Source organism: Pedobacter segetis (genome assembly GCF_016623585.1).
GTDB lineage: Bacteria > Bacteroidota > Bacteroidia > Sphingobacteriales > Sphingobacteriaceae > Pseudopedobacter > Pseudopedobacter segetis.
In genome coordinates, this window is sequence record NZ_JAEHFY010000005.1 from 115,343 (window position 1) to 173,013 (window position 57,671).

Annotated in this window: 48 protein-coding genes (2 of these 48 running past the window's edge); 19 read left to right on the forward strand and 29 right to left on the reverse strand. The window is 36.5% G+C overall.

What is annotated here, in order from left to right; all coding sequences use genetic code 11:
• From I5M32_RS04660 to I5M32_RS04670, 3 genes are all read right to left on the reverse strand, one after another.
• A protein-coding gene (locus I5M32_RS04660) for a succinate dehydrogenase cytochrome b subunit (RefSeq protein ID WP_200585023.1) crosses the window boundary here: on the reverse strand, window positions 1-571 show its 5' portion. The gene continues 200 nt to the left of window position 1, outside the view; only the first 571 of its 771 coding nucleotides appear in the window; its start codon is at window positions 569-571; its stop codon lies off the left edge, out of view.
• 113 nt (window positions 572-684) lie between these two features.
• A complete protein-coding gene (pdeM, locus tag I5M32_RS04665) occupies window positions 685-1,356 on the reverse strand; it encodes a ligase-associated DNA damage response endonuclease PdeM (protein WP_200585024.1) in 672 nt (223 codons plus the stop codon).
• Window positions 1,357-1,542: 186 nt separating this feature from the next.
• Entirely contained in the window at window positions 1,543-3,081 is a 1,539-nt protein-coding gene (locus tag I5M32_RS04670) for a Do family serine endopeptidase (protein ID WP_200585025.1), read from the reverse strand.
• Window positions 3,082-3,365: 284 nt separating this feature from the next.
• On the opposite strand from I5M32_RS04670, the gene dnaG reads away from it, so the two are divergent.
• The 6 genes from dnaG (at window position 3,366) to I5M32_RS04700 (ending at window position 9,663) form a co-directional block, all read left to right on the forward strand.
• Window positions 3,366-5,288: a DNA primase gene (dnaG, locus tag I5M32_RS04675; RefSeq protein ID WP_200585026.1), complete on the forward strand. Its 1,923-nt coding sequence runs from the start codon at window positions 3,366-3,368 to the stop codon at window positions 5,286-5,288.
• A complete protein-coding gene (locus I5M32_RS04680) occupies window positions 5,288-5,653 on the forward strand; it encodes a YraN family protein (RefSeq protein WP_200585027.1) in 366 nt (121 codons plus the stop codon). Before dnaG ends, I5M32_RS04680 begins: the two co-directional genes overlap by 1 nt.
• Before the next feature lie 319 nt (window positions 5,654-5,972).
• Window positions 5,973-7,028, forward strand: coding sequence for a glutaminyl-peptide cyclotransferase (locus tag I5M32_RS04685; RefSeq protein ID WP_200585028.1), 1,056 nt, complete (start codon window positions 5,973-5,975; stop codon window positions 7,026-7,028).
• A 158-nt stretch (window positions 7,029-7,186) separates the two neighbouring features.
• Window positions 7,187-7,693: a hypothetical protein gene (locus I5M32_RS04690; protein ID WP_200585029.1), complete on the forward strand. Its 507-nt coding sequence runs from the start codon at window positions 7,187-7,189 to the stop codon at window positions 7,691-7,693.
• A gap of 259 nt (window positions 7,694-7,952) precedes the next feature.
• On the forward strand, window positions 7,953-8,837 hold the full coding sequence (locus I5M32_RS04695; RefSeq protein ID WP_200585030.1) for a DUF488 domain-containing protein: 885 nt from the start codon (window positions 7,953-7,955) through the stop codon (window positions 8,835-8,837).
• 1 nt (window position 8,838) lies between these two features.
• Window positions 8,839-9,663 (forward strand): hypothetical protein, encoded by an 825-nt coding sequence (locus I5M32_RS04700; protein WP_200585031.1) that lies wholly within the window; start codon window positions 8,839-8,841, stop codon window positions 9,661-9,663.
• Between the two features lie 187 nt (window positions 9,664-9,850).
• Here I5M32_RS04700 and I5M32_RS04705 read toward each other — a convergent pair whose 3' ends face one another.
• Together I5M32_RS04705 and I5M32_RS04710 are read right to left on the reverse strand one after the other, a co-directional pair.
• Window positions 9,851-10,603 carry a glycosyltransferase family 2 protein gene (locus tag I5M32_RS04705; RefSeq protein WP_200585032.1) on the reverse strand — a complete coding sequence of 251 codons (753 nt, stop codon included), beginning with the start codon at window positions 10,601-10,603 and terminating at the stop codon, window positions 9,851-9,853.
• The gene (locus tag I5M32_RS04710) at window positions 10,600-11,859 is read right to left on the reverse strand and encodes a glycosyltransferase family 4 protein (RefSeq protein ID WP_200585033.1); all 1,260 of its coding nucleotides are present in this window, start codon (window positions 11,857-11,859) and stop codon (window positions 10,600-10,602) included. Before I5M32_RS04710 ends, I5M32_RS04705 begins: the two co-directional genes overlap by 4 nt.
• A gap of 78 nt (window positions 11,860-11,937) precedes the next feature.
• On the opposite strand from I5M32_RS04710, the gene I5M32_RS16830 reads away from it, so the two are divergent.
• Together I5M32_RS16830 and I5M32_RS04720 are read left to right on the forward strand one after the other, a co-directional pair.
• Window positions 11,938-12,432, forward strand: coding sequence for a serine acetyltransferase (locus tag I5M32_RS16830; RefSeq protein WP_200585034.1), 495 nt, complete (start codon window positions 11,938-11,940; stop codon window positions 12,430-12,432).
• Between the two features lie 8 nt (window positions 12,433-12,440).
• A complete protein-coding gene (locus I5M32_RS04720; protein WP_200585035.1) occupies window positions 12,441-13,187 on the forward strand; it encodes a class I SAM-dependent methyltransferase in 747 nt (248 codons plus the stop codon).
• Here I5M32_RS04720 and I5M32_RS04725 read toward each other — a convergent pair.
• From I5M32_RS04725 to I5M32_RS04740, 4 genes are read right to left on the reverse strand one after another with little or no spacing between them, the layout of a single operon-like run.
• Window positions 13,170-14,090 (reverse strand): glycosyltransferase family protein, encoded by a 921-nt coding sequence (locus tag I5M32_RS04725; protein ID WP_200585036.1) that lies wholly within the window; start codon window positions 14,088-14,090, stop codon window positions 13,170-13,172. The two genes, I5M32_RS04720 and I5M32_RS04725, sit on opposite strands and share 18 nt — an antisense overlap.
• A gap of 4 nt (window positions 14,091-14,094) precedes the next feature.
• Window positions 14,095-15,579, reverse strand: coding sequence for an oligosaccharide flippase family protein (locus I5M32_RS04730; RefSeq protein WP_200585037.1), 1,485 nt, complete (start codon window positions 15,577-15,579; stop codon window positions 14,095-14,097).
• Window positions 15,576-16,748 carry a hypothetical protein gene (locus tag I5M32_RS04735; protein ID WP_200585038.1) on the reverse strand — a complete coding sequence of 391 codons (1,173 nt, stop codon included), beginning with the start codon at window positions 16,746-16,748 and terminating at the stop codon, window positions 15,576-15,578. Before I5M32_RS04735 ends, I5M32_RS04730 begins: the two co-directional genes overlap by 4 nt.
• Window positions 16,745-17,443 (reverse strand): FkbM family methyltransferase, encoded by a 699-nt coding sequence (locus I5M32_RS04740; protein ID WP_200585039.1) that lies wholly within the window; start codon window positions 17,441-17,443, stop codon window positions 16,745-16,747. Before I5M32_RS04740 ends, I5M32_RS04735 begins: the two co-directional genes overlap by 4 nt.
• Before the next feature lie 124 nt (window positions 17,444-17,567).
• Here I5M32_RS04740 and I5M32_RS04745 point away from each other — a divergent pair, with 124 nt between their 5' ends.
• The 7 genes from I5M32_RS04745 to I5M32_RS04775 all read left to right on the forward strand — a co-directional run bounded on the left by I5M32_RS04745 (window position 17,568) and on the right by I5M32_RS04775 (window position 33,204).
• A complete protein-coding gene (locus I5M32_RS04745; protein WP_200585040.1) occupies window positions 17,568-19,448 on the forward strand; it encodes a 7TM diverse intracellular signaling domain-containing protein in 1,881 nt (626 codons plus the stop codon).
• Window positions 19,449-19,711: 263 nt separating this feature from the next.
• Window positions 19,712-22,672 carry a SusC/RagA family TonB-linked outer membrane protein gene (locus I5M32_RS04750; protein ID WP_200585041.1) on the forward strand — a complete coding sequence of 987 codons (2,961 nt, stop codon included), beginning with the start codon at window positions 19,712-19,714 and terminating at the stop codon, window positions 22,670-22,672.
• A 42-nt stretch (window positions 22,673-22,714) separates the two neighbouring features.
• Complete coding sequence (locus I5M32_RS04755) at window positions 22,715-24,100, forward strand: RagB/SusD family nutrient uptake outer membrane protein (RefSeq protein ID WP_200585042.1); 1,386 nt, start codon at window positions 22,715-22,717, stop codon at window positions 24,098-24,100.
• A gap of 48 nt (window positions 24,101-24,148) precedes the next feature.
• Window positions 24,149-25,618, forward strand: coding sequence for a glycoside hydrolase family 30 protein (locus tag I5M32_RS04760; RefSeq protein ID WP_200585043.1), 1,470 nt, complete (start codon window positions 24,149-24,151; stop codon window positions 25,616-25,618).
• Between the two features lie 16 nt (window positions 25,619-25,634).
• A complete protein-coding gene (locus I5M32_RS04765) occupies window positions 25,635-27,101 on the forward strand; it encodes a glycoside hydrolase family 30 protein (protein ID WP_200585044.1) in 1,467 nt (488 codons plus the stop codon).
• 46 nt (window positions 27,102-27,147) lie between these two features.
• Window positions 27,148-28,212: a T9SS type A sorting domain-containing protein gene (locus I5M32_RS04770; RefSeq protein WP_200585045.1), complete on the forward strand. Its 1,065-nt coding sequence runs from the start codon at window positions 27,148-27,150 to the stop codon at window positions 28,210-28,212.
• 228 nt (window positions 28,213-28,440) lie between these two features.
• Window positions 28,441-33,204, forward strand: a complete 4,764-nt coding sequence (locus I5M32_RS04775) for a LamG-like jellyroll fold domain-containing protein (RefSeq protein WP_200585046.1) — start codon at window positions 28,441-28,443, stop codon at window positions 33,202-33,204.
• Window positions 33,205-33,294: 90 nt separating this feature from the next.
• Here the strand turns inward: I5M32_RS04775 and typA are convergent, their stop codons facing one another.
• A complete protein-coding gene (gene typA, locus I5M32_RS04780) occupies window positions 33,295-35,106 on the reverse strand; it encodes a translational GTPase TypA (protein WP_200585047.1) in 1,812 nt (603 codons plus the stop codon).
• 119 nt (window positions 35,107-35,225) lie between these two features.
• Between typA and I5M32_RS04785 the strand changes: the two genes are divergently transcribed.
• Together I5M32_RS04785 and I5M32_RS04790 are read left to right on the forward strand one after the other, a co-directional pair.
• Window positions 35,226-35,384, forward strand: coding sequence for a FeoB-associated Cys-rich membrane protein (locus I5M32_RS04785; protein ID WP_200585048.1), 159 nt, complete (start codon window positions 35,226-35,228; stop codon window positions 35,382-35,384).
• Window positions 35,385-35,463: 79 nt separating this feature from the next.
• Complete coding sequence (locus tag I5M32_RS04790; RefSeq protein ID WP_200585049.1) at window positions 35,464-38,868, forward strand: glycosyltransferase; 3,405 nt, start codon at window positions 35,464-35,466, stop codon at window positions 38,866-38,868.
• A gap of 43 nt (window positions 38,869-38,911) precedes the next feature.
• On the opposite strand, the gene I5M32_RS04795 is transcribed toward I5M32_RS04790, so the two are convergent.
• The 6 genes from I5M32_RS04795 to I5M32_RS04820 form a co-directional block, all read right to left on the reverse strand.
• On the reverse strand, window positions 38,912-39,412 hold the full coding sequence (locus tag I5M32_RS04795; RefSeq protein WP_200585050.1) for an acetyl-CoA carboxylase biotin carboxyl carrier protein subunit: 501 nt from the start codon (window positions 39,410-39,412) through the stop codon (window positions 38,912-38,914).
• Window positions 39,413-39,417: 5 nt separating this feature from the next.
• Window positions 39,418-40,002 (reverse strand): DUF4159 domain-containing protein, encoded by a 585-nt coding sequence (locus I5M32_RS04800; protein ID WP_317193099.1) that lies wholly within the window; start codon window positions 40,000-40,002, stop codon window positions 39,418-39,420.
• Window positions 40,003-40,189: 187 nt separating this feature from the next.
• The gene (locus tag I5M32_RS04805; protein ID WP_200585051.1) at window positions 40,190-40,894 is read right to left on the reverse strand and encodes a 16S rRNA (uracil(1498)-N(3))-methyltransferase; all 705 of its coding nucleotides are present in this window, start codon (window positions 40,892-40,894) and stop codon (window positions 40,190-40,192) included.
• Window positions 40,895-40,897: 3 nt separating this feature from the next.
• Window positions 40,898-42,238 carry a hemolysin family protein gene (locus tag I5M32_RS04810; protein ID WP_200585052.1) on the reverse strand — a complete coding sequence of 447 codons (1,341 nt, stop codon included), beginning with the start codon at window positions 42,236-42,238 and terminating at the stop codon, window positions 40,898-40,900.
• A 1-nt stretch (window position 42,239) separates the two neighbouring features.
• Window positions 42,240-42,788 (reverse strand): inorganic diphosphatase, encoded by a 549-nt coding sequence (locus tag I5M32_RS04815; protein ID WP_200585053.1) that lies wholly within the window; start codon window positions 42,786-42,788, stop codon window positions 42,240-42,242.
• Entirely contained in the window at window positions 42,772-43,443 is a 672-nt protein-coding gene (locus I5M32_RS04820; RefSeq protein ID WP_200585054.1) for a DedA family protein, read from the reverse strand. The genes I5M32_RS04815 and I5M32_RS04820 overlap by 17 nt, the downstream gene beginning before the upstream one ends.
• 130 nt (window positions 43,444-43,573) lie before the next feature.
• On the opposite strand from I5M32_RS04820, the gene I5M32_RS04825 reads away from it, so the two are divergent.
• The gene (locus I5M32_RS04825) at window positions 43,574-43,795 is read left to right on the forward strand and encodes a UPF0175 family protein (protein ID WP_200585055.1); all 222 of its coding nucleotides are present in this window, start codon (window positions 43,574-43,576) and stop codon (window positions 43,793-43,795) included.
• The gene (locus I5M32_RS04830) at window positions 43,785-44,249 is read left to right on the forward strand and encodes a DUF3368 domain-containing protein (protein WP_200585056.1); all 465 of its coding nucleotides are present in this window, start codon (window positions 43,785-43,787) and stop codon (window positions 44,247-44,249) included. The genes I5M32_RS04825 and I5M32_RS04830 overlap by 11 nt, the downstream gene beginning before the upstream one ends.
• Window positions 44,250-44,256: 7 nt before the next feature.
• Here I5M32_RS04830 and I5M32_RS04835 read toward each other — a convergent pair whose 3' ends face one another.
• The 13 genes from I5M32_RS04835 to I5M32_RS04895 all read right to left on the reverse strand — a co-directional run.
• Window positions 44,257-45,639 carry an NADH-quinone oxidoreductase subunit N gene (locus I5M32_RS04835; RefSeq protein WP_200585057.1) on the reverse strand — a complete coding sequence of 461 codons (1,383 nt, stop codon included), beginning with the start codon at window positions 45,637-45,639 and terminating at the stop codon, window positions 44,257-44,259.
• Between the two features lie 8 nt (window positions 45,640-45,647).
• Window positions 45,648-47,102 carry a complex I subunit 4 family protein gene (locus tag I5M32_RS04840; RefSeq protein ID WP_200585058.1) on the reverse strand — a complete coding sequence of 485 codons (1,455 nt, stop codon included), beginning with the start codon at window positions 47,100-47,102 and terminating at the stop codon, window positions 45,648-45,650.
• Between the two features lie 22 nt (window positions 47,103-47,124).
• Entirely contained in the window at window positions 47,125-49,026 is a 1,902-nt protein-coding gene (gene nuoL, locus I5M32_RS04845; RefSeq protein ID WP_200585059.1) for an NADH-quinone oxidoreductase subunit L, read from the reverse strand.
• 16 nt (window positions 49,027-49,042) lie between these two features.
• Window positions 49,043-49,372, reverse strand: a complete 330-nt coding sequence (nuoK, locus tag I5M32_RS04850; protein ID WP_200585060.1) for an NADH-quinone oxidoreductase subunit NuoK — start codon at window positions 49,370-49,372, stop codon at window positions 49,043-49,045.
• Window positions 49,365-49,868 (reverse strand): NADH-quinone oxidoreductase subunit J family protein, encoded by a 504-nt coding sequence (locus I5M32_RS04855; protein ID WP_200585061.1) that lies wholly within the window; start codon window positions 49,866-49,868, stop codon window positions 49,365-49,367. Before I5M32_RS04855 ends, nuoK begins: the two co-directional genes overlap by 8 nt.
• A gap of 81 nt (window positions 49,869-49,949) precedes the next feature.
• On the reverse strand, window positions 49,950-50,474 hold the full coding sequence (locus I5M32_RS04860; RefSeq protein WP_200585062.1) for a NuoI/complex I 23 kDa subunit family protein: 525 nt from the start codon (window positions 50,472-50,474) through the stop codon (window positions 49,950-49,952).
• A 141-nt stretch (window positions 50,475-50,615) separates the two neighbouring features.
• On the reverse strand, window positions 50,616-51,653 hold the full coding sequence (gene nuoH, locus I5M32_RS04865; RefSeq protein WP_200585063.1) for an NADH-quinone oxidoreductase subunit NuoH: 1,038 nt from the start codon (window positions 51,651-51,653) through the stop codon (window positions 50,616-50,618).
• On the reverse strand, window positions 51,653-52,657 hold the full coding sequence (locus I5M32_RS04870; RefSeq protein WP_200585064.1) for a 2Fe-2S iron-sulfur cluster-binding protein: 1,005 nt from the start codon (window positions 52,655-52,657) through the stop codon (window positions 51,653-51,655). Before I5M32_RS04870 ends, nuoH begins: the two co-directional genes overlap by 1 nt.
• A 625-nt stretch (window positions 52,658-53,282) precedes the next feature.
• On the reverse strand, window positions 53,283-54,647 hold the full coding sequence (gene nuoF / locus I5M32_RS04875) for an NADH-quinone oxidoreductase subunit NuoF (protein WP_200585065.1): 1,365 nt from the start codon (window positions 54,645-54,647) through the stop codon (window positions 53,283-53,285).
• Window positions 54,648-54,968: 321 nt separating this feature from the next.
• A complete protein-coding gene (locus I5M32_RS04880; RefSeq protein ID WP_200585066.1) occupies window positions 54,969-55,487 on the reverse strand; it encodes an NADH-quinone oxidoreductase subunit NuoE family protein in 519 nt (172 codons plus the stop codon).
• Entirely contained in the window at window positions 55,480-56,715 is a 1,236-nt protein-coding gene (locus I5M32_RS04885) for an NADH-quinone oxidoreductase subunit D (protein ID WP_200585067.1), read from the reverse strand. Before I5M32_RS04885 ends, I5M32_RS04880 begins: the two co-directional genes overlap by 8 nt.
• A gap of 9 nt (window positions 56,716-56,724) precedes the next feature.
• Window positions 56,725-57,228, reverse strand: a complete 504-nt coding sequence (locus tag I5M32_RS04890; protein ID WP_200585068.1) for an NADH-quinone oxidoreductase subunit C — start codon at window positions 57,226-57,228, stop codon at window positions 56,725-56,727.
• On the reverse strand, window positions 57,228-57,671 hold the 3' portion of the coding sequence (locus I5M32_RS04895) for an NADH-quinone oxidoreductase subunit B (protein ID WP_200585069.1). 99 nt of this gene lie beyond the right edge of the window; 444 of the gene's 543 nt are visible here — the last part of the coding sequence; the start codon falls outside the window, past its right edge — the gene reads right to left on this strand; its stop codon occupies window positions 57,228-57,230. The genes I5M32_RS04890 and I5M32_RS04895 overlap by 1 nt, the downstream gene beginning before the upstream one ends.

Genomic DNA, 57,671 nt, shown 5'->3' on the forward strand with positions numbered 1-57,671 from the left:
ACCATTGTTGGAAAGCGTTAGAAACTTCTTTATATAAATCTTCTGATTTGGTAACTTGTACGCCATTATCAACAAAACTTACGTATTCTGTAAATTCTGATTCGTTGATGCTTTTGCTCATGGTAGCTCCAGAGTTTATATCGGTACGATATTCTATATAAGGGGTTTCGCCACTATGGTACTTATACCAGAAGTTTGCCATGTGTACAACGATGAAAACAAAAAGGATTGTCCCTAAAATGCCCATGTTTCTTGACGACCAGATACTGCCATCTTTTGGCTTTATGGCATAGCTTATCGGCCTTGCTTTTCTGTTCATTAGGGTAATCACTATCGCCCAAATGGTATGGATAATGATAGAACTATACAAAAGGTAAGAAACCACTTTAATGGGCGTAAAGTGGGTCATGAAATGTGCATACTGGTTAAATGCCAATCCGTCATCGTTTTTAAAAAGCTGAAAATTACCGGCCAAGTGAACGATCAGAAACGAACATAAAAACAACCCGGTTAAACACATTACTAATTTTCTCCCGAGGGTAGAAGAGAATGCGCTAGAAAAATTACTCATTATTTGGTACTTTAAAGGTTTTTTAAGAATTGCAAAAGTATTTAATATCGATTGAAAAATTGACATTAATGCTCATGAAAACAAATTAAACGGTTATTTAGAAACATTTTAAATTAAAGTTTTGGATGGGCTATATTTTTTAAGGGGATAATTTTATTGCCGGCAATGGCAAAACCGATCTCTTGGTTCTTTAATTTAATCAACGCTTTACCGGTAAATTTACCAAAAGCAGGCAGTACGCCGTGTTTTTCTCCAAAATAAAAGCAAGGAAGCGTAATATCCTGCCTGGCCTTCCCTTTTATCTTAACACCCGGGTGGATATGGCCCATTAAGATATATTGTTCTGTTTTCTTTTTGGGCAAATCATGATAAAGTTCAAAAACCCCGATCTTAAAAAACCCCAAAACCTCAACTTTAATTTGATCGTAAAAAAATGGCGGCAAAATATCGTGGTTCCCTTTTATCAAAATCATTTTGATATTAGAGTGCATTTCTCGCCAAAGCCGAAACCAAGCAAAATCATTATTCATATCGCTGTGGAAAAGGTCTCCTAAAAATATCAATTCTTTTGGTTGGTAGGTATCTATTAAATCTGTTAGACACGCTAATTCTTCTTGTGCTATTGCGGTGGGTATGGCTATGCCTGCTTTTCTAAAATGTGCGCCTTTGCCCAAATGGGTATCAGAAACCAAAAGTGTTCTGTACTTTGGAAACCATATCGCTTTTGCAGGTAAAAGCCATAATTCTTCTCCTTTAAACTGAAACCGAAACCCTTCTTCCTTCATCGGCACAAAAATAAAAAAGCCTGACTCAAAAACTTTGTCGTTCCGTTAGCCGGCTGGCTAATCGGAATCCTATCTAAATAGGTTCTCAAATAGCTTATTAACTTGCTAATGAGATACTGAATCCGCCGTTTGGCTGTCAGTACGACAAAATCTTTTTGAGCCAAGCTCTAAAAAATATATTTGTATTTATTTAATCGGGAATGTTACCCTAAACGTACTTCCATCTGGTGTAACGCCTCTTAAATCTATCATCTGGTCGTTTTGTTTAAGTGCCGACATCACTTGATCATTGTTGTTTACCCCTTTACCATTAATACTGGTAATTACGGTTCCCCTTGGTATTTCGTACATATCAAAAACTTTGCCCGGTGCGGTGCTGGTTACCAAAACCCCGTTAGAAACCCCATATTTTTTCTTGGCGGCATCATTTAAAGGGCTAAAGGTTGCGCCTAAACTATTGGCAACTTCGGTTACTTCTTTACCGTTGTTTGCCAATTTCATGCCTGCATCACCTTTAAGGGTAAGATCAAAATTCTTCATTTTTCCATCCCTTAGAACGGTTAAGGTAACTTTATCGCCTGGGCGCATTGTTCCTATTTTTTCTTGCAAACTAGCAGAAGATGTAATTTCATGGTCGTTTAATTTTTTAATGATATCGCCTTTTTTTATGCCGGCTATTGCGGCTGCGCCCCCCTCTACTGTAGAATTTACATATAAGCCCTCAATTTCTTTTGTGCCTAATTGTTCTGCATTATCAAAATTAAGCTCTTGGAATGTTACACCAATGTAGCCACGCTTAACCTCTCCGTATTTTAAGAAATCATCCATTACTTTTTTGGCCAAATTTACGGGTATAGCAAAGCCATAGCCTTCATAAGTGCCTGTTTGTGAGGCTATGGCAGAGTTAATGCCAATAAGCTCTCCGTTTGCATTTACCAAAGCACCACCGCTATTTCCTTTATTGATAACCGCATCTGTTTGGATATAAGATTCTATAGACGAATTGGTAGGCGGGTTGTTTGGATCGTAGTTATTTCTATCAATCTCTGGGGCTAAAATACCTATTTGGCGAGATTTTGCGCTTACAATACCTGCGGTAACGGTAGATTCTAGTGTTAGAGGATAACCCACGGCCAAAACCCATTCGCCAACTTTAACATTGTCAGAATTTCCTAGCTTTACAACTGGCAGATCTGTTGCGTTAATTTTTATAAGGGCTAAATCCGTATTTTTATCCCTACCAATTACTTTGGCATTTAGCACTCTTTTATCAGAAAGTATAACCTCTATCTTCTCAGCATCTTCTACCACATGATTATTTGTCATGATGTAACCATCGCTAGTTACTATCACACCAGAACCTTTTCCCATAGGGGCGGGCATATTTTGGCTTGGTGCAGATCGCTGTCTTTTTCCAAAGAAATCTTGAAACATATCGCCGAAAGGATCGCTAACGCCACCATTGCTGGCCATAGAACGGCTATAAGTTGTTCTTACATGAACAACCCCTGGCGAGACGGCCGCAGCCGCTTGCGTAAAATCTATTGCGCCTGTTGATGAGGTAATTTGTGACGGATTGTTAGCAAAATAGACTTTTTGTCTTTGGTCCAGGCTCATGCCAGACATTGAATTAGGCTCTAAAATTTTATAGGCTCCAATTGCAACCGCACCGCCTACAATTGCGGTTAATAAAGTAACGCCTATCCTTTTCACATTTCTATTCATTGTTTTAATTATTTAAAGTAAGATTGATAATTATGTAAAATCAAAAATAATACCATTAAGACGGTTTTTGCAAGCTCTTGTTATTTGCTTTTACGTTAAATAATGTTAAAATTTTAATCAGTATTAAAGTAAGAACTGTTTTTACAACAAAATTAGGCACCAAGGTTAACAATATTTATCTTAAATATTATTTTATGAACAAGTTTCTAATTTAAACCCCAAGCATTTAATCTTTTTCATAATTTCTATATGCCTTTTATTTTCCGCAAATTTGTTATCCCAAAATGATCAAGAAAGAAACCATCGATAAAATCTTAGAAACCGCCCAAGTAGAAGAGGTTGTTGGTGATTTTGTGCATCTTAAAAAACGGGGATCCAGCATGATCGGGCTTTGCCCTTTCCATGGAGAAAAAACTCCTTCGTTTCATGTTTCACCTTCTAAAGGGATTTATAAATGCTTTGGTTGCGGCAAGGGCGGCGATTCTGTTGGTTTTATAATGGAACACGAAAAATATTCGTACCCAGAGGCATTAAAATACATTGCCGGCAAATACAATATTGAGGTTGAGGAAACAGAGGTAACACCAGAATTTAAGCAAGAACAAGATAAAAGAGAGAGTTTATACATCGTTTCTAACTATGCCGCAAAGTTTTTTGCCGATAGCATGTGGAACACCGAAAGCGGTAAAACCATTGGCTTAAGCTATTTTAAAGAGCGGGGTTTTAGGGACGATATTATCCGGAAATTTGAGTTGGGCTACTCGCCCGATGATTGGGCCGCATTATTAGAGGCTGCCATTGCCGATGGTTACCAACAAGGTTTTTTAGAGGATGTTGGCTTGGTTATCAAAAACGATAATGGCAAAATTTATGACCGCTTCCGTGGCCGGGTTATGTTCCCTATCCATAATTTTACCGGTAGGATTATCGGGTTTGGTGGGAGAACGCTTAAAACCGATAAAGCGGTCCCCAAATATGTAAACTCGCCAGAGAGCGATATTTATCATAAATCTAATGTGCTTTATGGTTTGTTCCAAGCAAAAAAAGCGATAAGAGATTTAGACAATTGCTTTTTGGTTGAAGGCTATGCCGATGTGCTTTCTGTACACCAGGCCGGGGTTGAAAACGTGGTTGCCTCATCGGGCACTTCTTTAACAACAGAACAAATTAGGCTAATTGGCAGGTTTACAAAAAGTATTACCATTTTATATGATGGCGATGAGGCAGGGATAAAAGCTTCTTTACGCGGTTTAGATATGATTTTGGAGGAAGGATTAGATGTAAAAGTTGTACTCTTTCCTGATGGGCATGATCCAGACTCATACGTTCAAAAATTTGGGGCTTCGGCATTTAAAACGCACATAGAAAAAGCCAAAAAAGATTTTATCTTCTATAAAACAGAGATTCTCTTAAAAGAAGCAGGCAGTGATCCGATAAAAAAAGCAGGGGTTATAAGGGAAGTTGTAGAAAGTATCGCCAAAATACCCGATGCCATTAAGGCTTCGGTTTTTATTAGGGAGTGTGGCGGTTTGCTTCAAATGGAGGAACGCATTTTAATATCAGAACTGAATAAAATGCGTTTGGCGAAAGCTAAAAAAGATAACCAGCAAAATTATCGACAACCTTTAGAAGAAGAACCTCCAATTGCGGAAGAAGACCTTGACGAGAAACCTATACAAACCGATGAATATCAAGAAAAAGATATGATCCGTGTGTTATTGACTTATGGTGATCAAATGGTAAATTGGGACGGTATGACCGATACATTGATCGGGCCTTACATTATTACCAATTTAAGTGATGTTACTTTTTCAAACCCGCTTTATCAAAAAGTAATTAAGTATTACCATGATGAATTAGAAAACGGTTATGTGCCTAAAGAAAAAGACTTTATACAACACCCTGATGCCGAGATAGCCTCTATGGCAATTTCCATGATTTCTTCTCCGTATGTGTTGAGCGAGAATTGGTATAATATGCACAATATTACGGTACCCAGCGAGGTTGAACGATTAAAAGGAACAGTAATGGGGGCAATTTTTCACTTAAAAAAGAAAAAAGTAACCACCATGATAACCGCCAAACAAAAACTGATCCAAGAAGAAAAAGACGAAGCCAACGTAACCATTTTGATGAAAGAATACCTAACTTTAAAAGAGGTTGAACGCTATATATCTAACTACTTAGGCTCTGTAATTACCAAATAATGGCAACCCATAATGATGATGGCAAAAAAGGGGAGGCAATTGCCAAAGCGTTTCTAGAAAACAAAGGTTATGAGATCTTGGATGAAAATTGGACCTTTGGCAAGGCCGAGGTTGATATTATCGCCTACATCAACAAAACCATTGTATTTGTAGAGGTAAAAGCCCGATCGGGCAATTATTTTGGCAACCCAGAAGATTTTGTGACCGATAAAAAACAAAAACTGCTTTCAGAGGCTGCCGAAGAATATGTTTACATCATGAACCATAAACATGAAATCCGTTTTGATATCATCGCTATACTTTTTAAAAAAGGATTTGAAAGTTACGAGGTTAACCATATTGAAGATGCTTTCTGGAATTACTAGTTTTTTAACCAGAGAGAACACAAAGGTTGCGAAATTGAGTCAGTCTGAGCGAAGTCGAAGGCTAACCGCAGAGGTCTCGGAGTTCACAGTGTTGCGTGGTTTAATCGTGTAATAGAATTATTATTTTAGAATCTGCGAAAATCTACTAAATCTGTGGGAAATAATTTTTAATTATGCTAAAGTGATGAAGAATCATGAAAATTCTTAGATCACAATAATCCTGCTTAGGGCAAACAGCCAACAAAAGTTAAAATATCGTTAAAATTAGCATTACTTAAACCTTTATTTTACTTTAGTCGTTTTTAGCAAAATCCATAAAATGATTTTTAAAAGTTTAAGATATATCGCATTCATCGCCATTACATTATCCTTGTTTTCTTGCGATACAAAAAGTACAAGCTCTACCAACAGTTCGGCGTTTACTAATCCAGAAAGTGGTGCAATCCTTAAATCGGGCGAAAGCCTAAACTTGAATTTGAGCTTTGCAGATGGTTTGGTAGATTCTGTTCAATATTTTGTGGACACCTTAAAAATCAAAACCTCAAAAGATACTTCGGCAATTGCGTTGGGTACCAAAAACTATCCTTTAGGTAGCCGATTGATTACCGCAAAGATTTTTAGAAAAGGCGTAGAGGAAGATGCGACAACCAACATCGTAATTGTAAGTGCCATAAAACCAATTTCTTATCGCTATAAGATCATCAAAACTTATCCTCATTCTACGTCTTCATATACAGAGGGTTTAGAATACCATGACGGGTTTTTATATGAGAGTGCCGGCGATTACGGGCATTCTAGTTTGAGGAAAACTACGTTAGACGGCAAAATTCTGCAACAAGTAAATTTGGATAAACAATATTTTGGCGAAGGGATAACCATGGTTGGCGATAAGATTATCCAATTAACGTATAAAGAAAAAGTAGGTTTTGTGTATGATAAAAATACTTTTAAACTATTAAAAACCTTTCCTTATAACCATGCAAACGAAGGTTGGGGGTTAACTTTTGATGGCGAAACCATTTACAATACAGATGGTAGCAACCGCATTTTTATGCTGGATAAAAACAGTTATTTACCAAAAGACTTTATTGAGGTTTATGATGATAAAGGGCCGGTAACGCAATTAAATGAGCTTGAATGGATCGATGGGAAACTATTTGCCAATATTTATCAATCAGAATTGATTGCGATTATAAACCCAAAATCTGGTGCGGTAGAAGGTTATATCAATATGATGGGCTTGCCACACGGGAAAGTTGAAGATGCTGATAATGACGTTTTAAACGGGATTGCTTATGATAAAGCCGGAAACAGGATTTTTGTAACCGGCAAAAAATGGGATAAGCTCTTTCAGATCGAACCGATCAAGAATTAGCGTTTTGCTGATGCAGTCCGCCAGCTGGCGGACTCGGCGTCTCATTTGCGGGTTTGCAAGCTAAATGTGAACTTATTTGATGGGATTTTAATTAATAACAGGCTAACGGAACTGGATATATATCTTGGTTAGCGGTAATTTTAACTCGACTGTACTTAATGATGAATCTTCACTTAACCGATAGAATAACCACTAGTCTCCCAATAAATCGTGTGGAATTTGTTAGACGACTTGAATTGCTAACTGAAAGTGGTAATACCACAATTTTATCCGACTTTAAGGATAATTTCTCTAAAAGTGACAAGAAATTTAAGGGGAAAATCGACTTAAATAAATTCAAAATTAAAAAAAGAAGAAAACTATTTGACACCAATTTTAATGTTGCTGTTGCAAATGGCGAAATTAAAGAAGATAAAGACTCATTAATGATTGAAATTGATGGTTTTGCTAACTCAAAATACATACTCTTTCCAGCTTTTTTAATCTCTTTAGTATTTTTTCTAACAATTTTCTTCTCCGACCAAAAAATTGACGCTTCTATTATTTCTTCATTTTTAAAAACAGTAATTTTTATTTCAATTATCTATATCCTTTTATTAAAGCAAAATGTAAAGCTTCTTAAAGATGAATTAGAAAATGATTTTGTGGGGGTTTTAAAAAATTAAATGTGTGAAAAAAAAGCTACCGCTAACAGCAAATTTGCACAAAAATGGCTGACTGCGGTTTACGCTAATCCATCAGTTATTTAATTAATTTAGTGCGGTACAACAACGGTTCTTAAAGTAAAACCGCAAATTCTTAAATACGCCAAATCGTTATAGGCAATACCCACGCAACACCCAACGAACAGGCAAAACCTTGATCATATGTTGGAATTTAACCAAATAACACAGCTAATCGAGTCAATTTTACTACCTTTATCGAATGTTTTATAGACGGAAAGTTATATTAGCCCTGTTGCAAATTTTTGATAGAAAGATTGATAAAATCAGCCTACAAAAATTGCTTTACCTTTTTACAAAATATCAGGCTAAACCCGAATACGATTTCATTCCGTATAAATACGGCTGTTATTCGTATTCTGCAAATGCAGACTTAACGTCTATGGTTAATAAAGGAATGTTGAGCGAAACAACAAGCCATTTTACAAGCAACGAAACGACAGATTATTTTAAAACACTTAAAGCGGACGACAAGAAGATAATGTTGTATGTAAAAGACCAATACGGAAAAATGAGTGCTGATAATTTAATGAAGCACACGTATTTAAACTTTCCATACTCTGCAATAAACAGCGTAAAAGCAAAAGAAATTTTAACGACAGAACAATTTGAAAAAGTGAATAAAAGTCGTCCAAAAAGCAATAAAACAATTTTGTTTACTATCGGTTATGAAGGAATTTCGTTAGAAGAATACTTAAATCGTTTGCTGAAAAATGATGTAAAAGTTTTAGTTGATGTTCGCAACAATCCGTTAAGTATGAAATACGGATTTAGCAAAAGTCAATTACTACGTTATTGCAATAGCTTGGGTATTGAATATGTACATTATCCAGAAGTTGGCATACAATCTGAACAACGACAAGAACTAAATACACAAGCTGATTACGATAAATTATTTGCTGTTTACTGCGAAAACAACTTAACGAAAACAACCTCTTCGCAAGAGAAAATCTTAAACCTACTTAAAGAAAAAAAACGCATAGCCTTAACTTGCTTTGAAGCAAACATTTGCCAATGTCACCGCAAACATTTAGCGGAAGCCATTGAGAACTTGCCTAATTTTAAATATGAAGTAAACCATATTTAAAATGGCAAAAACAAAAGTTTTAATTACGGTAAAAACCTACCCTGCCATTTCGAGCAAATATGACGAATTGGTTTGTACGGCAGGATTTCTTGAAGACGGTAGTTGGATTAGAATTTACCCTATTCAATTCCGTAAAAAATCGTTTGAGGAGCAATACAAAAAATATGATTGGATAGAAATTGACCTAGTGAAAAACACAAGCGATTTCAGAAAAGAAAGTTTTAGACCAGTTTCTTATGACACAGAAATAAAGATTTTAGACCATTTAGACACTAAAAGCAATTGGTTGTTAAGAAAGGAAATCGTGTTTAAAAACAAAGTCTATACCGATATTGAAGAACTGAAAGCAGAAGCCAAAAATCGCAAAATAATGACTTCTCTTGCTGTCTTCAAGCCAACTGAAATTGTTGATTTCACGATTGAGCAAGTAGAACGAGAATGGGATGAAAAGAAACTCAAAAAATTAAAACAATACAGAAGCAGTAATTTATTTGCCCAAGAAGATGAAGATTTGTTTGAAGTCGTAAGAAAACTACCGTATAAATTTTCTTATGTTTTGCGTGATTGCAACGGAAAACAAAGCAAAATGATGATTGAAGATTGGGAAATAGGTCAACTTTATTGGAATTGTCTTTCTCGACACGAGGGCAACGAAGCAAAAACAGTTGAAGATGTTAAGAAAAAATACTTTGACGACTTTGCAAAAACAAAAGATTTGTATTTGTTTTTAGGGACATCGCAACTTCATCATTTAACAGGCAAAAATCCATTTATGATTATCGGCACTTTTCACCCTAAAATAGAAATACAAACTTCTTTGTTCTGACAATGAATGACAAGAAGTATTGCCAATAACAAGGTATTGCCAATAACTTGGCTGAAAAGCTTCGATTGAACGTTTGTGCAAGGTTCAACATCTGTTCTTTGTTTGAACTGAAGTGCTAAGAACACCCTCCCTTCGCAAAGTCCCAATCCGTTATAAGTCTTTTGCCTAAAATCTTCCGCCAGAAAACCTAATCATTAGTTTTTCCTTTTTTTAGATAATAAAAAGCCAATTTAAATGCGATTATAACATGGTTAAAAAGGTTAGGAAAAAACCCGTAATACTTTTTAAAAATTTGGTAACGTTCTAACAAGCTTTGCCTTTGGCGTTTTTTAGACATCCCGCCAATTAAATATTTAGCCACGTACATTTTAGTGTTCATTATGGTTTTGGCTTTAGAAATAGCGTCCAAGATCCAATCAATATCTGCACTTAACTGATATTGTGGGTCGTAAAATTTAGTGATAGATTTTTTGATATAGATAGCTTGGTGGCTCACGCTCATCCCAAACCTAAAACTGTTTAAATCCAATCTCTCTGGTGCTTTATGCCTTCTTTGCCCTTGGTTTATCAAATCCTCATCGATCATCTCTGTCTCGCCATAGTAAATATCGGCGAAAGCTTGATCTTTAAAAATGGTTGCAACCGTATTTTTGTCATAAATTTCATCTCCAGAATTCATAAACAAAATATAATCGCCTTTGGCCAATTTTAATCCCTTGTTCATGGCATCGTAAATCCCTTTATCAGGTTCAGAAAGTACTATATCTATGTTTTCTTTATATTTTTCGATGATCGCTAAAGTGCCGTCGGTAGATTTTCCATCAATAATAAGGTATTCTATATTAGGATAAGTTTGTTGGGCTACAGATTTTATGGTCCGCTCAATGTGTTTTACATTGTTAAAAACTACCGTAATAACAGATAAAAGCGGTTTTTTCATGATGATGTTAATGATCGGTAAAGGGCCAAATATTTTTCTGCAACTATTTCTTCACTATAAGAATTTAGAACTTTCTCACGGGCGTTATTTTTTAAATCATCATTCGGATGATCTAATACCCAACCGATCCCGTTTGCTAAATCTTCTGAGGATCTGTATTTGGCGATGTAGCCATTTTTTTGATGATCTATCATTTCTGGGATGCCGCCTTGATCAAAAGCGACCACAGGAATTGCGCAAGACAAAGCTTCCATTACCATATTTGGCAAATTATCTTCTAGCGAAGGCAACACAAAAACATCTGCCAGGTTATAAATCTCTACCAATTGCTGCTCATTGTTAATGATAGAAAAACTCTTAGCAGGGAAAGGAAATTGGTTTACAGACAAAGTTTTATTTTTCCCAAAAAGTAAAAATTGAATATTTGCAGCTGGATTTTTTTCTTTTAATATGGATAAAGCTTCCATCAAATAAACCAAGCCTTTTCTTTTATCATTGATATTTGCCGCACCAAAAAGGATAATTTTTTTTTCTGTTTCGATATTCCATTTTTTTCTTAACGATGCTTGGTTTAAAGGTTTATAGATTGCTGTTTTTATAGGATTTGGGATTGCTATAACCCTAAAGTTTTTGAGCAAAGAACTGCTTTTGGCAACATTTGCCAACCATTGGCTGCAAGCCACAAAAACCAAATTTCTATTTTGCTTATAGATTTCTTTCTTTTTAAGCCAGCCTTTTCTAGAAATATCATGTTCTTGTGGGGTTCTCAAAAACTGGCAATTCCCACATTCATTTAAAAAATGATCGCAAACCCCTGCATAATGGCACCCGCCGGTAAAAGTCCACATATCATGCAAGGTCCAAACTACGGGCTTATTTAACCCTAATAAACTCTTGATGTTTTTTAACGATAAAAAGCCTTGGTTTATCCAATGAAAATGAAGTATTTGTGCTAATTGTATATGCTTGTTTTGTGAAATATCTGTACCTGTATTGGCTGTAGAAAATGCGAACCTTACCGTTTTATCCGCTTCTTGAAAAGCGATGAAAGGCAATCTTTCTAAATAAAAATTAAGCTCGGCCTTAAGCAAACCCATCTGATTGTGGATGGTAGAAAAAATCTGTAAATCTTCAGATCTTTTATTTTGCACCAATAAATCAACATCAACTTTTGGTTTAAGGGCTTGCAATAACCTTTTGCAGGCAACGGGAGCGCCGCCGCCATGATCAGCGGTATTGATTAGGCAAACTTTCATTAATTGATTTTTTGCAAAACTAAATTTAGATTTATTAATATCTTGCAAATTATTAAAAATGCCATCAATATTTAACCCATGAACGTTATTTCTTCTTTATTTCAGGATCAAAAAAAGAATAAAGGGAATTTAAAAGGGCAAATTATCCTTTTCATGTTCAGGTTTGCGCAATTGGCCAATAGGCATATTTTAATAGCTGTTTTATTATGTATTTATTTAGCCTTTTACCATGTTTTTATAGAGTGGTTTTTGGGTATAGAATTACCAAGGAAAACAAGAGCGGGCAAAGGATTGGTAATTTATCATGGGCAGGCTTTGGTGGTAAACCAAGGCGTTGTTTTTGGTGATGATTGCATCTTAAGAAACTCTACCACCATTGGCCATAAAATTTTAAAAGATGGTACTTTTAGTGCCTGCCCAAAAATTGGAAACCGTGTAGATATTGGCGCAAACGTTTGTATAATTGGCAACGTGAAAATTGGGAACAATGTGAAGATAGGTGCTGGAGCGGTGGTTATAAAGGATATTCCTGATAATTGTACGGTAGTAGGAAACCCAGCAAGAATAATTTGAGACTTTAAATGAGCAATAATTTAACCGACCGTACTTTTTGGAAAAACTTTTGGGAATCTAAAAAAGGATTGATTTTTAAGGTAAAACCAGATTATACATTTAGTGCCATTTTGGGCAAACTCATCAAAGAAAGAAACCTTAAAACAGCTATCGAATTGGGTGGTTTCCCGGGCTATTACTCTACTTTCTTAAAAAGATATTTCGATTTAAAAGTTACGCTTTTTGATTATTTCATCCATCAAAAAATTATAGATGAACTGTTGGTTTTTAATGATCTTAAAACTGAGGATATAGAGATTATCGAAGCAGATTTATTTACCTATCAACCTAAAGAAAAATATGATCTGGTAAGCTCTTTTGGCTTGATAGAACATTTTGAGAACACAAAAGACATTATAGAAAAACATTTGATGTTTTTAAACAACAACGGTACTTTGTTTATCACGCTTCCAAATTTTAAGGGCGTTAACGGTTGGGTACAAAAGAAATTTGATAAATACAATTATGATAAGCACAACATCAATTGTATGGACTTAAATCTTTTAAAATCAGTTGCAGAAGAATTGGGTTTAAAAGAAGTAAAAACTTATTATACAGGCGGTTTTAGTACTTGGTTAGAAAACAAAGCATCTAAACCAGCCATGGATAAAGCCATAGTAAAAACGATTTGGTTAGCGGGGAAAATAGTTTCTAAAACAATCAAAAAAGAAAGCAAATTATTGTCGCCTTATATAGTTTTAGAGGCTAGGAGGTAGGGTTTTTATTTTTTGCTTAATAAACCTCAGCAACCTTTCAAAAATATTCCCCTTTCTTTTCGCCAAGAAATTTCTGATCATTTGGTAAGCAATAGGGTTTTCTTCAATTACGGTAGGGAATTGTTTGATAGGTTTTTGGGAAATATTTACTTGGTACATTTTTTCTATATTAGAGTGTGTACCTGTACCATCATGCCCAATGTTGTTGATCAAAGAATGCGTTGGGTTTAAGCTTAAGCCGTTATTTAAAAATACAGAGGCGTACCATCTAATAGCCCACGAATTATTTTTACCCACCTTAAAACCTTCCATTTGTTTCCAAAAATTCATTTTATGTTCTATAGAAAAAGCAAACTTTTTTTCTTCATCAAACCGGGCCATTAATTCATCAATATTGGGGTTAAACTTGTCCCAGGCCCTTTTCCAAGTTGCCCATCCCCAACTATGTACGGCCCGGTAAAAAAATGTTTCTGGCAAATCATCGGCGAAAGCCAAAGGATACATATAAGCACCTATGTGCATCACTTTTTCTTGTTCTTGATATTTATCCAAGGCTTCGTTAAAATATTCTAAAGTGAAAGGCGAGCTTAACAAATCGTCTTCAAAAACAATTACCTTGCCGTAGGTATTTACCAATTCTTTAACACCGTTGATAATGGAATTTGCCAAACCCAAGTTTTTTTTTGCCCTTACCACCCTTACCGATTTAAAACCATCGATATTAGAAACAACCTCGTTTACCAACCGCACATTTTCTTCCTCGGCATCGGTTTTTGCGGCATCGGCAAAAATGTACAGCCTAGAATCTTCTGCCAGTTGGTTGGCCTGCAGAAACTTTAAAGTACGGCGGGTGTGCTCTGGCCGGTTATAAACAAAAAGGGCAATTGGCGCTAGGTTTTGCATAATTTTAGCGTTTAAATTTGTTGATGATCTGATTTATAAACTCATTTATATCACTAGATATTTTAAAATAATAGATCAAAACAGTATAAAAAAACAACATCAAAAAAGAACGGATCGGAACATCGATAAAGAAATTATGGCGATAAGGCAATGCCAAACCAGCGCATAAAACCACCATTGAAATGATGATCAGTTTTATAAATTGGACATTAAAAGGTTGCAATCTATAGCGGAAAGCGAGGAAACTCCAATAAGAAAAATTTAAGAGCAACATGGTTGCAGAGTAAGAGATCGCAGCACCCAACATCCCAAATTTTGGGATCAACAATACGTTTAGCCCGATACAGATTAAAGCAGCGGCCATTAGGATATACATGGTTAGCTTGTAATTTTTAGAAAAACTGATAATTGCACCGTTTAATCCGCCTGTAATATCGAACAAAAACCCTAAGCCTAAAACGATAAAAACATCGTAATAGTTAACGTATTCTGGCTTTTTTAGGAGGAATAAAATGTTTTGCCAATTGGCGATCAAGCCTATCAATAACAAACAGCCTAACAAGAATTGCACTAAAGAAGTTTTATGGTATATTTTGTTGATTTTTGCTAAATCATCTGTTTTCCAAGCATCTGCAATTATTTGATAAGAAGTTGTATTTAAAGCTTTTGCCGGAAGATTGATGACCAAAGCCATACCAAAAAAGGTAACATAATAACCCACCATGGCTTCGCTAGAAAAAACTTTCAATAAAAGTGTATCTATGTTTTGTATCATGGCAAAAGAACCGCCGGCCAGCATGGCATAAAATCCGTATCGCAGCATTTCTGGCGATAGGGTTCTTACTTTTTCAGACACTTTATTGAAACGGATCAAATCTAGTTTTTTGAGATAGGTGAGCAGCAGCAAAAGGATAATTCCGTTTGCCAAAACGTACCAATAAACAAATTGGGTATAATTTATAAAGTTGAAATAAACCAGAACTACCGCCAAACCTGTCAATACCTTAAGCAGAACCTCCCTTAAAAATGAGGGTAAGATATTATGGAAAGTTGTGCGGGCAAATGTTTCTGCCAAATTATACCAAAGCGTAAACAGGGCAACCGGAACGATGTAATAATAATATTGATAAAATAATGAAGAGCCTCTATTGTCTTTTTTAAAAGATTGGATAAATTCTTTCCCGAAAATATAGAATATACTTACCACTAAAAAACCTATCAATGTTACCTTAAAAACATACAGCGGAAAACCATTGTGCTTTTTATCATCGGTTTTAAAAAAAGGGAAATAACGTGTAATTGCACTGCTAAAACCGATGGCTGCAATTTGTGTGTAAAGTAAAGAAACAGATGTTATCAACCCGAAAAAACCGATTTGCTCTGGCGTTAAAACCCTCTGGAAAAGAATAATCAAATTAAAAAAGCCCAAAGCAGTACCAATATAAAGGGTAATGCTGTTAAAAAAACCTTGCTTTTTTAATAAGTTCATTTTAAATCCTGTATCAATTTTGGGTACAAATTTTTTGGCTCGTAAACTTTAACCGCCAATTTCGCTTTTTCTTTTAAAGAAACCAGTAAAGAAGGGTTTTCTATCAATTGTTTTAAAACGATCAAGGCGTTATCCTGATAAGATAAACATATTGTTTTTAAATCATTTGGGATTGGGTAACTGTTAGGAAAAATCCCCGGTTTTGCGGCTTTGATCATGTTAAAGATCACGCCAGTTTCTTTGGTTTGGCCGTATTTACTTTGGTTGTCCAAACTTGGTTTTAAGTTTCCTAAAATAATATCGCAACTGTTTAAGCGGTTTTCAAACTCATTGGTTTGGATAAAATCTTTTTGATACCGAAAAAGCAAACCTAAATTTTGTAACTCTTTGATCTTAGGGATTAAATATTGGTTGTTTTTGGGGATATACCCCAATAAATCAATCATGATTTTACCTTTAAAAAAGGTAGCGTTTTCTTTTAAACCTTCAAGTAATCCATCATAATCCCTTCGATGGTCATCTACCGAGCCAGGGATGCAAACCCTTAATTCTTTGTTGTTTAATGATAAATCTTGAGGTGTTTGATGGATGCAAAAAGGAAAAACGATGATGTTTGCGGCTTTTAAATATCGCTGTAAATATTCTTTTTGGGTATTACCGTACACTAAAATCTTATCGCCTTTGGCTTTTGCTTTCTCTACAACAATATCCCTGTAGCGTTGTCTTTTTTTCTCTTTAATAAAGTATTTGATGGGTAAATAAACAGTTGTTTTTAATTTAGCTAACGATGCTTTTTTTAGCCTAAACTTTAACAATTCTACTTGTTTTTTAAGGGGATTATCAAAAAACGTCTCTATATTATGAATGGTTAAAACGGTTTTGCTTTGCCAATCTATACAAGAAAATTCTTTGTAATAGCTAGAGATGGTATTGATATGGATTACATCGAAATCTAAGGCAGCAATTCTTTTTAGATAAGCTAAAACTGTCTCATTCTGCTTATTTAATTCGGTTTTTATGTTTTCTTGAGGGAAAGGAAAAGATATTTTTAAATCGCTTAATGTAAAAACGGTTATCTGGTTTAAGTTGTTTTGGGCATAAGTAATGGCTAAAGCTTCAACCGCTGTGTAGTGATTGGGTTCGCATATTTCTATAATCCCAATCTTCAATTTTTTGCGGTATTTACAAAGAAAGACTCTGCGTATAAAATCCTGCCGTCTTCTTTATTAAAAGTTTGGGTATAATTCCCTTGAAAAGCGTAGCCTATATTAATTAGCAATTGGTAAATACCATCAAACAGCAATTGATCTTTATAAAGTTCTTCAAAAGAAGTCTCGATCAAAATGCTATCCGCTTTTTTAAGCGTTTCAATCCCGCCTTTTATCACCCTGTCCTCAAAACCTTGTACATCTACCTTTACCATAAACTTTCCGTTAATTTTTAGTTGCGGAAAAACGTCATCTAACCTTTTTACGGTAATGGTTTCTTTTTTTACATAATCCGTCCCGGCAAAAACCTCGGTATGTAAATTGGCCATTGGCAGCAAAGAAGAGCTTGGCGTGTGTGCGCTAATATTTATTTCTTGTTGTTCGTTTACATCGCCTATGGCACAATTTATTGCCTTTACGTTTATACCTTTTGTGTTTTCAACTAATTGTTCGTAACAACCCTTGATAGGTTCAAAAGATATGATTTTTGCGTTTGGCAAAATTTTATGGATAAGGTTGGCGTACTGGCCCGTGTTTGCGCCAATATCCAAAACATAGCCTAGGTTTCTTTTCTGCAACCATTTATTGTTTTCTGGGCGTACCAATTTTATGATGATGCCCATTTTATAAAATATATCTTGGATCAGTTTTATCATTTTTGAAATTTTCTCAAAACTAGAGATTTAAGGGGTAATTATATAAAGCTTATGAATCAATTTGTAAAAATTTTGATAATTTTAATCTTTTAGTGCACAACCTAATTTATTCTTTATCATAAAATTGAAATATCTCTTCTATCTAAATATGTTCTTTTTTTTGATGCCTTTGGGTTTAAAGGCACAGAAACCGGTAAGCATCAACGATAAGGAAGAACAACATATTTTCACCTTTGATGAAATTTCTATTTTAGAAGACACTAGCAACCGATTAGATTTTAAACAGGTACTAAAAAGTAAATCTCTCTTTAAAAAAAACCCAAAGAGCACTCCTCAAAATTATAACCTAAGATCTACTTATTGGTATAAAATAAATATAACCAGCAACGGAAAAAGCAAAAACGATTGGATCTTAGAGTTTTTTGATCAAACCATAGATCAGCTTTCTGTTTACATCCCTAATGAAAGCGGTTCTTATTCTGTTTATGTAAGTGGCGACGATAAAAGATACTTCGATAGGCCTTTTGCGCATAAAAATTTTGAGTTTAAGATCTCTAAGACCCTAAAAAACCAAACCGTTTATGTAAAGATAAAATCTGATCAGGTAGCCGATGTGATCATTGTGCTTAGATCGGTTGGTTGGTTTGTTCATTATGCCTTAAACGAATACTTCATTTTCGGGCTTTTTTATGGCATGATCTTGATCTTTAGTTTCTATAATTTAGTGATGTTTTTGGCCGTAAGGCGCATACAATACTTGTATTATGTACTTTATAATCTTAGCGTTGGTCTTTATGAAATTTGTAGCGATGGCCTGGCCTATCAATACTTATGGCCAAACTCGCCACAATGGAACCAATATGCCTATGGGGTAGCTCTGTATTTTACTAGTATTTTTGCGGTTCTATTTGCTAAAAAACTTCTCCACGTTAAAGTTAAAGCCCCCTTTTTTGATCGGCTGATTATTTTATTTATCTGTGTAAGATCTTTGTTTTTTCTTGCCTGCTTACTGTTTAACCATTCTTGGTTCAATTATAAATTCATAGAGTTTATCCCCTTAACAATTTCTTATATCGCAGGTATTGTTGTGCTAAGAAAGGGCTATAAACCGGCCCGTTTCTTTGTTTTGGGATATAGTTTCTTGTTTATTGGTTTTACCATCAAGTTTTTGATCACTCTTGGGGTCTCTTGGCTAAATTTTGATGCCTTTGCTTATTATAGCCTAAGCATCAGTTTTATATTAGAGATGTTCTTCTTGTCGTTCTCTATCGGGGATAACGTTAGGATTTTAAAACTAAAAAAAGAAAAAGCACAAAAGCGGATCATAGACCAGTATAGGATAAATGAAAAGCTAAAAGACAACCTTAACAAAGAATTGGAGGTTAAAGTTAACGAGCGTACCAAAGAAGTTTATGAGAAATCGGCTTTAATTATACAACAAAACAAAGAGCTTGTTGGCGCAAATCGTTTAATGAAGCAACAAGCCGATGAGATCATCAGGATCAACAAATTGCTAGAACAGGATAATACCGTATTACAGCATGATGTAGATGTGGTAACAAGAGCTAGGGTAATGTCTAACGAAGTTAATTTTGAGGATTTTAGCAGGATTTATCCCGATAAAGAAAGCTGTTATAGTTATTTGGCAGAGTTAAAATGGAAAAATAAATTTCAATGTAGAAAATGTAGTTCAGAAAATTATTTCCAAGGCCACCAACCCCATAGCAGGAGGTGCTGCAATTGCGATTATGATGAATCTGTAACTAATGGCACATTGTTTCAAAACAGTCGTATTCCAATTAATAAAGGTTTTTATTTACTGTTCTTGTTATATACCCATCGCGGCCAAATATCTTCGCATAAACTATCTAAAATCTTACACATAAGGCAAAGCACCTGCTGGACCTATGGAAACAAAATAAACAAACTCATTGATCTGAAGGTTAAAAACGGAACTTTTAACGTTGATAGTTGGAGTTCATTGCTATTGATCAACAACAAATGATTAAAAAACTTGCTGTTTTGCCGCCCAAACCATCAGGGGTTTTAAAGCGTATCAATTTTTTTAAAATAAAAACCCCTCAAAATAAAAAATCGTGTCTTTGCGTATTTAAACGCTAATTTAAAAAGGTCTTAAAACGTATCAAAATTTATAAAATCGATACGAATTGCTTGTTTTCATAAATTTATTTTTTTGAGCAAGTACCCATCGTACCTACTTTTGAACAACCAATTTATTAATCTTATTCCATTCAAATTACAAAAAGTATGAAAAGAATTTTGACAATTTTTATCTTCTTGTGTATGGCCATATCTTATGGCCACGCCCAAACTAACGCCAGAATTAGCGGGGTAGTAAAAGATGAGAAAGGCTTACCCTTACCGGGGGTAACCATCTTAATCAAAAACTCGCAAATAGGCACCACCTCTAACGTAAACGGCGAATACAGTTTAAATGCTCCTAAAAACAGCACACTTGTATTTTCCTTTCTCGGCTTCTCTTCCCAGGAGATAAACATAGGGGAGAAAACAACCTTAAACGTTACTTTAAAAGAAGACATTTCTAAACTAGACGAAGTTGTAGTAATTGGTTATGGCTCTGTTAAGCGTAAAAACTTAAACTATGCAACCTCAGAAGTATCGGCCAAAAGCATTGAAGACAGGCCCATTACCAGTTTGCAACAAGCTATACAAGGTAGGGCCGCAGGTGTAACGGTTATACAACCATCCGGCAAACCTGGCGCAGGGCTTAATTTAAGAGTAAGGGGTTATGGTTCTTTAAATGGCTCCAACGATCCGCTTTACGTGGTTGATGGTGTTCAATTATTATCAAACGATGGTATTAACCCAAACGATATTGAAAACATTACTATTTTAAAAGATGCTTCTGCCACGGCTATTTATGGGGCAAACGGTGCAAATGGGGTGGTTTTAATTACTACAAAATCTGGCTCTGCCAACAAAACCCAAATAAGCGTAGAAAGTTATTACGGTTTTCAAAACGTAACCAAAAAACTCGATGTTTTAAACGCAAAACAATTTGCAACGTTAATTAACGAAGAAAGAACAAATGTTGGCCAGGCACCTTTTATAACCGACGTAAGCAACCTACCATATAACACCAATTGGCAAGATGAAATTTACAGAAGGGGCGCACAACAGAATTATCAGCTATCTGCCACGGGTGGTAGCGAAAAATATAAATATTACCTATCTGGCGGTTGGAATGCCGAAGACGGCACATTAGCACCAGCAAGTTTCGGCCGTTACAGCATTAGGTTTAACCAAAGTGCAAACCTTTACCCTAAATTAAAGGTAGGTAGTAATTTTGCTATATCTAGGGTCAATTCTGTAGATGTTGCAGACAATAATAGGGTAAACCAAGCGGGCGTGGTTCTTTCTGCATTGTCAACTCCGCCAACCATCCCGGTTCAAAACGCAGATGGCACTTATCCGCAAAATCCTTATCAAGCATTAGAAAACCCTGTTGCAATTACCAGAGGAGCAGACAATACATCGTTCACAAACAAAATATTAGGTAACGTTTATGCAGAGTACCAACTGCCTGCAGACCTAAAAATAAGATCAACATTTGGCGTTGAGGCCAATGATAACAGAAGCGATAGCTTTATTGATCCTTTTACCACCGGGAACGGTAGGGCGTTAAAAGGCTTTGCAAGTGCGGGTTCTAACAATGAGGTGATCTGGCAAAACGAGAATATTCTTTCTTATAACCACACATTTAACAAAAAGCACAGTTTAGATGCCATTGGAGGGGTAACATTTAGAAAATCTAACTATACCGGCACCTTTTTATCTGGCAAAAACTTTGCTAATGGATCAATAAAAACAGTAAACGGGGCATCACAAAAAATAGATGCAAGCAGTAATAATTCTGGCTGGGCTTATCTTTCTTATCTAGCAAGGGTTATTTACACTTATAACGATAAATATACCGTTACAGGATCATTTAGGGCAGATGGCTCATCAAGGTTTGGGCCAAATCAAAAATATGGATATTTCCCTGCGGCATCTGTAGGATGGTTAATTTCTGAAGAAGATTTCTTAAAAAACGTGAGCTGGTTAAGCAGCTTAAAACTACGTTATGGCATAGGCAGTAACGGAAACTCTACAGGCATTGGAGATTTTAGTTATTTGGCCAGGTACGGCGTAGGCTACAATTACCCAATCAATGGCAATACCCAACCCGGATCAATTTCTACAAGCATTGCAAACAACGATCTAAAATGGGAGGTAAACACCACTAACAACTTAGGTTTAGATATTTCTCTTTTTAACAACAGAATTAGTTTATCTGCCGATGCTTATTACAGAAAAACCACAGATGCTTTGGTTAATAGGCCGCTTCCCTCCCAAACAGGTTATGGCTCTATTACCCAAAACGTTGGAAGTTTAGAGAACAAAGGTTTAGAGTTTAGTTTAAATACCATCAACTACTCTCATAAGAATTTTACTTGGCAAACAGATGTTGAGTTTTCTTTAAACAGAAATAAAGTATTAAACATTTTGGGGCAAAGCATTATGGCGGGCGGTGTTGGCGATAATGGCAACTCAACCATTACAGAAGAGGGGCAGCCAATTAGTTCGTTTTATGGGTACATATCTGATGGTGTTGATCCTGCAACGGGAAACATCAAATACAGGGACCTAAACAAAGATAACAAAATCACTGATGCTGATAGAACCATCATCGGCAATCCAAACCCTAAATTTCAAGGGGGTATAACCAACCGTTTCTCTGCCTTTGGTTTTGATCTATCATTCTTATTTCAAGGTGTTTATGGCAACGATGTTTACAATGCTTCGCGGATTGAAACCGAAGGAATGTCTGGTCCTAAAAACGCATCAACTGCAGTTTTAAATAGATGGACCACCCCTGGCCAAATCACAGATATTCCAAGGGCGGCTTTTGGCGATCCAAATCAAAACTCTTTAAGAAACTCTACTCGTTTCTTAGAAGATGGTTCTTTCTTAAAATTGAGAGACTTAACATTTGGCTATAATTTAACAAGTGTTCTAAAGAAACAATCGGTTCTAAAATCAGCCAGAATTTACATAAGTGGAAGAAATTTGTTAACTATTTCTAACTATAAAGGATATGACCCAGAAGTGAGTAGAGAAGGTGCGAACCCCTTTGCTTTAGGAATTGATTATGGCACTTATCCACAAGTAAGAACCTTGGTTTTTGGTTTAAACGCTAAGTTTTAATTAAAATTCATCAGTTATAAATGCTTCAATAAAATATAAATCATGAAAAAATATTTAATAATAATCCTTGCTGCAGCAACCGCACTAACAGGATGTAAAAAATTTCTGGACATCAAACCAGAATCAGAAATAACAGGCGCCAACTTTTATCAGGTTGCTTCAGATGCAGAATCTGGTTTAATTGGTTGTTATGATGCCCTTCAGCCAGATGCTTATTATGGTTTTGATATAGAGACCTACGGAGACGTAACATCAGACAATGCTTATGCCGGTGGTGATAATCCTGCGAACATCCAAATGGATGAATTTAAAACAGATCCAAACAATGCAAACATCTCAAGAGATTGGAATCAGATGTATCAAGCCGTTGCCAGATGTAATGACGTGATCGATAATGTTTCTACCATGGATAACAAAGTTTTTCAAGGCAATAGAAAAAAAGAGATCATTGCAGAGGCCAAGTTTTTAAGAGCGCTAGACTATTTTAACCTGGTTAGGATCTGGGGCAGGGTTCCTTTGATCGTAAATCAAATTAAGGATACCAAACCAGAAAGCATCAATAAAGGTAACAGCGAGATTTCTGATATCTACGCTCAAATTACAAAAGATTTAACAGATGCCGTTACCGATCTGCCAAAAGACAATGAAACTGGCAGAGCTACAAAAGGAGCGGCAGAAGGTATTTTGGCCAAAGTAAATCTTACCAATAAAAATTGGCAACAAGCCGCGGATTTATGCGGACAGGTTATGGGCTTAAACAAATACAGCCTTGTTGGTAATTATGATGCTTTATGGTCTGGTAAAAACACATCAGAATCTTTATTTGAAGTGCAATTTACCGGAGGTAACGAGGGTAATGTTATGCCGGATCTATTTTTGCCTTTCCCATTAGCAACCTATGAATTCTTAAAATTTAGTACGCCCACAGAAGATATGATTGCGGCTTATGAGCCAAATGACCAAAGAAAAGCAGCCTCTATCATCTTTGCTGACCAATACTACGGCAAAAATTTCCCCCATGTTTATAAATATAGAAACGCAGCGGGTTTTGCAGCGCCAACAAACGTACCCGTTTTAAGATATGCCGATGTTTTATTGATGAGAGCAGAAGCTTTAAATGAAATTAGCTATCCAAATCTAGAAGCATTGAGTATTTTAAATCAAATTAGAACTAGAGCAGGGCTTTTAGTCTCAAAAACCCTATTAGATTACCCAACGCAAGAAAGTTTAAGGGTTGCAATTGCTAAAGAAAGAAGGGTTGAATTAGCTTTTGAAGGCCATCGCTGGTTTGATCTTTTAAGAACAGGGAAAGCCATTAGTACCCTCCAAGGAAAATACCCGATCAATAACGATAGATTACTGTTTCCGATCCCTCAAAACCAGATCGATAAAAACCCTAACCTTAAACAAAACCCCGGATATAATTAAAAACTTTTAAAAGCCAGTTTAGGCTGGCTTTTATTTAAAAATCTACAAATGAATAAATTAACTAATAAAAACATCAAACTGATAGCCGTACTTTTTTTGGGGATTTTCTGTAGCTGTAGCTGCAAAAAAAGTAATACGCCCCCAGTTGTTGGGCCACCACAACCCCTTCCGGTTGATAATACGCCATCAACGGTGCAGTTTTGGTTAACCGATGGGAATAAAGGTAATTTGTTTAGCCGTCAGTCTGTTCCGTTAAATTTTAATCAACAAGAAGATAAAAACTACCCCACAATTGCAATAGATTCTGCACAAACCTATCAAAGTATAGATGGCTTTGGCTATAGTTTAACCGGGGGAAGTGCCTATTTGTTGAACAGTTTGGACGATAAAACTCAAGATGAGACTTTAAAAAATCTTTTTTCTACCACTGATAACTCAATAGGCGTAAGTTATTTGAGAATTAGTGTTGGAGCTTCTGATCTTAATGCAAATGTTTTCACTTATGATGATGTACCAAATAGCCAAACAGATATAGGTTTAGCAAAATTTAGTATCAATCCTGATAGGCAAGACCTTATCCCAATTCTTAAAAAGATATTGGCCATTAACCCTCAGGTAAAAATTATGGCTACACCATGGACCGCCCCATCTTGGATGAAGAGTAACGAAAGCTCTAAAGGCGGATCTTTAAAAACAGAATATTATGCTGTTTATGCACAATATTTTGTGAAATATTTAAACGCCATGAAGGCAGAGGGGATCAATATAGAAGCAATTACGCCACAAAACGAGCCTTTAAACCCCGATAACAACCCAAGCATGGTAATGACCGCTACGGAGGAGGCAAATTTTATTAAAAATAATTTAGGCCCAGCTTTACAGGCCGCGGGTTTAAATACCAAAATAATAGTTTACGATCATAATGCCGATGTTCCACAATACCCTTTAACCATTTTGCAAGATGCCGATGCCGCAAAATATGTTGATGGTGCCGCATTTCATTTGTATGCCGGCAGCATTACCGCTTTGTCTCAAGTACATAATGCTTATCCTGATAAAAACCTATATTTTACAGAACAATATACCCCTATTACAGGAAGTTTTAATGGTGATTTAAGCTGGCACATCACTAATTTAATAATTGGTGCTCCCAGAAACTGGAGTAGAAATGTTTTAGAATGGAATTTGGCCTCTGATCCCAACCTTGGCCCGCATACGCCTGGCGGTTGTAGCACCTGCTTGGGTGCTTTAACAATCAGCTCATCATCAGCGGTTAGCAAAAACGTTTCTTACTACATTATTGCCCATGCTTCAAAATTTGTAAGGCCAGGGGCGGTAAGGGTCTCCTCTACATCAACCAATGATCTTCCATCTGTTGCATTCAAAAATGCTGATGGGAAAAAAGTGTTGATCGTAACCAACAATGGCTCTCAAAATCAAAAATTTAACGTGAATTACATGGGTAAAACCATGCAAAGTTCTTTAAACCCTGGTAGCGTAGCAACCTACGTTTGGTAAAATAAAACAAAGAAGAATGTATTTAACAAGTAACAAAATAAAATCGTCTTTATCCCTGTCATTATTCATTTTATTGATAACCGGTTGCGCTCAAAAAAAGACCGAAAAGATTGATATTAAAAAAGCAACGGTTTTTACTACTGCAGAAAGCACTAATTATAGAATTTCTAAAACAGAAAACCTAAAATTTGAACCATCTGCACAGCCCTTAGAAAGAGAAGTAATCATTTTGGTAGATCCCAAACATCAGTTTCAAAGTTTTATAGGTATTGGTGGGGCAATTACAGATGCTTCTGCAGAAACCTTTGCAAAATTACCGAAGGTTAAACAACAAGAATTATTGACCGCTTATTTTGATGCCGATAAAGGGATTGGCTATACCATAGGGAGAACAAACATCAATAGCTGCGATTTTTCTAGCGGATCTTACACTTATGTTAATGATAATGACAGCACTTTAGCATCTTTTGATATTAAACATGATGAAGCGTTTAAAATTCCTTTCATTAAAAAGGCAATGGCTGCCGCCGATAATAAATTAAATCTTTTTGTTTCTCCGTGGAGCCCTCCGGCCTGGATGAAAACCAATAAGAGTATGCTTAATGGCGGTAAACTTTTGCCTCGGTTTAGGCAGGCTTGGGCAAATTATTACGTAAAATTTATAAATGCCTATGAAAGCATAAAAATTCCCGTTTGGGGGCTATCTGTACAAAACGAGCCTATGGCAAAGCAAACATGGGAGTCTTGCGTTTTTACCGCAGAAGATGAGAGAGATTTTATCAAAAACTATTTAGGGCCAACACTCAAAAAAAATAATTTGGGAAATAAAAAACTGATCGCTTGGGATCATAACAGAGATTTAATATACCAAAGAGCCAGCGTTATTTTAAACGATGAAGAAGCGGCCAAATATGTTTGGGGCATCGGTTTTCATTGGTATGAGACCTGGACAGGAAGCAAAATGCAGTTTAATAACGTTAAAAAAGTACATGAGGCTTTTCCTGATAAGCATTTGATCTTTACAGAAGGCTGTAAAGAGAAATTTAATCTTGATAGTATCAACAACTGGAGCTTGGGAGAAAAATACGGCCATTCTATGATCAATGATTTTAACGATGGGACAGAGGCGTGGACAGACTGGAATATTTTATTGGATGAAAACGGCGGGCCAAACCATGTGGGTAATTTCTGCTTCGCCCCGGTACATGCCAATACCCAAACAGGGCAGCTGATATATACCAATGCCTATTATTATATTGGGCAATTCTCTAAATTTATTAAGGCCGGTGCTAAAAGAATCATATCTACGGCAAACCGCGATGATCTAGAAGTGACCTCGTTTTTAAATCCTGATGGCAAGATCATTACCATCGTGTTAAACACAACGGGTAAAACCATCCCTTTTAAATTGATGATTGATGCTAAGGCCGTTAAATCTAAGAGCCTAGCTCATTCTATATCCACATTTATCTTAGAAAGCTAGATTTTAAAATAGGAAACTATAATTATTAACCCATAAAAATTTAAACATGAAAAAAATTTTTACCCTCCTCGGTTTATTATTACTAGGTATTGTTGTAAAAGCACAAACCCCAGTAGATTTTGAAACAAGTACCCTTACTTGGGGAGCTGCCGCATCAGATGTAAATGCAAGTTTTGCAAACCCATCTAAAACAGGCATCAATATCTCAAACACCGTTTTGCAAATTGCCACACAGGCCGATGGCCCAAATTATGGCTTGGCTTATACCAATAATTATACGCCGTTTTTGGTTACAACCGCAAACTGTGTTGTAAAAATGATGGTTTATAAACCTGTAACCAGTAATGTTACCTTTTCTTTTAAACCAAACGATATGTCTAGCAGCTTAGAGTTGAGCGTACCAAACACCACTATTAACCAATGGGAAGAGTTGACTTTTGATTTTACACCATTTATTGGGAAAACGGTAATTGAGCTGGCGGTTTTTGTGGACAATAGAGACCACAGGCCAACTGCCGTAACAGGTTATTTTGATAATATATCATTTAACGATCAATCAACTTTACCGCTTAAGTTAACCTCTTTTACGGGAAGTTTTAACGGATTGCAAAACACTTTAAATTGGAAAACCGCTTCTGAATTAAACATTAACCATTTTGAGGTCGAAAAAAGCATCGATGGAAAATTATTCTCGAAAATTGGGGAACTAAAAGGTGGAAAAAGCGAATATTCTTTCGTTGATAAAAACATCAGCTTTATCGGAGCCTTGTATTACAGGCTTAAAATGATTGATAACGATGGAACTTTTACTTATTCTAATATTGTAGCAATCAATAATAAATCCAAAAACGAAACGTCTTTCAGCTTTTATCCAAACCCAGCAATAGATTACTTAAACGTAAACCTTATCAGCAAAGAAGCTTCAACAGCTACCTTATCTGTTTATGATTTATCTGGTAAATTAATTAGGGAATCAATTCACAGCTTCAATATAGGTAATAATACGGTAAGGGTAAACACTAGTGATTTACAATCGGGTAGCTATTTGTTAAGAATTACAGATAACAAAAGTAAACTCATTCAAACGCGGAAGTTTTTAGTAAGTCGTTAATCTTTTTAAAGATTTCACAATGGTATAATGAAGGTTTATGAATTTAGGGTACGCAACTTCTAATATTGAGTCGGCCTTTTAAAAATAAAACCTAAAATATTGCAATTAACAAAAATGTTGATTGGGTGTTGCAGCTCCAAAACGACACTTAGTTTAACCATAAATCACTTAAGGTAAGGGCATGGCTTTTTTAGTTGTAAGACTAGGCCTAATAAAAACCAATTTAAAATGAAAAAAAAATTAATGCTAATTTTGTTTACGGTTCTCTTTTCTAATGTAAAGGGTCAAGCGCCTATTTCTTCTTATTATATAGATTTCGGGAAAAGCAATGGAACTGACGGCAATATAACGCCGGGGCCCGATGTTAACAGCAATTATTGGACAAACCTCACAGACCCAACTGTTACAGCACCAAGCGTGTTCCTTACAAACAGTACTGGAAGTGTATCAAATAGTGTTAAAATCAATATCACATCAGCATTTTTATCTAATGGGATAAATACGGGAGGGCTCTTGTCCCCCGATCCCGCTCTGTTAAATGATTTTGCAATCGCAACCGCCACACAAGATTACTTTTATACCAACACGAACGGGAAAGGAGAATTTAAAATTTCCGGCCTAAGCCCAACAAAGAGATATGTCTTCAAGTTTTTTGGGAGTAGAGACAACACGGAAACCAGAATATCAAATTATAAGATAACTGGGGCTACGGTAACAAATACATCTTTAAAAACAAGTGGTGTTAACATAAGTGCAAATGGAGCCAATAATAGAAACGACAACACAATTGCAGTTTCCGATACACTCTATGCTAACTCAAACGGAGAGATAATCATTGAATTGACCAAAACCGCGGGAACATACGGACATCTAAATATAATGAAGATGGAAGTTTACAACACTAACTCTTATTATATAGATTTTGGAAAAAACAACGGAACAGACGGCAATATAACACTGGGACCCGATGTAAACAACAATTATTGGACAAACCTCACAGACCCAACCGTTACAGCACCAAGTGTGTTCCTCACAAACAGTACTGGAAGTGTATCAAGTAGTGTTAAAATCAATATCACATCAGCATTTTTATCAAATGGGATAAATACTGGAGGGCTCTTATCCCCTAATCCCGCCCTGTTGAATGATTTTGCAATTGCAACCGCCACACAAGATTACTTTTACACCAACACAAATGGGAAAGGAGAATTTAAGATTTCCGGCCTAAGCGCAACAAAAAGATATGTCTTCAAGTTTTTTGGGAGTAGAGACAACACGGAAACAAGAATATCAAATTATAAGATAACAGGGGCTACGGTCACAAACACATCTTTAAAAACAAGCGGGATCAATATAAGTGCGAATGGTGCTAATAATAGAAACGACAACACCATTGCGGTTTCTGATACAGTTTATGCAAGCTCTAACGGAGATATCATCATTGAATTGACAAAGACCTCGGGATCATACGGCCATCTAAATATAATGAAAATGGAAGTTTATAATACTACGTTTATACCCAAGTTAACCCTTACCAATGAGGGATTTGAGAATGGAGATCTTACAGGCTGGACTGATGAAAATAGTAATGGCATTTTAGCTGTTAATAATTTAAATAAACACAATGGAAATTTTTCTTTTGTTGAGAGTGGCGATAATGCAGAAATAAGTCAATCTATTGATTATTTGAATGGAAATAATTACAGATTAACCGGTTATTTGTATCAATCAGGAATGGACAAACTAGTTGTAGGTCAAGCCGCTCACTTAAAAATAGCATATTTTGATAAGGACAATATTTTACTAAGTATGCAAAAATCTGATTCTCTAGTTTATGGAGGAGCATCAGACGAATGGAAAAAATATACTGTAGGAATTACTGTCCCAGTAGGAACTAAGTTTATAAAGGCATCACTTGTATGGAAGGGTAACGCTAGTAGTGCGGGAAGTATTCGTTTTGACGATATATCCTTGGAGGCTTATACTCCGCTTGATGAATTTAAAATAGTTTACTTTGGTTCGTCTGTCCCATACGGCCAAGGGGCAACCAATAAAATTGGTTATACAAGCTTATACACTAATATTCTAAATCAAAGGGCTATTACAGGTGGCAATAATTGGACTACAAGTAATATCTCAATTCCTGGAGATAATACGGTTAAAGTTTTAGCTAGGTATGATAGCGATTTAAAACCACAATATGCAAAATATGTAGTCTTTGCTCTTTCATTAGGTAACGAGGGCATACATGAAAACGGCCAGCCTAGTTTTGACCAATTTAGAACCAATCTAAAACAACTTATTAAACAAGCCAGAGAAGATGGCTATGTTCCTGTTGTAACAAATAGCTACACCAGAAACGATTTTACAAGTGTTGATTATAATTATGTTAAACAAATGAATTTGCTGATACAGGGTTGGGATGTACCAAGTGTTAATTTGTTGGGTGCTGTAGACAATTTAGCCGGTCGTTATACTGATGGGTATTGGGATGATAGTCTTCACCCTAATGATGCGGGGCATGCAGAGCTATCACACGCAATTGTACCATCTTTGTTTGATGCTCTAAATGAAAACAAACCTATCCCTAAAAAAGTTACGGGCTCTTTTATAACGGTTTCAAAAAATACCCCAAACAAATTTTTAAATTTTCAACCAGAAGATATCGTTCATCCTTTTACATCATCAATAAGTTTTAAAACTGCAAATGATGGAAATCTATTATTATTAAACGATGCAGATGGTCTTGGAAAGTTAGAGATTATAAATGGAAACTTATCTTACCTATCTTCTAAAGGAGGAAATATAACTGGGGTAATCAATGTAAAAGATAATCAGTGGCATAAAGTTACACTTACGCATTATTATGCTAAAGGAGTTACTATGTTATATTGTGACAGTAATTTGCAGGGAAGTGTTAATGAAAAGTTATTACTGAAAAAAATTAAAATTGGAGGACCAACCGTTCCCTTTAACCTTCAGTTGAAAGATTGGCTATTTTACAGGTCTGCGATGAATGCAGATGAAGTGAGATATATCTGCAGAGACTCTATGTTAAAATCCAGTCTTGAATTATTTGCTCCTTTGGATGGAAAAAACATCAGCTTGTCAGATTCATTAAAAAACTTGGCTCAAAGTACAAATGTAGTAACAGCCTTAGTAGAAGCTATTACCTCCCCAACAGGAATGTCGCTTAACAATAATACTTTACTCGAAAACAACCTCCTAGGCGCCACCATAGGTAACTTTACAACTCAGGATTTGAGTAATGATGGTTTTACTTATACCCTTGTAAATGGAACTGGAGATGATGACAATGGTTCGTTTTTTATAAGCGGTAATCAACTTAAGGCAAATAGGTCTTTTGATTTTGAACAAAAAAGCAATTATTCTGTAAGAGTTAGAACTACAAATTCTTTCGAAATGTCTTTTGAAAAATCATTCACTATTACCATAAATGACCAGAGCGAGGATTATAGCTCAGAACCTGGAAATGCCTTTTATTTTCAAGGGAATGATGGAGTGCAAGCCTTAATTGATAATCCTCACCTTACTAATGAGCCGGGTCCGTTCGATTTTTCTAAAGGTACTGTTGAAGCTTGGATTTTACCTGATTGGGATCAAAATATTAGAACTGCTGACTCTTATGTGTTTTCAATGATTGATTTTTGGGGCACTCGTTGGGGAATAAGTATTGACAAGAATTACGGAAATGTTGGGATTCATACCGCAACTAACGACTATATTTCTTACAAGTTTCAGAAAGGTCATTGGTATCATTTAGCTGCAGTATTTAATGACGGGGGTAGTATTGATATCTATGTTAATGGTGTAAAAATCGGAACCTCTTCATCAATTGTAAATTCAACAATTACTGGCACACCTTTTAAAATTGGTATAAGTTGGTCTTGGTCAGCAGATCAGCAATTTAAAGGAGCTATAGACGAGGTACGGGTTTGGAATGTTGTCCTGTCCGAAGCTGACATTAAAGCCAATATGAACAGACCATTATCTCCTAATCAAACCGGTTTATTAGCCTACTATAAATTTAATGAAAATTCTGGAACCGTCTTGAATGATGCTTCTGCGAACGCTTATAATGGAAATATGATTTATTGGGACAATAACGCAGCAGTCGCAACTACATCGCCCACATGGGAAGAAAGCTATGCGATGGTTACTCCTCAAAGAAGTCCCGTAACTGCACTTAATAACAATGGGTTCACATTAAATTGGGGTGTTCCCGTAGTGGGAATCGCTGATGAGTACATTATTGATGTTGCTACAGACAAGGATTTTACTTCATTTGTTACAGGTTATAATAATTTTCAAATCGGAAACCAATTATCAAAAACCATTTCGGGACTAGAAACGAACAAAATGTATTATTACCGTGTGTCAGATTCTAAATTATCCATAGGTGAGAAAGGAAATTACTCATACTCGGATTCAGTTTATGTAGACAGTACACTTCCATTAGATTTTAAATCTTTTACATTACAAAAAAACAATAACTCAGTTCAATTAAATTGGATAATATTAAACGAAAAAAACAATAGTTATTTTAATGTCCTACATAGCAATGATGGTTTAAATTGGGATACAATTGGGTTAATTTATACCATAGACTCAAAAGATGAAAATTACTTTTATAAACATGAATCGCCTTCCTTGGAGGCAAATTATTATAAAATTCAACAAGTAGATTTTGATGGAAAGTTTACCTATAGTGAAGTGAGATTTACGAATTTTAGTTTAAGTCCGACAGATTTAAAGATTTATCCAAATCCATTTTTCCAAAGCATTACTGTCCAATTATCTGAAGAATCTAAGGAACCATTAGAATATCGTGTTTTTAATAGTATTGGAAATGTTGTTGAACAAGGTAAATTAAATAAAAGAATAACCGTTTTACAATTTGACAATTTTCAAAAAGGGGTTTATATCATAAAAATTGATGGGTACCAACCCAATAAGTTTATTAAAGAATAAGACATTCCATCTACAAAATTCTTAAAGAATTTATAAACAAAAAAATCCCCAGATTAATTGGGGATTTTTTGAATATCAACTTTTTAAACCTTATTGGCCAACCAAAGATTTCCCTTTAACCTTACGTTCTTGTTCTGTTAAATAAATCTTACGCAAACGGATACTTGCGGGCGTTACCTCAATATATTCATCGGCCTGTATATATTCCATACATTCTTCTAAAGAGAACTTGATGGCTGGCGCAATACGGGTATTATCATCGGTACCAGAAGCTCTCATATTGGTAAGTTGTTTTCCTTTGGTAATATTGATTACTAAATCATTATCCCTAATGTGCTCTCCTAATATCTGGCCTTCATAAATATCAACTCCTGGGTCCACAAAGAACCGGCCCCTATCTTGCAGTTTATCAATTGCGTAAGCGGTGGTCATTCCTTTGTCCATAGATATTAAAACCCCGTTCAAACGGCCTGGGATTGTGCCTTTCCAAGGCTCATAAGCTTTAAAACGGTGGGCCATAATTGCCTCCCCAGCGGTAGCCGTTAAAACATTGTTTCTTAAACCGATTATTCCACGGGCAGGGATTTCAAATTCTAAATGTTGTAAATCTCCTTTAGGCTCCATGATCAACAATTCGCCTTTACGTTGGGTTACCAACTCTATAACCTTACCAGAAACTTCGCCCGGTACATCTACGATCAAAGTTTCAATTGGTTCACATTTAACACCATCAATGGTTTTGATGATTACTTGTGGTTGGCCAACCTGCATTTCGTAGCCTTCCCTACGCATGGTTTCAATCAGAACGGATAAATGGAGAATACCACGACCATAGACCAAATAAGCATCTGGCAGGTCTGTTTCAACAACCCTTAACGCTAGGTTTTTTTCTAATTCTTTGTATAAACGCTCGCGTAAACGTTGCGAAGTAACAAATTTACCTTCCTTACCAAAGAAAGGTGAATTATTGATGGTAAACAACATGTTCATTGTTGGCTCGTCAATAGAGATTACTTCCAGTTGTTCTGGGTTTTCAAAATCGGCAATGGTATCGCCAATATCAAAGCCATCAATACCAACAACGGCACAAATATCACCAGAAGAAACTTCAGAAACCTTTACTTTTCCCAAGCCCTCAAAGGTGTATAATTCTTTGATCCTTGATTTTACGATTTTACCGTCTCTTTTTACCAAAGATACCGGCATGTTTTCTTTGATGGTACCTCGGGCTACCCTACCAATTGCGATACGGCCTACGAAAGAAGAATAATCTAAAGAGGTGATCTGCATTTGTAAAGTACCTTCTTGTATAGGTGCCGGCGGAATGTTTTCTAAAATTGCATCCATCAAAGGGAAGATGTTATCGGTTTGGACTTTCCAATCTGTATTCATCCAGCCTTGCTTAGACGAACCGTAAATTACAGGGAAATCTAACTGCTCTTCTGTAGCTTCTAAGTTGAAGAACAACTCGAAAATTTGCTCATACACTTCTTCTGGGCGGCAGTTTTCTTTATCGACCTTGTTTACAACAACAATGGGTTTTAAGCCCAATGCCAAAGCTTTTTGCGTTACGAAACGAGTTTGGGGCATGGCACCTTCAAAAGCATCGCACAGTAACAAAACGCCATCTGCCATTTTCAAAACACGCTCTACCTCACCGCCAAAATCGGCGTGGCCAGGGGTATCAATAATATTGATTTTTACGTCTTTATATTTAACAGAAACGTTTTTAGAAACTATGGTAATACCACGTTCACGCTCCAAATCGTTATTATCCAGTATCAGCTCACCCGCGGTTTCATTATCCCTAAAGATAGAACAAGAGTGTAAAATTTTATCAACCAAGGTGGTTTTACCGTGGTCAACGTGGGCGATGATCGCTATATTTCTAATCTTTTGCATCCAAAAAAAGCTCTAAAAAATTTTTGCAAAGGTAAGGTTTTAATTTAGAAATTTATGCCTTAATGATTTGAATTTAAAATGACTATGGATAATCAAAATTATTTTAGTTTTGTTCTGTTATGGATATCCAAACTATCATAGTTTTTTTGTTGTTTGTTGCGGCGGCATTTTATATCGGCAAACTCATATACAACGGTTTAAAATCTAAAAACGGTTGTGCTAACGGTTGTGGTAAATGCGGTGTTGATCTTTCTAATATAAACCCAGATAAAAATTAACATTCTTTAACATGATATTGTTTTTACCTTCGTATCGTTTATCCTCTTTGCTCCGTTATTAGTCGTTATTTAATCTCAAATGCACTCTAAGCAAATTTTTCAGACCCCATCTACAAACAGGTGGAAAAGGTTTAAGTGGGTGAGCAGGATATTGTTTCTTGCCATTCTTATTTCCATAGTTTGTGTAATCATTACCATTGCTTCTAAAAAATACCCCTCTTTGCCAGACTTAAGCAAAGCCTACAATTCTTACAGCATAAAAAACGTTGCATTAATAAAAAAATCTACAAAATATAAAGAATTTAAGGTAGCTAAGGGCAAGCTGGTTCAGCTAAAGAAAGATCGGGAACTTTATAAAAAACTTCATCCCAATAATTTAAACAGGGTAAATTTTGGTTTTTTTGTTGATTGGGACGCTCAATCATATACCTCTTTAAGCGATCATATCGATAAGCTAGATATGATTATCCCAGAGTTTTTCTTCGTAAAAAAAGACTCTGACCAATTAACCGCAAAAATTGATTACGATGTTATCAAAACCGTAAAAAAAAATCACAAGAAAATATTAGCATCGGTAAAAAATTACATTAATTCTAATTGGGATGGTGCAGCGGTACGTAGGATAATACTTTCGCCTGCCCATAGCGCACAATTTATAGATAACCTAGTTTATCAGCTAAAAAAATACAGGTTAGATGGCGTAAACATAGATTTTGAAGAACTAAACCTTTCTTCTGATGAACCTTTGATCAATTTCCAGAAGCAGCTTTATGAAACATTACACAAGAATGGGTTAACCGTAACTCAGGATATAAGCCCTGATAACGAAGATTATAACGTTAAGGAGCTGGCAAAATATAACGATTACATATTTTTGATGGCCTATGATCAGCATACCGAACTGAGCAATCCTGGCGATATATCACACCAAGACTGGGTAGAAGAAAAATTGGATAAGATATGCCGAGAAATACCTAGTTCTAAAGTTGTTTTGGCCATTGCGGGTTATGGTTTTGATTGGCCAGAAAACGGGGTAGGGATCAACATGACCTATCAAACAGCTATATCAAATGCCCAACAATATCAAGCGAAAGTGGTTTTTGATCCTCTATCCGCAAACCTACATTATAACTATACAGACAATCATCAAACAAAACATGAGGTTTATTTTACAGATGCCGCCACAAACTTTAACATTATGCGCAAGGCCGATGATTGGGGCGTTGGTGGCATTGCCTTATGGCGATTAGGTTCTGAAGACCCCAGATTATGGAAATTCTTTAGGCGTGATCTAAGTATAGAGGCCTTAAACAAACAAAATTACAATGGAGATGAGCTTTCTAAAGTTGAACTGAACGATAGGATTAACTATACCGGCGATGGCGAGATATTGGATCTGGTAACAACGCCAAAAGAAGGGAAACTTACCCTAAAAATAGATTCGGCCACTAAAACCATCATAGATCAACATTATGTTTCTTTACCCACAAAATATGTGATCAACAAATTTGGCCAAGCCGATAAAAAAATAATATTAACTTTTGATGATGGCCCAGATCCTGTTTACACGCCTCAAATTTTATCGATATTAAAAAAGGAAAAAGTACCCGCTACGTTTTTTATGGTGGGTATAATGGCAGAGAACAACATCCCATTGGTTAAGGCTGTGTATGATGCCGGTTATGAAATAGGGAACCATACTTTTTTTCACCCAGATCTTTCTAAAGTAAGCCAAGCTAGGGTAGTATTTGAATTAAACGCCACCAGAAAATTAATTGAATGTATCACGGGAAAAAGCACAGTTTTGTTTAGGGCGCCATTTAATGCAGATGCAGAACCACAGGTAAGGGCAGAGGTTTTACCCGTTGCCCAGAGCAGGGCAGAAAATTATATTAATGTTGGCGAATCTATTGACCCGCAAGATTGGAAACCCGGCATTACAGCAGATGAAATTGTGAGCCAAGTTATTGCGCAAAAGCATAATGGAAGCATCATTTTATTACATGATGCTGGCGGCGACCGCTCTCAAACGGTTGAGGCCTTGCCAAGAATTATAGACTATTTTAAAAAGAATGGCTACCAATTTATAACCGTAGCAGATATATTGGGTAAAACAAAAGCAGAGGTAATGCCCGCCGTTGCTGATGATGCCGATAGCGGTTTAATTGGCGAGGCCGACAGTTTGTTTGTGAGCTCGTTCTTTTATGGCAACAAAATACTTTACAGCGTTTTTTTATTATCCATATTTTTAGCCATGATCAGGCTGTTGATCATCACGGTTCTGGCTTTAAAAAAATATAGAAAAGAGAAAAAGGCCCCTAAAAATTCAAATCCGTCTTATCCTCCGGTAAGTATCTTAATACCCGCTTACAACGAAGAAGTTACGGCCGTTAAAACCATAGATAGCCTTTTAGCCTTAGATTACCCAGAATTAGAGCTGCTTTTTATTGATGATGGATCAAAAGACAAAACCTTAGAAGTTATCAAAAAAGCTTTTGGGAACAATGATAAGGTAAAGATCCTAAGTAAAACTAACGGAGGAAAGGCTTCTGCTTTAAACTATGGCATTTCTTTAAGCAAACACGATTTTATAGTTTGTATAGATGCAGATACCCAACTTAATAAAGATGCCATAAAAAACCTTTTAAAAGGATTTGAGCTAGAAGATATTGCCGCAATTGCAGGGACGGTAAAAGTAGGTAACGAGACAAATTTTTTAACAAAATGGCAATCTATAGAATACATTACCAGCCAAAATTTAGATCGCAGGGCATTTGATGTTTTAAATAGCATCACGGTTATACCGGGCGCAATAGGTGCCTTTAGAAAAAAAGTTTTACAAGAAGTTGGCGGCTTTACCAGCGATACCTTGGCAGAAGATTGCGATCTAACCATGCGTATTTTAAAAGCGGGTTATATTGTTAAAAATTGTACAACAGCAATAGCCTACACAGAGGCCCCAGAAACTTTTGATATGTTTTTAAAACAACGTTTTAGGTGGAGTTATGGCGTAATGCAGAGTTTTTGGAAAAACAGAAATGCGCTACTAAACAAAAAATATGGCTATTTTGGGATGATAGGGATGCCCAACATACTTATTTTCCAGATCATATTGCCTTTGTTTGCACCACTGGCCGATCTATTTATGCTTGGTGCAATTGTTAGTGGTGTATGGAATTTGATCGATCTGGGAGCATTAAACTGGGCAGCAATACAAAGTACGTTTTCTTTAGGAACCAGCTTTGGCCAAGTTGTTTTCTATTACATCCTTTTTGTGGTAGTAGATCTGATATTTGCTTGCTTCGCCTTTAAAATAGAGAAAGAGCCCCTTAAAAAATTACTTTACATTATTCCCCAGCGTTTTGTGTGGAGACAATTGATGTATTATGTGCTCTTTAAATCTTTACGGAAAGCCCTTAAAGGAGAAATGAGCGGCTGGGGCGCTTTAACACGCACCGGAAATGTTAAGGCGCGGCCTAACTAGGTTGCCAAAACCAAGTTATATCTGTTGGTGCTTTTGACGATCTTTAACCCAAAACCACCAAAACTTGGTTTTTCTCTACTTTATCCCCTGCTTTGATGTTTAGTTTCTTAACCACTAAATCTGCAGGGGCTTTGATCATATTCTCCATTTTCATGGCTTCTAAAACAAAAAGGTTCTCCCCTTTTCTTATTTCATCGCCTTCGTTCACCAAAACCTTTAAAACCAGGCCCGGCATTGGTGCCTTAATTTCTTTGAGCTTGGTAGCGTTTAAGTTTTCTAGGCCTAGGTCTTTCAGTAATTCATCATATTGGTCTTTTGCTTCAATATCATAAATGTTGTTGTTAACCTTTATCTTAAAAGTTTTTTCGGTAAAGTGATGGGCAATCACCTCGGCGGTAAATGATCTATTGTTTTTTATGATATGAAACCTGTTATTTCCAAGGTTAACCATATCTACATCTGTATCCATTCCGTTGATATTGAATATTTCATTTTTCAACGAAGTCTCAAAATCGAAATTTTTGTTTGCGTTAATCTTAAACATTATAATTATTGTGTTAAAGCGTATTGAATTAAGTTTGCGCCCATTTTTAAGGCCTGTGTCCTTTTTTCTTGTGTATCATCGGGGTAAGTGCCAAAATCTTCCCATCCGTTCCCTAAATCGCACTCATAATCATAAAAACAAACTATTCTACCTTTATAGATCAATGCAAAACCTTGTGGCCTTTTTCCGTTGTGCTCGTGTATCTTTGGCAAGCCGTTAGGGAAATCAAATTTTTGATGAAAAATTGGATGATTAGGTGGAAGTTCTACAAAATCCAATTCGGGAAAAACCTTTTTCATCTGTGGCCTGATAAACTTATCCAAACCGTAATTATCGTCAATATGCAAAAAACCACCGCCAATTAAATAATTCCTTAAGTTTTTGGCCTCTTGATCGGTAAAAATCACGTTGCCATGGCCTGTTAAATAAACAAACGGATAGCTATATAAATCACTACTTCCCACTTCTACCAAGCCTTCTTCAGTAGAAATATTTGTCCCTAAATTTTGGTTACAGAAATCGATCAAATTTGGGAGTGCGGTTCTGTTAGCATACCAATCTCCACCACCATTATATTTTAATTTAGCGATTTTGTAAGAAGCAGTTTTAAATGAAGCAAGAAATAAGAAGCAAGAAGCAAGAAGTAAGGGGCAAGATTTGAGACATAAGATCTGAGACCCAAAACGCTGTATAGGTTTAATTTTTTTGAAAATAATATTTGTATTGATTTTACTCACTTAAATTTATAACCTAATATTCACAAATAAACCAAAAAAACTACTCTCTGTTCAAATAATTGATCTCGAAACAAGCTTCTAAGGCGGCCGTTTCTGTTCTTAACCTGCTATCTCCTAAAGTTATGGCAATAAATCCGCTTTCTAAAGCAGCTGCTATCTCTGTTGGAGAAAAATCGCCTTCAGGGCCAATCAATATCAAATATTTTTGATGTGGGATAAATTTTTCGGCTATTCCCGGTTTTTGACCTTCATCGCAGTGCGCTATCAGTTTTAAATCGGCGGAAGCCTGGGAAATAAACGTTTTGAATGGGATATAATTATTTAACTTAGGATGGTAGGCCTTTAAAGACTGTTTAATTGCGGAGGTAATTATTTTATTGGATCGATCAATCTTTATCTCTTTACGCTCAGAACGCTCACAGATGATGGGGGTAACCTCATCGATACCAATTTCTGTGGCCTTTTCTAAAAACCATTCAAAACGGTCAATATTTTTTGTGGGTGCTACCGCAATATGCAAATAATGGTTTCTTTTTGCATATTCTGTTTTTATTTGGAGGATATTTAAAACAGTTCTCTTAGGGTGGTCATCTATTATTTCTGCCAAATAAAGGCCGCCTTTACCATCAATCAAATTGATTTGGTCACCAATTTTTAAACGCAAAACTTTGATGCAGTGCTTGCTTTCCTCTTCATCTAGCTGATAAGTTTGGTCTTGGATATCAGGCGTATAAAAAAGGTGCATATTTTAATGGTTATCTACTTGCTCTTCTTCTTCAATAATGAGTTGAAGTTTAACGGCTTCTATGTTCTGCCCAATTTTTTTGAGGATAGTAAACGTATAGCCGTTAAAGTCTTTAGTTTCTCCCACTTCAGGGATTTTACCAAAGATCTCGCTCAATAAGCCCGCAACCGTGTCATAATCTTCGTCTTCTGGCAAATCATGTGGAAGAAACTCGTTAACATCATAAACCGTGGCCGATGCTGTTACAATAAATTCATCTTCAGAAACTTTTTCTACTAAAGGCTTTTCCTCGTCATACTCATCTTGGATATCACCAACCAATTCTTCCACAATATCCTCTAAGGTTACCATCCCCGCCGTCCCGCCAAACTCATCCAAAACAATGGCAATTTGAATGCGCTTTAGTTTTAGCTCTGCCATTAAATCGTTGATTTTTTTAGATTCTGGCACAAATAAAGGCTTCCTTAAAATATCGTTCAAATTAAACTTGCCGTGTTTTACGATCAAAGATAAAATATCCTTTGCATGTACTATACCTACCACCCTATCAATGGTATCGTCATAAACGGGAATCCTGGAGTAGCCTTCAGAAATGATACAATCTAATAATTCTTCTTGGGTGGCGGTTAATTCTATGGCAGATATTTTGGTCCGTGGCACCATAATGTTTTTTACCACGCGTTCATTAAAATCGAATACGTTTTTGATCAGCTCATGCTCTGCCTTATCTATTGCCCCAGATTCTTTTCCTTGATCTAATAGATATTGTAACTCTTCTGAAGAATGTATTGCCTCATGTGCATTTGCAGAATCTATACCTACAAGTTTTAATATCACGTTTGCAAAACCGTTTAAAATATAAATGAATGGTTTAAATATGATATAGAAAAACTGTAAAGGAAAAGCAATGGCCATGGTTGTTGCTACGGGTTTTTGTATGGCTAAGGTTTTAGGAGCTAACTCACCAAATACGATATGTAAAATAGTGATGATGGTAAACGCCAAGATCAAGCCTAGTGTTTCTGTTAAACTTGCCGATATGGGAAGACTTATGAAGCTAAAAAAAGCGGCCACCAAACTAGACATTACCTTTTCGCCAACCCAGCCCAAACCAAGAGAGGCTAAAGTAATTCCCAATTGCGTAGCTGCCAAATAACCATCTAAGTGCGAGGTCATGTGCTTGGCTATTTGGGCAACCTTGCTTCCCGTTTTGGCTTTTATTTCTATTTGAGAGCCCCTAACTTTTACTATAGCAAATTCTGCGGCAACAAAAAAACCGTTTAACAATACTAAGAATAAAGTTAAGAAAATGCTTAAACCGCTAATTTGGGGGTGGGGGTCCATTTTATTTTTTTCTATAGGTTGAATTGTACAATTCTATACTTTCTTGAATTACCTTATAAGCGTATTTTTTGCCTAAAAGATGCTCTATGGTAACATTTTTTTCTTCTAATGCTTTATAATCCTGAAAGAACCGTACTATTTCTTTCATGGTATGAGGGGGTAATTCTTTTAAATCATCGATATAATTTACAGACATATCATTTTTTGCAACCGCAATAATTTTATCGTCCTGTTCCCCATTATCAACCATGTGCATTACACCGATCACTTTAGCCTCGATCATAGACATTGGGTAAACATCGGCAGAACAAAGCACCAATATATCTAATGGATCATGATCATCACAATAAGTTTGTGGTATAAAACCGTAATTGGCAGGATACATTACGGAAGAAAACAATATCCTATCTAACCTTAAAAGCCCCGTGTCTTTATCGATTTCATATTTTGCCTTTGATCCTTTTGGTATTTCTATAATAGCCGTTACCGACTCTGGAGAGTTTACGCCAGGGGAAATGGAGTGCCAAGGATGATTACTGTTTTCTATCATCTAATTCTGAATGATTCTTTTCTTTAATATTAATTATGTTTCTTCTTAAAAAGCCAATGATCAATGGTATGGTTGTGATTAGAACAAACCCGATGATGATATAGCCTAAGTATCCTTCTATCTGTTTCTCAAATTCTCTCCCAAGAAAATAGCCCAATAAAGTTAATGAGTTGATCCATAAAATGGCCCCTATTAAATTATAAAGCACAAATTTCTTGGAGTCTAACCTAACAACCCCTGCAATAATTGGGGCAAATGTACGTACAATCGGCACAAATCTTCCCATTATTAATGCAAAAGCACCTTGTTTACGGTAATATACCTCTGCTGCCCTCAGGTATTTCTGCTTAAAAAAAAAGGTGTCTTTTCTTTTATAAAGCATTGGCCCGGTACGGTAACCAAACCAGTAACCTACAAAGTTTCCTGCAAAAGCGGCAATAATCAAGCCTAATAGCATTACCACTATACCAACGTCTAATCTGCCGGTTGCAACAAATAAGCCCGCCAAAAATAGTAAATAATCTCCTGGTAAAAAAAAACCGAAAAACAATCCTGTCTCGGCAAAAACCACAAACAGTATTAGATAAAACCCTCCTTTATGAATGATTTGTTGAGCATCTATTAGCTTGGTAAAGTTTTCCCAGAATTCATGCATAGTTATCTTATAAAACTACAAATATTATTGCAATTTTATAATGAATTGGGAAGTTTAAATTAAATCTATGATCAGATTCATAAACATCAATATTTTTATATTTATTGAAAGATTTCATATATTTATAATAATGAAAACTTTAACACTTTCTTTGCCAGACTCATTAAATGAAAGCAGAAATGAAACTATTCAATTTCTTGCCGCTAAATTGTATGAATCCGAAAAATTAACTTTGAATGAAGCGGCAATCATGTGCGAAATGAAAAAATGGGAGTTTGCTGAGATATTAATCAAATATGATGTCCATTTTCTTGATGCCTCTGCAATGGCAGATTTAAAGAATGGAAAATGATAAAATTGTTATTATCGATGCAAGATGCTTTATTGTATTAGAAAAAATTGGTGCTTTACCCTTATTAAACAAACTGTACCTTCAAGTTGTAACAACTACAGAAATTGCTGCAGAATACAAAGAAGATTTACCAACTTGGATTACGATTCAGAATGTGATAAATCGTGATTTAATTAAAACTTTTCAAAATATAGTTGACTTAGGAGAGTCAAGTGCAATTGCATTGGCCAATGAAATAAATCACAGTTTTATTGTAATAGATGATTTGCAAGCTCGAAAATTCGCTTCAAGTTTAGGCCTAAATGTAAAGGGGACAATTGGTGTTTTATTAGAGGCTAAGCAAAACGAAGTTATTCAAACTATTAAACCTTACTTAGATAAAATCCAAAAGACTAATTTTAGAATTTCTGATTATTTAATAGTTAAGATTCTTGAAAGTGCTGGAGAAATTTAAAATTCTTTTAAAACAAATCTGTGATCAAAGAAGGGTAAACACCCAAAATAATGGTTACGATAGCTGATATACTCAAAACCAGTTTATAGTAAGACGTTGAAGTTAGTTCTTTTCTTTCTGCCTCTTTAAAATACATGGCCACTATTACTTTAAAATAATAGAAAACACCAATTATAGCATTGATGATGGCAAAAACAATTAACCAAACATGATATTGTGCTAAGGCGGTAGAGAACATAAAGAACTTGCCAATAAAACCTGCTGTTAGGGGGATCCCGGCCAAAGAAAGCATAGAAATAGTTAACATGAGGGCCAAAAACGGGTTCTTTTTACCAAGTCCGTTAAAGTTTTCAAAGTTTTCCCCTCCTGTTTGCTCTTTAACCAAAATCAAAATACCAAAAGCAATAATAGAAGCAATAGAATAAGCTGCTGCATATATAAATACTGCATTGGTAGAAGTTGCGCCCAAAGCCACAATGGCAAACAGCATGTAGCCCGCGTGTGAAATACTAGAATAGGCCAACATCCTTTTAAAGTTGGTTTGATATAAGGCTGTAATATTACCTACAAACAAGGTCAATATGGTAATCACTAATAATGTTGGCATCCAAAAATCTTCTGCCAAGGGTGCAAAACAAACAGAAAACAATCTTAAAAACGCAGCAAAACCAGCAGTTTTAACTACGGTTGACATGAAAGCCGTAATTAAGGTTGGCGAACCTTCGTAAACATCGGGAGTCCAGAAATGAAATGGAGCCGCACCAATTTTAAAACTTAAACCAACGATCATTAAAACAATTCCCACATAAAACATAGGGTCAATTCCGGTTGGCCTATCAATAACATATTGTTTGATCACATCCAGATCAAATGAATGTGATGCCCCGTAGATTAAGGCGATACCGAACAACAAAAAGCCCGTTGAGAAAGCGCCCATCAAAAAGTACTTCAATGCGGCTTCGTTTGATGCAAAGTCTCTTTTTTTAATCCCTGCTAAGATATAAAGGCTTACCGACATGATTTCTAAACCAACAAATAACATTGCCATGTTATGGTAAGAAACCATTACAATTATCCCCGCAAGGGCAAAAAGAATGATGGTATAGTATTCTGCCACGTTTTCACTGATTTTCTCGAAGTAGTTTTTAGATAGCAATAAAATGAGAATAGTAGAAACGATGGTTAAGCTTGAGAAAGCAACGGCAAAATTATCAAAAAGCATCATGCCGCTGTAAATAGGCGATGCCCCAGAATTCCATTCCATAATAGAAAGCACCAATGCAGCAATTAAGCCGATAATGGTAACAGGCAACAAAGCATTTTTTGCCTTAAACAATCCTATATAAAGAACTACAATGGCTAAAATTGATATAACTATTAAAGAGTTCATTCTTTTATTTAAAATGCTAATTTATTATTTACTTGGGCTATCAACGTATCAACTGCTGCTGCAGATATGTTTAAAATCGGTTTTGGATAAACCCCAATAACGATAATCAAAGCACATATTATCCCCATTACCAAAACCTCTGTTCCTTTAATATCTTTAAATGATGAAGTTAATTCGTTCAATTCGCCTTGCATTACATGCTTGTACATCCTCAACATATAAACAGCCCCGAAAATAATGGTTAAGCCAGCAATGGCGGCAAACCAAATCTGATACTGGTAAACTGCATTTAGTAGTAAAAACTCTCCGATAAAACCATTGGTTAAAGGCAGGGCAACCGTTCCTAAAATCACGATCAATAAAGCGATGGCAAATTTTGGGGCTATTTTGGCGATCCCGCCCATTAGTGAAGAATCTTGCGTATTTAATCTATTGATGATGATATCCATGGCAAAGAATAAACCTACTACATTGATACCATGATTTAACATCTGGATCATTGCTCCCTGCACACCTGCGGCATTCCATGCAAAAATACCCGCAGCGATCAAACCAACGTGGGCAATGGAAGAGTAAGCAACCAAACGCTTAATTTCTTTTTGCTTAAAAGCGATGATGGAAGCGTAAACAATCCCGATGATGGATAAGATGATGGCTAGTTGTTTCCACTCCATAAAACCGATCGGAACGATTGGGATTAACCATCTGATTACGCCATAAATTCCCATTTTTAACATGATGCCCGCCAAAAGCATAGTTCCCATTGTGGGGGCAGTGGTATAAGTATCTGGCTGCCAAGTATGGAAAGGGAAAATGGGCATTTTTATCGCAAAAGCGATAAAGAAACACCAAAACAACCATGCCTGACTTGCAGCATCTAAATTTAACGAGTAAAAAGCGTCGATATCATAGGTGTTTCCTGGGGTTTGTAAATGCAAATAGATAATGCCTAAAAGCATAAACAAAGAACCTGCAAAAGTGTAGATGAAAAATTTCATGTTTACACGGATACGATCTGCGCCTCCCCAAATGGCACAAATAAAATATATAGGGATGAGGGCAATTTCCCAGCCTACATAAAATAAAAACCCGTCTAGCGCTGTAAATACGATCAGCAAACCAAATTGCATAAAAAGCACCAAAGCATATAGTGCAGAAGAATTATTGAAATTTCTGTTGAAAGACGAAAGAATGATCAAAGGAATTAAGCCTGTGGTTAAAAGTACCATGATCATGCTAATGCCATCGATACCTGCTTTAAAATGAATCCCAAATTGCGAAATCCAAGGATAATCTACCACAAACTGACGACTGGCATCTGGTGTAAAATTGCATAAAAGTACTATTGCAGAAGCTAAAGTAATTAAAGAGCTAACCAAAGCAATTTGCTTAGCCGCTCTATTATTTAGCAAACAGGCTAATGAACCAACTAAAGGAAAAAACAATAAGAATAACAAATTCATCTATCTCTATTAATTCAGAACATTAAAACTTTAAAAAACTGTATAGCAACAACACTACAACCCCAATTACCATGGCAAAAATATAGAAACCTACGTTTCCGGTTTGTAATAACCTAAGCCCTTTACTCGCTTCTATAGAACCTTTTCCTAAACCGTTTACAACGCCATCAATGCCGGATTTTTCTATGATCCTAAAGAAAAAGCCAGATATTGCATCTAAAGGCTTTTGGATAATTGCCGCATAAAACTCATCAAAATAAAATTTGTTGTAAGATATTTTGGCTAAAGCCGAGCGGGGCTGGCTATCCATAACTGGCACATGGCTGTTTTTAATATATTTGATGTAGGCATAAATAATTGCAGCAACAACGCCTCCAACAGAAATGATCATTAATGTCCATTCTGTTGAATGGCTTAAAGCCAACTCAGACATTCTTGTTCCCGATCCCTCAAACACGGGTGCTAAATAACCTGCCAACCAATGTGATCCGCCAAAAATTTCTGGTACTCCAATAAATCCGCCAATAACAGAGAGTACCGCTAAAACGATCAAAGGGATGGTCATAGAAAGTGGTGATTCATGCAAGTGGCTTTTTTGTTCTTCGCTTCCGCGGAAATTGCCCCAAAAAGTCAGAAACATCATCCTAAACATATAGAAAGCAGTTAACATCGCACCCAAAACTCCAATAATCCAAAGGATTTTGTTATGCTCGTAAACGTGAGCTAAAATTTCATCTTTAGAAAAGAAACCTGCAAAAGGAGGCAAACCAGAGATAGCCAAAGTTCCCATCAACATGGTAAAAAATGTAATGGGTAATTTCCTTTTTAAGCCCCCCATTTTACGCATATCCTGCTCGTCACTCATGGCATGGATTACAGAGCCTGCCCCTAAGAACAATAACGCTTTAAAGAAAGCATGGGTTAAAACATGGAAGAAAGCCCCCGTATATGCCCCAACGCCTAAACCTAAAAACATATACCCCAATTGGGATACCGTAGAATAGGCCAATACTTTTTTAATATCTGTTTGGGTTATCGCAATAATGGCTGCAATAATGGCCGTTGCCAATCCTATCACGGCAATAATGCTCATGGTTACTGGAGAAAGCGTAAACAAAATATTTGATCTGGCGATCATGTAAATACCTGCCGTTACCATGGTTGCAGCATGGATCAATGCAGAAACCGGTGTTGGGCCCGCCATTGCATCGGGCAACCAAGTAAATAATGGCAACTGTGCAGATTTACCTGTGGCACCTATAAACAGCAAAATGGTAATCAAAGTTAAGGTTGCATCGCCAGAAATCATGGATTGTGCCTTGGGGAAAATCTCGGCAAATGAAACGCTCCCAAAGGTTGCGATGATCAAAAACACACCGATTAAGAACCCTAAGTCTCCAATCCTGTTCATGATGAAAGCTTTTTTGGCAGCATCGGCGAAAGCACCATTTGTGAACCAAAAGCCTATGAGTAAATAAGAACATAAACCAACGCCTTCCCATCCTATAAACATGATGACATAGTTTGATCCTAAAACCAACAGCAACATGAAGAAAACAAAGAGGTTTAAGTAGGAAAAGAATTTCCCAAAACCTGCATCGTGGCTCATATAGCCGGTAGAATAGATATGTATCAAGGACCCAATTCCGGTAATGATCAACAGCATCAAAATGCTCAGTTGGTCTATCTGGAAAGAAAAAGGGATGTCTATACCGCCAACCTTTATCCAATCAAAAAAATCGATAACGATAGGCGTTGCGCTATCAAATTGAAAAAAAATGCCTAAACTTATTGCAAAAGAAGCGATTACGGCCAAACTTGCCACCGTACCGATAACCGCTTTAGGGAACAGATTTCTGCCCAGACCGCAAATCAAGAATCCGATAAAAGGGAATAAAGGGATTAACCAAACTAAATCTATCATCAAGCTTTATAAAAAATTACCACTTTAACCTGTTCAAAATATTTATATCTATTGAGCTGGTATTTCTATACACCATCACAATAATTGCCAAACCCACGGCAACTTCGGCGGCGGCCAAAGCCATAATAAAAAACACGAAAACTTGCCCCGAAGCGTCTCCGCTATATGCAGAAAAAGCCGCCAATAACAAGTTTACGGAGTTCAACATCAGTTCTATCGACATAAAAATGATGATTGCATTTCTTCTGATCAAAACGCCAATTACGCCTATTGTAAAAATAATGGCGCATAATAAAATGTAATGATTAAGTGGAACTACTTGAATTGTTGCGCTGATATTATCCATTTTGAGTTCTTTTATCTTTTTTAGCTAATAAAACTGCCCCAACCATTGCAGAAAGCAACAATAGAGAAGAAAGTTCAAAGGGTAACAGGAACTCGCTAAAAAGAACCCTCCCTAAATTTGCTACTAAGCCAATATTAGAGTTTGGTAATTGGCTTACCGCCGATGTTTGCAAAGCCTTGATAGAACCTACCAAGGTAACCAATAAAGTACCCCCTGCTATTACCCCGATTATTTTTACCAAATTAGATTTAACAGGCTCTGTTTCTTTGTTTAAGTTCATCAACATTAACACAAATAGAAAAAGCACCATAATTGCACCCATATAAACGATAAAGTTTACCACCGCCAAAAATTGGGCGTTAAGCAAAATATATTGTATGGTAAAAGTGAAAAAAGTTGCGATAAGATATAACACGCTATATACTGGGTTTTTAGTGAAGATCACTAAAAGCGAGAACAGTATAGAAAGAAATGCAACAAAGTAAAATAAACTCATATTGTTTGCTATGCAAAACCTTTTTTAAATGTTTGCGCAAAGGTAAAATTTTTGCTCAAAATATATTAATAAATACCAATTCTAAACGGTTGCTCCTTTTAGGGCTTCCAATTCTTTAATTGGCATTTCTACCAATTTATCTTTCCCGTAAATAAAATCCTTGCGTAAATAATCTGCAGGCACAATTGGGCCATCTAAATAAATGGCTTCCTTGGGGCAGGCCTCTTCACATAAACCGCAAAAAATGCAACGTAACATATTTATCTCATAAACGGCGGCGTATTTCTCTTCCCTGTATAAATGTTCTTCCCCTTTTTCACGTTCGGCAGAAATCATGGTAATGGCTTCTGCAGGGCAAGATAATGCGCATAAACCGCAAGCTGTACAACGTTCTCTTCCCTCTTCATCACGTTTTAAAGAGTGCATCCCCCTCCAGTTTTCAGAAAACTCACGCTCTTGTTCTGGATAATGAATGGTTTCCTTCTTTTTGAACATGTGCATAAAAGTAATGCCCATTCCTTTGAGGATGGCAGGCAAATACATCCGCTCCCAAAAATTCATCGGTTTTTGCTCTAATACTTTTTTCCTACCGCTTAATGATTCCATAATCACTTAATTATTTAGTCTCCTCCGCTTTTGTCACATTGAGCGAAGTCGAAATGTATTTTTATTGGTCTCCTCCGCTTTTGTCACATTGAGTGGAGTCGAAATGTCAATAGCGAGTGGAGGCTTCAGCTCAGCCTGACACTATAATTTATCTACTACGGTAATTACTATTGCTGTAATTACGATGTTGGCAATTGCCAACGGAATTAAAACTTTCCATCCTAGATCCATCAATTGATCATAACGGAAACGTGGAACCGTCCAACGTACCCACATAAAGAAAAAGATGAATGCAATAATCTTCATAAACATTACCACAATACCAATAACCGGCCCCCAGGTTGCTCCCAATGCACTATTTACAGCATCCATTCCTGGGTAATTATATCCGCCAAAATAAAGCGTTGCCATTACCGCTGAAGAAACAAACATATTGATATATTCTGCAAACATATATGCTCCCATCTTAAAGCCAGAATATTCTGTGTTATAGCCACCAATCAATTCGGTCTCGCACTCTGGTAAATCAAAAGGTACACGGTTGGTTTCTGCAAATGCACAAACTAAAAATATGATAAACCCTAAAGGTTGATAAATGATATTCCAATGCCAGCCATGTTGCTGTTCTGCAATTTCTTTGAAGCTTAAAGTATTGGTAACCAATAATAATGCAATTATTGAAAGCCCCATTGCAATTTCATAACTAATATTTTGAGAAGCCCCACGGATAGCGCCCATTAAAGAATACTTATTGTTAGAAGCCCAACCACCGATCATGATCCCATACACTCCCAAAGACACTACCCCGAAAATATACAAGATACCCACGTTAATATCGGTAACCTGTAATGGCACAACCCTACCAAAAAGTTCTATATTTTGTCCGAAAGGAATAACCGCCGTACCTAAAAAAGAAACCAATAATGCCAACGAAGGACCGGCTATAAATAACCATTTATTAGATCCGCTTGGAATAATCTCTTCTTTAAAAAACATTTTACCCCCATCGGCCAAAGGCTGCAATAAACCAAAAATACCGGCTCTATTTGGCCCAACGCGATCTTGCAACCATGCCGCAACTTTACGTTCTGCCCAAGTAGAATAAGCTGCGATACTTAATGTAAGCACAAAAAGTATGGTTACTAAAATTAATTTTTCAATTATAAATGCTAGTTCCATTAAAATTTAGTTGCCCTTTCAAATTGTTCTTTATTCGCTTCCATTAGCTCCAAGTTTTTCTTTACCACTTGTGCCGGTTGTAATTTATCGTAATGATTAGAATTGATAACCGATTGACGAGAAACATTTCTTGGCCCTTCGATTACCCAATCATTTGTGGCTTTTTTATCAAAACGGCAAGTGTTACAGATGAACTCTTCCACTTCGCCAAACTCATCTTTTCTTGCGGTAACCCTCAAAACTTCTTCGCCTTTATACCAAAGCGTTACTTTTCCGCTGCAAGTAGGGCAATTTCTATGCGCTTCAACCGGTTTTGTAAACCAAACCCTGTTTTTAAACCTAAAAGTTTTATCTGTTAATGCACCAACTGGGCACACATCAATCACATTTCCAGAGAAATCGTTATCAATCGCTTTTTCTATATAGGTAGAGATTTCTGCATGGTCGCCACGTCCTAAAATACCATGCACACGCTTTTCTGTAATCTGATCGGCCACAAAAACACAACGATAGCATAAAATACAACGCGTCATGTGCAATTGTACTTTATCGCCGATATCTATTTTTTGGAAAGTTCTACGATCAAACTCATAACGGGTAGCTTCTGCGCCATGTTCATAACCTAAATCTTGTAAATGGCACTCGCCCGCTTGATCGCAAATTGGGCAATCTAATGGGTGATTGATCAATAACATTTCTACCACGCCTTTTCTTGCTTCAACAACTTCTGGCGAGGTAATATTTTGCACTTCCATCCCATCCATCACATTTGTACGGCAACTAGCCACTAATTTAGGCATCGGGCGAGGGTCTTTTTCAGAACCTTTGCTCACTTTTACCAAACAAGTACGGCATTTGCCGCCGCTACCTTGCAACTTGGAGTAATAGCACATGGCTGGAGGCACAATGTCTCCACCAATCTGACGAGCAGCGTTCAGAATACTTGTCCCCGCTTCTACTTCCGTTGGGATTCCGTCTATTGTTACTTTAAATTTATCAGCCAATTTTAAATTTTTAAACTGTTTGATTCGCAACCCTTGGGTTGTTTGTTTATTTATTAAGACAACCCAAGGGTTGTTTATTCTTTTTTTTAAGACAACCCGTGGGTTGTTTATTCTTTTAATGGCAACCCGTGGGTTATTTACTTTTTTAAGGCAACCCGAGGGTTGCATCAACAATGCTTTTTGGGCGTTTAAGCGGTACGCCAGCTGGCGGATATATCTTTTTTGTCTTATTCTTCGACTCCCTCTTCGACTCCGCTCAGAATGACAAATCTCAGAACAACAAAAAAGCCTGCCCGAATTACAGGCGGGGGATGTCGCTTCAATCCCTAAAGCAAATTCTCTTTCTGTTCCGTCCCGTCATGTCGAAGATAGGAGACATCTCACTTGCTGAGTAGCTATTTCACATGACTACTTTTAGGATGTGATGCTTCAACTCCGCTAAGCATGACGAACGAATAATTTCAATTCCTTTTCAATATTTAGTTGCCACATTGCGTGGCTACAATTTGTGTGATACCCGCCCGTCAAATCGGACAGGTCTGGTTGCCTCGACACTACGATGTATTTCAGGCTCCTTCCATTTCAACTTAACAAATCTTATTGTTAGGTTGAGCGGGGAGGAAGCCTAAGCTTCTACTGCCGCAATCGGCGGCAACGGATCGGCGTAATGTGCCAAACCATAATTTTGTTTTTGTGATAATTCTGGATTATTCACGTACCATTCAAACTCATCCCTAAAATGACGGATTGCACTTGCAACAGGCCAAGCAGCAGCATCGCCCAAAGGGCAAATGGTATTTCCTTCTATTTTCTTAGAAACATCAACCAATAAGTCCATATCGGTCATTTTCCCTTTTCCGTTTACCAAACGATGCAAAACTTTTTCCATCCATCCGGTTCCTTCCCGACAAGGAGAACATTGTCCGCAAGATTCGTGTGAATAGAAACGGGCAAAATTCCAAGTATTTCTTACTATAGATTGATCTTCGTCTAAAACTACAAAACCTCCAGAACCTAGCATCGTTCCGGTAGCAAAACCACCTTCTGACAATGATTCATAAGTCATCAGGCGTTTCTCGCCATTTGCCAAATTCACTATTAAGTTTGCTGGTAAAATTGGCACCGAAGAACCCCCAGCAACTACGGCTTTTAATCTTTTTCCGTTTGCAATCCCGCCGCAATATTCATCAGAGTAAATAAAATCTTCCACGGTAATCCCTAGTTCAATTTCATAAACCCCTGGTTTATTGATATTACCAGAAGCAGAAATCAATTTGGTTCCTGTAGAACGACCAATTCCAATCTTCGCATATTCTTCGCCACCCATATTCACGATTGGAACAACCGCAGCAATAGATTCTACATTGTTAACTACGGTTGGGCAACCGTATAAACCAGCAATTGCAGGGAAAGGAGGTTTAATTCTTGGGTTTCCCCTCTTGCCTTCTAAAGATTCTAGCAAAGCGGTTTCTTCACCACAAATGTATGCACCGCCACCAGGCTGAACGTAAAGTTCTAAATCGTACCCGCTTCCCAATATATTTTTACCTAAAAACCCTGCTTCTTTAGCTTCGGCAATTGCCTTTTCTAAAATACGGATTTGAGGCATCATTTCTCCCCTGACGTAAATGTAACTTGTATTTGCCCCTAGCGCAAAGCTAGAAACAATCATTCCCTCAATTAGAGCATGAGGGATATGTGTCATTAAATAACGGTCTTTAAAAGTTCCTGGCTCAGACTCATCTGCATTGCAAACCAAATAACGGGCAACGCCTTCTGGTTTTGCCAAAAAGCTCCACTTCATCCCGGTAGGAAAACCTGCGCCACCACGCCCACGCAAACCAGATTTCTTCACTTCTTCTACCAAATCATCTGTTGACATGGTTTTGATAGCTTTCTCAACAGCCTTATAGCCGCCTTTTTCACGGTAAACCTTTAAGGTGTTGATGCCCGGTACGTTAATATGTTCTAATAATAATTTGCGACCCATGTTTATTAGATTTGAGATTTGAGTATTGAGTATTGAGACCTTTTACAGTCGCAAAATCTTAACTCATCATCTACTTTCTTTTTTTAGATATAAGAAGTGAGTATTGAGAATTGCGACCATTATATTCCGCTCTTCCAAATCTTCCTTCGTTTTACCTTATTATTTATTTTTTAGATTTGAGATGTTAGTATTGAGTAATGAGACCTAATAAGTCCGCTCATCTAAATCTCCTTTTCTATTTCTTAAAATATCTTCTTTTTACTAGTACAACTTTTTAAACCCTTTGCAAGACTCCCAATACTCAAATCTCACTACTCAATACTACCTATTCTTCAACTCTTCAATCAACCTATCCACCGATTCTGTGGTCAAATTCTCGTAAAAAGTATATTCTGGCCCAATTTGTAAAACCGGTGCATAACCGCAAGCCGCTAAACACTCTACCCCACGATAGCTAAATAAGCCATCAGTAGTAATTTCGCCTTCTTTAACACCTAATTTTTCGCCTATGTAATCCATTATTTTTTCGGCACCAACTAAACAACAAGGCCCTGTTCTACAAACCTCTAAAACATATTTGCCTTGGGGTCTCAAGAAATACATGGAATAAAAAGTAGCTACTTCATAAACTTCAATGGATTGTAGGTCTAAAAAATCGGCAACTTTATCCATAGCTTCGGGGCTTACCCATCCATAAACCGCTTGTACTTCATGCAAAATCGGCAGTAAAGCAGATTTTTGTTTTCCCTCGGGATAACGACCGACAATTTCGCCCATTTTGTTTAACAAATCGGCAGAAAAAGTTATTTCTTGTTTTTCTATTTCTGTTACGCTAAGCATCTAATTCTCCTGCTATAATGTTCAAACTAGACATATTGATAATTGCATCAGACAACAACATTCCACGGCTCATTGGTGCATACATTTGGTAATTGATAAAACTTGGCCTGCGGAAGTGCAAACGATATGGCGTTCTGCCGCCATCGTTAACCAAATAAAAACCTAATTCTCCGTTACCACCCTCAACCGCATGATAAACCTCGGTTTTTGGGGTGTCTACTTCGCCCATCACAATTTTAAAGTGATAGATCAAAGCTTCCATATTGTTGTAAACCTTTTCTTTTGGGGGCAAATAGAATTCTGGAACATCGGCATGGAAAATCCCTTTCGGTTCTTTTTTTAATTTCTCCATAGCTTGCTCAATAATCCTTAAGCTTTGCCACATTTCTTCGTTACGAAGAATAAAGCGATCATAAACATCGCCGGTTGTACCTACCGGGATCTCAAAATCAAAATCTTGGTAAGAAGAGTAAGGCTCGTTTGCCCTTACGTCATAATCTACGCCTGTTGCCCTTAAGATTGGCCCGCTCCAACTGTAATTTAATGCGGTTTCTGGATCAACGGCACCAACGCCTGATGTGCGTTCTATAAAAATCCGGTTTCTATTAAATAATGCTTCAAATTCTTTTAAAACAGGGGGGAATTTTGCTAAAAACTTTTCGATTTTGGCAAAGGCTATATCGTTAAAATCACGTTCAAAACCTCCAATTCTACCAATATTGGTTGTTAATCTTGCGCCGCAAATCTCTTCAAAAATCTCGTAGATATGCTCACGCTCTTCCATCAAATAAAGGAACCCAGAAAATGCACCGGTATCAACGCCTAAGATTCCATTGCAAATCAGATGGTCTGTAATACGGCTCAACTCCATTACAATAACCCTCAGGTAATCTACACGCTTAGGCATCTCTATACCCAAAAGTTTTTCTACCGTCATGTGCCAGCCCATGTTATTGATCGGCGATGAGCAATAGTTCATTCTATCTGTAAGCGTTGTGATTTGATAAAACGGACGGTGTTCTGCGATTTTTTCAAAAGCCCTATGGATATACCCAATGGTAGAAACACCGCTTACAATGCGCTCGCCATCCATTTGCAAAACATTTTGGAAAACCCCGTGTGTTGCAGGATGCGTTGGCCCCAAGTTTAATGTCGATAAATCTCCTTGAGGATCATTATCATTATAAACCGGTCTGTTTGGCGTTGTTTCTGTTATAAAATTGCTCATTAAATTGTCTTAACGTCCAAAGAAATAATCTTTTTTATCTACTCTGTTTGGGTCTTCTAACTGGTATTCTCTTCTCATCGGGAAAACCGTCATGTTATCTACATTTAAAATCCTTACCAAATTCGGATGACCTACAAAGTTGATCCCGAAGAAATCAAAGGTTTCGCGCTCCATCCAATTTGCGCCTTCCCAAAGTGTGGTAGCGGTGGGGATTGCCGGGTTTGAGGTAGGGATAAAAACTTTTACCCTTATCCTAACATTATTGGTTAAACTATGTAAATGATAAACTACGCCCAGCGCATCTTTTTTTTCTGGATAGTGAACCGCAGTAATATCTGTTAGATAATTAAATTTAAGCTCTGTATCTGATTTTAAAAACGTTAACACTTCTGAAATTATGTTAACGGAAGTTTCAAACGTTAACAAACCAAAAGGTTCTGAGGGTGCGGTAATTTGTTCGCCAAATTTGGCAATTAATTTATCCTTTATTTCTTGATTAGCCATCTTTCCCATTACTGGATACCGTATTTTGCTAATAATGCTGTATATTCTGGAGAATCTCTTCTTCTTAAAGATTCGCTTCTTACCAGATCTTGTATTTTGTTAAATCCGTTGATGATAGCTTCTGGGCGGGGCGGACAGCCCGGCACATAAACATCTACAGGTATAATCTCATCAATGCCTTGTAAAACAGAATAAGTATCAAAAATACCACCGCTACTTGCGCAGGCACCAACGGCAATTACCCAACGTGGCTCGGCCATTTGGATATAAACCTGCTTTAAAACAGGAGCCATCTTTTTGGCGATAGTTCCCATTACCATCAGTAAATCTGCCTGGCGAGGAGAAAATGATGGCCGCTCTGAACCAAAACGAGAAAAATCATAATGAGAGCCCATTGTGGCCATAAACTCGATACCGCAACAAGAAGTTGCAAAAGGTAAAGGCCATAAAGA

Excerpts from the sequence above, each read along its gene's own strand:
- pdeM (WP_200585024.1), bottom strand. The coding sequence starts at position 1,356 with ATGAAGGAAGAAGGGTTTCGGTTTCAGTTTAAAGGAGAAGAATTATGG.
- I5M32_RS04670 (WP_200585025.1), bottom strand. The coding sequence starts at position 3,081 with ATGAATAGAAATGTGAAAAGGATAGGCGTTACTTTATTAACCGCAATT.
- dnaG (WP_200585026.1), top strand. The coding sequence starts at position 3,366 with ATGATCAAGAAAGAAACCATCGATAAAATCTTAGAAACCGCCCAAGTA.
- I5M32_RS04680 (WP_200585027.1), top strand. The coding sequence starts at position 5,288 with ATGGCAACCCATAATGATGATGGCAAAAAAGGGGAGGCAATTGCCAAA.
- I5M32_RS04685 (WP_200585028.1), top strand. The coding sequence starts at position 5,973 with ATGATTTTTAAAAGTTTAAGATATATCGCATTCATCGCCATTACATTA.
- I5M32_RS04690 (WP_200585029.1), top strand. The coding sequence starts at position 7,187 with ATGATGAATCTTCACTTAACCGATAGAATAACCACTAGTCTCCCAATA.
- I5M32_RS04695 (WP_200585030.1), top strand. The coding sequence starts at position 7,953 with ATGTTTTATAGACGGAAAGTTATATTAGCCCTGTTGCAAATTTTTGAT.
- I5M32_RS04700 (WP_200585031.1), top strand. The coding sequence starts at position 8,839 with ATGGCAAAAACAAAAGTTTTAATTACGGTAAAAACCTACCCTGCCATT.
- I5M32_RS04705 (WP_200585032.1), bottom strand. The coding sequence starts at position 10,603 with ATGAAAAAACCGCTTTTATCTGTTATTACGGTAGTTTTTAACAATGTA.
- I5M32_RS04710 (WP_200585033.1), bottom strand. The coding sequence starts at position 11,859 with ATGAAAGTTTGCCTAATCAATACCGCTGATCATGGCGGCGGCGCTCCC.
- I5M32_RS16830 (WP_200585034.1), top strand. The coding sequence starts at position 11,938 with ATGAACGTTATTTCTTCTTTATTTCAGGATCAAAAAAAGAATAAAGGG.
- I5M32_RS04720 (WP_200585035.1), top strand. The coding sequence starts at position 12,441 with ATGAGCAATAATTTAACCGACCGTACTTTTTGGAAAAACTTTTGGGAA.
- I5M32_RS04725 (WP_200585036.1), bottom strand. The coding sequence starts at position 14,090 with ATGCAAAACCTAGCGCCAATTGCCCTTTTTGTTTATAACCGGCCAGAG.
- I5M32_RS04730 (WP_200585037.1), bottom strand. The coding sequence starts at position 15,579 with ATGAACTTATTAAAAAAGCAAGGTTTTTTTAACAGCATTACCCTTTAT.
- I5M32_RS04740 (WP_200585039.1), bottom strand. The coding sequence starts at position 17,443 with ATGATAAAACTGATCCAAGATATATTTTATAAAATGGGCATCATCATA.
- I5M32_RS04750 (WP_200585041.1), top strand. The coding sequence starts at position 19,712 with ATGAAAAGAATTTTGACAATTTTTATCTTCTTGTGTATGGCCATATCT.
- I5M32_RS04755 (WP_200585042.1), top strand. The coding sequence starts at position 22,715 with ATGAAAAAATATTTAATAATAATCCTTGCTGCAGCAACCGCACTAACA.
- I5M32_RS04760 (WP_200585043.1), top strand. The coding sequence starts at position 24,149 with ATGAATAAATTAACTAATAAAAACATCAAACTGATAGCCGTACTTTTT.
- I5M32_RS04765 (WP_200585044.1), top strand. The coding sequence starts at position 25,635 with ATGTATTTAACAAGTAACAAAATAAAATCGTCTTTATCCCTGTCATTA.
- I5M32_RS04770 (WP_200585045.1), top strand. The coding sequence starts at position 27,148 with ATGAAAAAAATTTTTACCCTCCTCGGTTTATTATTACTAGGTATTGTT.
- I5M32_RS04775 (WP_200585046.1), top strand. The coding sequence starts at position 28,441 with ATGAAAAAAAAATTAATGCTAATTTTGTTTACGGTTCTCTTTTCTAAT.
- typA (WP_200585047.1), bottom strand. The coding sequence starts at position 35,106 with ATGCAAAAGATTAGAAATATAGCGATCATCGCCCACGTTGACCACGGT.
- I5M32_RS04785 (WP_200585048.1), top strand. The coding sequence starts at position 35,226 with ATGGATATCCAAACTATCATAGTTTTTTTGTTGTTTGTTGCGGCGGCA.
- I5M32_RS04790 (WP_200585049.1), top strand. The coding sequence starts at position 35,464 with ATGCACTCTAAGCAAATTTTTCAGACCCCATCTACAAACAGGTGGAAA.
- I5M32_RS04795 (WP_200585050.1), bottom strand. The coding sequence starts at position 39,412 with ATGTTTAAGATTAACGCAAACAAAAATTTCGATTTTGAGACTTCGTTG.
- I5M32_RS04805 (WP_200585051.1), bottom strand. The coding sequence starts at position 40,894 with ATGCACCTTTTTTATACGCCTGATATCCAAGACCAAACTTATCAGCTA.
- I5M32_RS04810 (WP_200585052.1), bottom strand. The coding sequence starts at position 42,238 with ATGGACCCCCACCCCCAAATTAGCGGTTTAAGCATTTTCTTAACTTTA.
- I5M32_RS04815 (WP_200585053.1), bottom strand. The coding sequence starts at position 42,788 with ATGATAGAAAACAGTAATCATCCTTGGCACTCCATTTCCCCTGGCGTA.
- I5M32_RS04820 (WP_200585054.1), bottom strand. The coding sequence starts at position 43,443 with ATGCATGAATTCTGGGAAAACTTTACCAAGCTAATAGATGCTCAACAA.
- I5M32_RS04825 (WP_200585055.1), top strand. The coding sequence starts at position 43,574 with ATGAAAACTTTAACACTTTCTTTGCCAGACTCATTAAATGAAAGCAGA.
- I5M32_RS04830 (WP_200585056.1), top strand. The coding sequence starts at position 43,785 with ATGGAAAATGATAAAATTGTTATTATCGATGCAAGATGCTTTATTGTA.
- I5M32_RS04835 (WP_200585057.1), bottom strand. The coding sequence starts at position 45,639 with ATGAACTCTTTAATAGTTATATCAATTTTAGCCATTGTAGTTCTTTAT.
- I5M32_RS04840 (WP_200585058.1), bottom strand. The coding sequence starts at position 47,102 with ATGAATTTGTTATTCTTATTGTTTTTTCCTTTAGTTGGTTCATTAGCC.
- nuoL (WP_200585059.1), bottom strand. The coding sequence starts at position 49,026 with ATGATAGATTTAGTTTGGTTAATCCCTTTATTCCCTTTTATCGGATTC.
- nuoK (WP_200585060.1), bottom strand. The coding sequence starts at position 49,372 with ATGGATAATATCAGCGCAACAATTCAAGTAGTTCCACTTAATCATTAC.
- I5M32_RS04855 (WP_200585061.1), bottom strand. The coding sequence starts at position 49,868 with ATGAGTTTATTTTACTTTGTTGCATTTCTTTCTATACTGTTCTCGCTT.
- I5M32_RS04860 (WP_200585062.1), bottom strand. The coding sequence starts at position 50,474 with ATGGAATCATTAAGCGGTAGGAAAAAAGTATTAGAGCAAAAACCGATG.
- nuoH (WP_200585063.1), bottom strand. The coding sequence starts at position 51,653 with ATGGAACTAGCATTTATAATTGAAAAATTAATTTTAGTAACCATACTT.
- nuoF (WP_200585065.1), bottom strand. The coding sequence starts at position 54,647 with ATGGGTCGCAAATTATTATTAGAACATATTAACGTACCGGGCATCAAC.
- I5M32_RS04880 (WP_200585066.1), bottom strand. The coding sequence starts at position 55,487 with ATGCTTAGCGTAACAGAAATAGAAAAACAAGAAATAACTTTTTCTGCC.
- I5M32_RS04885 (WP_200585067.1), bottom strand. The coding sequence starts at position 56,715 with ATGAGCAATTTTATAACAGAAACAACGCCAAACAGACCGGTTTATAAT.
- I5M32_RS04890 (WP_200585068.1), bottom strand. The coding sequence starts at position 57,228 with ATGGGAAAGATGGCTAATCAAGAAATAAAGGATAAATTAATTGCCAAA.